Genomic DNA, 57671 nt, shown 5'->3' with positions numbered 1-57671 from the left:
TACTACCATCCTACGCCAGTGCCATGTTGCGGGAAGAACATTTACGGTCAGGTAAATCACTGTTTGAAGTTTTCAGTAATCCGGAAAATCGGTACCGTCCATTTGTACGTTGGTGGTGGAATGGCAATAAAATTGAAAGATCAGAACTTGCCAGGGAGCTCAGGATTTTAAAGGATGCGGGAATAGGAGGGGTTGAGATCAATCCAATATCATTTCCTTCGCGTACGGATGACATGGGGAAGCAAAGTATTGATTGGCTAAGTGACGAATGGATAGACTTATTGAAATTTACGCTGGAAGAAGCTAAATCTCTGGAGATGACCTGTGATATATTGGTGGGTACGGGTTTTCCCATGGGTGGCGATTTTTTAGAAAAAGAAGAATGCTCACAAATAGTGGTTATCGCCGTAAAAAAATTAAAGGGTCCTCTTACCACGGAATTTTCTCTTTTTGATCTTTATAAAGAAGCCGATCCGGCGATTACAAGCCCATACAGCGGAAGGACGATGGAAATGCTGGACGTAAAACTTGTGCCGGATCCGCTCAATAGGATAGACGAAGTGATGGATCTCTCGGACCAGATTAAAAGCGGAATGATAAAAGTTTCTATACCCAAAGGTGATTATGCGGTTTATGGATTGGTGAAAATAGAACGCTTTATGCGGGTGATCCAGGGAGCGCCGGGTGGGATGGGACCCGTTCTGAATCATTATAATTCTGCTGCCGTGAAAAAATACCTCAACAGGATGAGTGATAGCATTCAGCGAAAAACAGGACCTCTTGCAGGCTATGTCCGCTCTTTCTTTGTGGATAGTCTGGAAATAGAGGGGGCCAACTGGAGTGAGGATATGATGACTGAGTTTAAAAGAAGGAGAGGATATGATATTTATCCTTATTTGCCCTTTGTATTATTTAAAATTGGAGCAATGGGAAATACCACGGGGCAGAATATCCAATATCCCGTAAAGACGGGCGAAGTGTTCAAAAAAATGACAGACCGTATGCGGTATGATTTTGAGCTTACCAAAGCAGAACTTTTTGAAGAAAGGTTTGTTACTCCCTATGTAGACTGGTGCAAAGAGAATAAAATACAATCAAGAGCGCAGGCCTATGGAAGAGGCTATTTTCCATTGGAAGGAAGTTTTGAAATTGATATTCCAGAATGTGAAACCTGGCTGAAATACGGTATCGGGGAAGATATCAGTGAAGAGAAATTCACACAATATCCCTGGCATCTTGGCAGGGGAAACACGATGATCAATAAGTTGGTTTCTTCTGCAGCCCATCTGAAGAATAAAAAACTGATCAGTTCCGAAGAGCTTACCAATACTGATATGGTGTTCAATGAGTCTCTGGAAATTTTCAAAATAGCGGGGGATCAGAGTACGATATCGGGAGTTACACATCCCGTTTTTCATGGATTTAATTATTCTCCGCCGGAAGCAGCTTTTCCGGGTTGGATTACCTATGGTGGATATTTTAATGAAAAGAATACGATGTGGCCTTATTTTAAACATTACACAGATTATCGTGCCCGGTTATCGGCGGTATTGCAGCAGGCTACCATGTTTGCCGACATTGGGCTGTTAGCTCCCTTTGCTGATCAGTGGTCGGAATACGGTGCCCAGATGGAACCTTTTCCGGTTATCGTATCGCCGGCATATCAGTCTTTGATCTGGGAATCCATTCATCAGAATGGTAACGCTTGTGATTATGTTTCCGAACGTGTGATCCAAGACTCGGAAGTAAAAAAAGGATTCCTTACGTATGGAAGCAGAAAATACCATACTCTTTTTTTAATTGAAGTGCGTAGTGTGGATACAGCCACAGCAAGCAAACTGTATGATTTTATAAGGGAGGGTGGAAGAGTCTTTTGCATTGAAACGGTTCCCGAAAGATCAACGGGTTGGAATAATTATGAAAAAAGAGATCAGGAAGTGAAGGAATGGGTGAGAAAGATGGAGGCTTATCCTGACCGTTTCATTCTATTGCATAAACCTACGGCTGACTTTTCAGGGTGGTATAAAACCGTACAGGAGAAATACAGCCTAAAGCCCTATATGAAAATCCGGAAACCTGAGTCCTTTATAACTCAAGTGCGTTATCAGGCAACAGATGCAGAGCTATTCTTACTGACCAATTCGAGCAGCAGGCATAGTGCTTCACTGGATATTCAATTTGATCAGGAGATCATTAAGCGTAAACAGGCGTGGTTATGGGATGCGACAACAGGCAGGAGAAGTAAGCTGGCAGTAGAAGAGGGGCTTTTTCATATAAATTTAGGTCCTGCAGACTCAAAACTGATTGTTTTTGATCATCATAGAAAAGGAACCATGTGGAAAGCTCATCCGTTAACAGGAACTCAAGTAAAAGAACTGAGCACTGGATGGGATGTGGAGTTCAGGCATTATGACGGGACCGTCAACAAAGAAAAGCTGGATCGTCTTACTGATCTTAAAGAGCTGCCTTCTTACAGTCATTTTGCCGGAACTGTAGTTTACCGTACTACATTTCAACTTGGAGATCATGATACCAAGGATTTCCTGAATCTTGGAAGTGTATATGGAATCTGTGAAGTAAAGGTGAATGGAACAGAAGCCGGAACCCAATGGTTCGGCCGAAGGGTGTATGCTCTCGATGGCTTGCTCCATATCGGTGAAAATGAAATCGAAATTAAGGTCATTACCGTTATGGTAAACTATATGAAAACGCTTAAAGATAATGAAGTGGCTCAGTACTGGACCAACCAGAAAAAGAAAGACCAGCCCCTGCAATCTTTGGGACTGGCAGGACCTGTAACGATTTACTGAGACCTACGGGAACATAAGTCTGTTCCTTACATTATTGTTAGTATCTTACATTTAGCCTTTCTTATTCATGATCCCGAATCTCTGTTTTACCTTTGTCTGTGATGAGTCAGGAATATCCTGATCTAAAGTAAAATAGGCATGAAAATAGTATTTATAACATTATTGATGATGGGATCAACTGATTTTTTATCTGCTGTCCGGTCACCTTATTATTTATCATAGCATCGTTTTAAAAGTAATTTGAATATGGACAATAAAACAGTACTTGAAAAGGCAAATCTAGCTATCGCTAAAGGAGATTATGAAGGTTTTCTTTCCTTCTGTACCGATGATACACAGTGGATATTTGTAGGTGAACAGGTTTTGAAAGGAAAGGAAGAAGTGCGAAAATATATGGCAGTTGCTTATACAGAACCACCTGAATTTGAAGTAGAAAAATTAGTAGCCGAAAATGATTATGTGGTGGCTATAGGAACAATAAGCATGAAGAATAAAGAAGGGAGAGCTGTTGATTATTCTTATTGTGATGTTTGGCGATTCCGTGATGGAAAAATGGCAGAATTGAAAGCATTTGTCATCGAAAAGACCTGATCATAAAAAAAAATCCTCCGAAACGAAGGATTTATTATTGATACGCTTATCTTAAGATGAATAAGCGAAAGCTCTAGTTACGGAAAAAAGGGCTTACCCCTGAAGAATCAAAAGTAAAGGCAGTCTGATTTTCAGATTTGTCCAGTTTTTTGTTAATGGTAAGCGCCCATAAAACAAGCTCCTTACAGAAGTTCTGATCTTCTTCACTTAATTCGGAGGCGTTTTCCTCAACCACCTGCACGAGAGGAGCAATACTGTTAAGCTTGGAATAGAACTCTTCATCCGTATCCGTGTAGTTCAGTTCCAGCTGATTTTTGTTGAACCATTTGATCAGGTCCGTATAAGGAGTTTTGATGCCCTCTTTCTCCAGCTTGGAAATGCGTGGGAAAATCGTTTCAAACTGTACCATCACGGCTCTGTCGATTAATATTTTCGCTACATAATCTGCTCCTTCCTGCTCCCCTTCATACACAAGTTCGATTTTCCCTGTGATCGATGGAATGATAGACATAAAATCAAGCAGGCGAACCGTTGTTTTTTCTGCATCGGTTTCTATTAAGCGCAGTTTTGCGGCAGCCACAAGGTTTTCCATTGCACTGATGGTCAATCGGGCACTTACCCCGCTTTTTTCATCCACATATTCACTGTCACGTGCTGCAAAGGCAACACCTTCCAATAGGTCTTTTGCAAGACCCGGAACCTGTATCCTTGATTTGTCTTCAGGTGATATAAGAGCTTCCTGCTCCGTAATTTGACGGGCAAGATCAATGGTTCGGGGATAATGGGTGAAGATTTGCGAACCGATCCTGTCTTTAAGAGGAGTTACAATGCTTCCTCTGTTGGTATAGTCTTCAGGGTTTGCAGTAAATACAAACTGAATATCAAGAGGCATTCTTAACTGAAAACCTCTGATCTGAATATCTCCTTCCTGTAAGATATTAAATAACGAAACCTGGATGCGGGCCTGTAAATCAGGGAGCTCATTGAGAACAAATATCGAACGGTTGGCACGCGGAATCATTCCGTAATGCAGCACGCGTTCGTCAGAATATGGAAGCTTCAGAGTGGCCGCTTTAATCGGATCGATGTCTCCGATTAAGTCGGCAACATTTACATCCGGTGTGGCCAGTTTTTCAAAAAAACGGTCTGAGCGGTGTACCCATGAAATAGGAGTGTTGTCTCCCAATTCATCAATAAGGTCTCTGGCGAATTTTGAGATCGGATGAAATGGACTGTCATTAATTTCAGATCCTTTTACAACAGGCATGTATTCATCCAGAAGGTCTACCATGCTTCTCGCAATTCTTGTTTTTGCCTGTCCGCGTAAGCCCAGTAAGTTAATATGGTGTCCTGCTAGAATGGCTTTCTTCAATTGAGGGATTACGGTGTCTTCGTAACCCAGTAACCCTTTAAATACGGGTTCTTTAGCTTTAATCCTGGAAATAAGGTTCGCCTGAATCTCCTGACTAATTGTTTTATGGGTATATCCGGAATCTTTTAACTCTTTGAATGTAATATCGTTTTTCATTGTTTCTTTTAAATAAATAATCTATATACTGTAATAAAAGGATGAGAATCTATATATCTAACCTCTAAATTCTAAGATCTAAAATCTAGCATCAAACTATATTCTCCTTATCCTGTTTTTTTCATAATCTTCAAAAATCATCTGCCCCAAACCAGACAAGCCTGTAAGAAACGCCTTCCCTTTATTCTGTGCTGTAAATACTTCCACAAATTTACGGAGATAGGGATCCTGGGCAATCATAAAGGTTGTAATGGGAATTTTCAGCTTTCGGGCCTGGGCCGCTTTATGCAGGCATTGTGTAACTATTTTTTCGTCAAGACCAACACTATTCATATAGAACTCACCGCTAGGCAGCTGAATGCAGCTCGGTTTTCCGTCGGTGATCATAAAAATCTGTTTATTGGTATTTCTTTTTCTGCGGAGAATATCCATCGCAAGCTCCAGACCTGCCACCGTATTGGTATGATACGGTCCCACTTTTAAATAAGGAAGATCTTTGATCTTAATAGGCCAGGCTTCATTACCAAACACGATAATGTCAATAGAATCCTTAGGGTATTTTCTATTGATCAGCTCAACTAATGCCATGGCTACTTTTTTGGCAGGAGTGATGCGGTCTTCACCGTATAAAACCATGGAATGGCTGATGTCAATCATCAATACGGTGCTCATTTGAGCTTTATGTTTTGTTTCCTCTACGATGAGGTCATCTTCCGTCATGCGTAAATCAGAAATGCCATTATTGATCTGTGCATTTTTTAAGCTCTCCGTCATATTAACCAAAGATAGTTCGTCTCCATATTGGTAAGATCGGTTCTCACCATCTTTTTCATCACCGATTCCCGTTTTTGAAGTGCGGTGATTTCCGATTCCCGTTTTCTTCAGTTTACCGAAAATCTGGTCCAGTGCATATTCTCTTAATGCAGACTCTAATTTGGCGGTTAATATATTTTTCCCTTTACCGGATCCTGTATTGCCGTCTTTCGGATCATCTTCCTCTTTGATGTACCCGCGCTTTTTCAGATCTTCCTCAAAGTCCTGAAGCGTATATTCATCATTGAAAATATCATACTCCTTATCGAGAAGATCAAGCCAGTGAAAGGCTTCCTCGATATCTCCGGAAGTGTGGGTGAGCAGATCCTTAAAAACATCAAAGACCCGGTCAAAATCTGATGTTTCTTCCGGAATATGTTTACTGAAAGTAAAACCTTTTTGAAAATTTAAATATTTGTTTGTCATAAGACATTGCGGTTTTTCGGTTAACTGCTTTTTTTTTTGTTTAGTAAAATTGTAATGTAATAAATGAACGAAGTGATTGTTTCAGTTCTGAATCAAAGCGAAATGTATTTGCAATATTCCTTAATTTTTTATTGAATTTAAAAAACTACAAGTTATGAAAATATCATTTCAACATACCTGTTGGAAAATAGAAAATACTAATGGCTTTGATAAGCAATGAAAATATAATCGATACAGATATTTTCGTGCTTCCCTTTTGATTTGCAGAAAGTTTTTAATGGATATTGTAATGATATACTAAATTATAATAAATTATTTTTAATAATTTTTCCTTTTATAAAGCCATTTTGGCAAAATTTTTATATCTATATATTCGTTTTATTTAAAAGGAATTTTTCGTTTACAGAATTGGGAGGAATATGTATATAATAACGGATCAGTTAAAAGATAATGGGTTTAGTATCAACCGGTTGGATTATATCATAAAAAGAAATAACAACAAAAGGGAGATGAACACGCTGGAATACTTTTGTATTTATATTGTTTTAGAAGATATTACATTAACGGTGGAAGATGTTGCGTACGGCATTAAAGCCGGTAATATTGCATTTGTAGGTCCCCAGAAGAAAATCGTTTTTGGCAAGACAAAAAGATCCGATGTCTTCGCGATCGTATTTTCTTCAACCTTTTATGAAAGATCGACAAAAGACAGCCTGTTTATCAACTCCCAGCTTTTCTTTAACTATAATTCAGATGTTTTTGTTGCTCCTTTTATCAATATAGAACAGATGCGTGTGGTATTCATGGAAAGAATGGAAAGCTTTCAGCGTAAAGATAAAAGCTTATATATTTCCGCTGCCCATAATGCCATTGAAAGGCTTATACTGGATGCCTTCTTACATATTCCTACCGAAGAAATAAAAAATGATTTCAAATTCGATTATATGTATTATGTCAATCGGTTTAAAGTGATTTTGCAAAGGGATTATAAAACGGCAAAAAAGGTTTCTTACTATGCCAATGAGCTCAGTACATCTTCAAGGAGATTGACGGAGATGACTGAATACATGCTGGGAAAAACCGCAAAACAGGTGATCATTGAAAAACTGGTGAACGAATGTATAAAAGCCCTAAAGTTTTCCAATTGTACAATTTCCGAAGTTTCTTATGAGCTGGGTTTCAGTGATGAAGGGAATTTCAGCAACTTTATCAAAAAACATACCGGTAAAAATCCCTCCGAAATGAAATAATTATCGAATTTATTGTAGGTGGGTATAGAATTTATTGTATATTTACCTATGTGACCGATTGGTGAAAAATCCAGGCAATATGCTTTTTAAATGGTTTTTATTAATTGTTTTATTTTTTGCTTGTGCAAAATCTTTTGCTCAGAACTCTGATGCTTTGAGATTAAATGTACGGTTGTATCCGGCACAGATATTTTCTATCAATAATGATGAAGAAGATTCCGGAGCAACAACGTCTCGATTACCGGAATTTAAATCCGTGACGGTATCGAGTCCCTCAGGTTTTGAAGTAAAAGTACATCATGAGACCTTTAATGAGGATAGTGCAAATCTTAAAAACAATGATAACTGTTACAAAGAACATAATCTGATTGATCGTCAAAAGGGAGTAATTCAGAAGGTATATAAAATACATGAAAAATTAGAAGCTGTACTAAAAAAATCAGGTTGTGACTCAGGTTTTAAAGCTGATCACGTCGTGCTTACGCTAATTTCTCAGTAAAATTTTAATAAGACTTGTGGAAATTACTACACAATACGTGGTATTTTTTTAAAATACCTTTTTTACCGATATATACGTAAAAGTGAATTATTTGAGATTAAAATAATAGCGCTTTTACGGAATAACGGTTCTATCGTTTTATGATTCGACGCTTTTTATGATTTTTTCATAAAAGGCTATTTCTTTTTGTGAATAATTCACTACATAAAATTACAAGTTATAAGTGTTTTTTCACAAGAATGCAGGCTTTCTTTCTCTATACATTTGCAGCGAATTTTAAAAATTAATACAAACATCATTTTAAACTATGAAGAAATGTGTCTTAGCTTGTTTTGCTTTAGTAGGATTTGCAACATTGAAAGCTCAACAGAATGTAACCCTAAACGTAAGACTGAAGCCTATTCAGACCCTTGTTGTGAATAATGCACAGAAGGTTGTTAACCTAGACTATGTAACCAAAGACGATTATGTAAACGGAGTTTCTTCTGTGAATGCAGATCACCTGAGCATCTACAGCACCGGTGGATTTCAGGTAAAAGTAAAAAGTGCCAATGCTGCTTTACAGAATGCGGGTAAAAATATCCAGGCCAATACCATTCAGATCAAAGCAAGTGCTGGTTCTGAGGCAGTAAACGGAGCTCAATATGCACAAAATGTGCAGCTATCAGCGAATGAAACAACATTGGTAACATCTTCTAACGGAGGAGTGGATAAAAAAATCAATATTGAATACAAAGGAGCCGGAGCTAACGCATATCTTGATAATTATATCGCGGGTCAGGATCCTACAGTATACACTACAGAGCTAACGTATACTATTATTTCCCAATAAGATAATGTAAATACGATTACAGGATAAAGTGTTGCAGGTCTATTGCTGCACTTTATTCTTAATATGAAGTATCTGTAATGAAAAAATTTTCTTTCTTCTTTTGCTCCTTGTTCTGCGGCTTGTTTTCTACAATTTTTGCACAAACAGGAGTCTCTGTATCTCCACCACGGCTGTATTTCGAATCTGATCCGGGACATAGCAATACTCAAAAAGTAACTGTAACGAATGTTAGCGCAAAGAACTCTCTGGATCTGGCCATAAGCCTCGGTGACTGGGAGTATGATGAAAAAGGGGAAAATATGACCTATGGAGCCAATACAAGACCTGCATCCTGTGCAAGCTGGGTGTCTGTGAAAAAAGAAGAAAATTATTTTACGCTCGCTCCCGGCGAAAAAAAAAGATATTGATGTTACCATTACTGCTCCCACCACCTTATCGGATAATTTAAAAGCTCATACTGCAGTGTTGTATGTCAGTCAAATGAATCCTGTGGATGATGTAGATAGTAAGGGGGCTCATATAAAGGTCAGCATACGATCCGGAATCAAGCTTTTTCATAAGCTGCCATTACCGGGGACTAAAAAAATTGAAATTCAGAATCTTGTCTACGGGAAATTGAGCAACAAGCTGGATCTGTTTTTTGAAAACCAGGGAGATGTGTGGATTGACGGAAAAGTATATACGGACCTTGTGAATGTGGAAAACGGTAAGAAAACGGCACTTGATCCTGTTATCTTTTATACAATGCCGGGAAATAAGAGGGAAATGAATATTTCTTTGCCTTCCACCCTTGAAAAAGGAAAATACACTGCTTCTGTAATGATCGATTATGGGGACAGTAACAATCTTGAACTGGGAGAGCTAAGCTTCACTTATGAAAAGTAAAAAGCTCGTCCTCTTCTTTGTGCTGATTTCTGTGGGTTGTTTTTCGCAAGTAACATATACTTCATGGATAAACAGCTATTTACAGATCAATTCTTATGGCGTTAATACCAATCCGGATGCCTATACTTTTACTTTGGCAGGGAATGGTAAATTCAATATTCCTCATTGGAGGGTATCCATGAGACTAAAGCAACCCATTACTTCCAATGACGGAAAATATGTAATGCCTGCCAATAAAATTTCTTTTCAGCCGGTATCTTCCTCAGGTCAGGCCTATCCCGGACCTGTTCCCACGATTCCCCAGATCGGAATGCCTTTACATGTTTTTCTTCAGGAAGGACAGGAGGTTTTTTTAATCCCCCAGTCCAATGCACCATTGAATAATCAGCCTGTACAGCCTAACGGATATTATAATCTTCAGGTGAAATACAGCCTGAATGTAGCGGGAGGATCTTACCTTGGAAATTACCCTTCATGGATCACTTTTACGGCACCTGTACAGTTCACGGCCTATGATCAATACAATAATATCATAGGAAAAACGGATCATAATTTCCAGTTTCAGATCGGTGTTCTTTCAGGAACCCCAACGGAAGTTCCGGAGCTTTCACTAAAATTTTCTGCGAATGCAACCAATGGATCGCTGGAGTTTAAAAGTATGGAAGATTACATAAAGGGCGTGAGTGTATTGTATACCAATGCTTTGATTGTAAGCAGTAATACGAATTATCAAATCAGGATGAAGTCTCTTCAGGGTCAGTTTAATTCTCCAACGGGGAATACGATTCCTCTGGGAACCGTTAAAATGGGTCTTACGCCTGTTGCAGATAATAAAGGAAATGTATATCCGGTTACTTTAAGTGCCACACCTCAACTGATCGCAACGGGAGGCTCTACAAAAGGCTCTAATGTTTATTACGATATCAGATATTCCACGAACGCTAATGATGAACGGTTGATTAATGCCAGATCGGAAGAATATACCACTACAATTCAATACGAGATAATTCCTCAATAACCATGTTATATAATCTTTTCAAAAGGACATTTTCTGTTTTTTTGATACTTATTGCTGTTTTGATTCCCGCACAGAATAATGCAGGGGTTATTTTGGAGATCCGTAATGAATCCAGGGCGGATAAAGGGAATATAATAGATCTTATCGTAGTGGTAAAAAATACCGGAAACGATCCATTCACCGGGAAGGTTGAAATCACCACGCCTTCAGGGTTCAGGAACATCTCACCTGGCAAAACGGAAGTACATATGAAGCCGGGTGAAAATTTATATCTGCCGGTAAAGATCCTGGTAAATAACAATGTTGTTGCCGGAGAATCTCATATTCTATGTAAACTTACAGATGGACAAAATTTTGTGATCGCAAAGCAGGAGATACCGTACGTGGTGTCCGAAAATAATATGATGCGGATCACTCCTGAAAACCCGGTCGTTTATATGAATAATGTAAATGATTCTGTAGAAGTGAAAGCAAGGGTTTCTAATCTTGGTAATAAAAGGCAAAACGTCACGCTGGTATTTAAAATTCCGGAAGTTTCCCAGGGAAATATTTTTATCGAAAAAAGCGGTACCATTGAAGTACAGAAAGATTCAATATTTGTGTTTCGTTTTTTCCCTTCTAAAGTGTTGATGCGGAGCTCACAATTTACAGTCCAGATTGCAGGCTTCAGAGAGCCGGATAAGGAAATATTCGGAAATACTTCTGTTTCGGTTCAGAATATATCTTCCACCCAACGTTATGAGGACAGGGAAACCGATATTTTCTCAAATTTCAGTAAGAACAGTATTACAGTCAGTTACAGGCGTGTGGGTGAAAACCTGGATATGTACCAGATGATCGGGTCGGGAGGCTTTAATCTTCCTTCGGGATATCTCTATATAAGAGGGAATATCTATGCAATGAACAATCATAGTGATCCCGTTGTAAATAATACTTATATATCATATCATCGGGAAAATAATGAATTTACCCTGGGTAACATGAGCAAATTACTTGAACTCTCCCTCTTTGGAAGAGGAGCAGAGTATGCATTTACATCTTCTGATAAAGATAAGAAAATAGAGGTAGGTTTTGTAGATCAAAGCTTTAGTCTGATTGAAAGGAATTCATTTTTAAAAAACGGCTATGGTTTTTATACCAGAGGAACCCTGGGAGCACAAAATGCATCTCGAAGCATATCGGGAACTTATATTTTCAGAAACGATCCTTATGACAAAGCAAGGCATCATCTTGCAGGTACAGATGTACAATATGCTTTCAACCAGGACTGGAAAATGAATGCTAAAATGTACAGTGGACTTAGCTTTTATGAAGATATCAATACTACTAAGCCTTCTTTAGCACTGGAATCTCAGTATTCAGGAAGGATAAAGAAGGTGAACCTGAACGGAAATTATTTTTACAGTACCAATTATTATCCTGGAAACAGGAGGGGAATGCTACAGATTCAGCAGAATTTTTCCTCCCATATTTTTACCGATCATTATGTGTATGCTAATGTAACGGTGTCTGATTTTTCTCCTAAATTTTATTTTTATAATACAGCCATGCAGTCTGATAATATAAGAGTGGATACCGGAATCAATTTTCCTAAAAAAGGTAATTTTGCGTTAGGGGTAGGATATCAGTATCAGGAAGAAAAGTCCAATTCCTATAATAACTTTTTTAATGTTCCGGGTAACCAGGAATCAAAACAGCTGAAAGCACAGAGGCTTACTGAATATATAACGTGGTTAAGTCCGGATAAAAAGCATTCTTCCATTATTGGGATTGAGACCGGACTTGTTGATTACCCTAATGCAGATCACCTAGATTATCAGATGAAAATTAATGGGAACTACAATTATAAGTGGCTTAATGTAAATTGTACGTACCAATATGGAAGCTATTTTCTTTCAGAATATGCTTTTTCAAAAATGATGAATGTAAATACTCCCTATGAAAAGCTTTCTCTTTCTGCTTTTGTCAATAAAAATCTTTTCCGGGAAAAAATAAATATAAGTTCAGGAGTATCCTATACCCATGATGTTTTATATGGAAGGTCGCCGTCCGGTTTTGTCAACCTGAAATATTCTAAGGAACGCTACGGGCTGTATCTCAACTCTTCATGGTTTAACTATTCTTCTAACCATTTTACCAATAACCTTTTAACGATCGAAGCAGGTATTACCATAAATTTTCAGACCAGTACACTAAATCCCGGAAAAAAAGGAGAAATAAAAGCATTTGTCTATTACGACCGTAATAATAACAATGTATATGATGGGGAAGACCAGGAGGCAAAGGATTATTTAATTATGCTGAATAATATTTCATTCAAAACAGATCAAGAAGGGAATATCAGGTATCAATCAATTCCTTTTGGAAAGTATGCTTTAAAACAGATTATCCAGCAAGGCTGGTACTATGATGAGGCATCATTTGAAGTGGATAAACACCATTATTTCCTGGAAATTCCCCTCCATCAGAATGGGACTTCGAAAGGAAAAGTTATCTATCAGTTTGATGCAAAAACAGCTTTAGAATTCAGTCCTAAAATCGGAGGGATTATTCTTAATATATTTCGTAATGATCAGTTCCTGCAAAAGGTAATGACTGATGATAACGGAGAATTTATTTCTTTTCTTGAATCAGGAAATTACAGGATCGAACTTAATGGGAATTCATTGCCCGCCAATACTTATTGTGAACGCATGACCGCTGATTTTACAGTGGAAGCAGGAAAGATCGTTAGTCTGGAACCGTTCATTATTAAGGTGAAAGAAAAAAACATCAGGGTTAAAAAGTTTGGGAATTAAATTTGTGATCAACTACCCATTGTAGGGTTTTCTTCTTTAATTTTAAGCTTACAAATAATGTTTGAGAAAGACAATACGAGACAATCCGATAATTGATTTAAGTAAGTGTAAAGGGAATTTTTAAAAGATGTTAATAGTTCCGGAGAAGAATAGAAAATTATTAAATTTGATAGAACAACAATCCTGATAGTTTTTCCCGGAGGTTTTTTTCTAAAAATACTATCTTTGTGAACAATAAAAATAGCATGATGAAAAAAGTAATATTTCTGGCTTCAGCGGTTCTTGTACTCAATTCTTGTGTCGTTTCTACTGCGGCAAAAGTGGTGAAGGGAGCTGTAAATGTAAGCTACAAAGCGGTAAAAGGAACAGTAAACGGAATCAGCTGGGCAGTGAGCAAAGCAAAAGGAAAGATTGATGAAGACCGTTTGGATGGTACCTGGAAAGTAGTAGGGGTTTACAAAGGTTCTTTTGAAGACTTTTCAAAAGATCAGAATCCTGAAAGCTCATTTACATCAGAATGTACAGATGGTTTTGATCAGATTATTTTCAAGGCTAAAAAATCTAAGTTTCAGCCGGTACACTGCAGCTCTGAGAAGGAAGACTGGGTGAAATATTCAATGGAATTCGGGAAAAATCCTGTAACCAAAGAAAAAGAAAATTATATAGAATATAATTCCAATAATTATATCTCAGTTATTGACGTGAATAATAAAACAATGGTTCTGGAAGGAAACCTGATGCCTAAACTGGCATTTACCGGAGCTAAACTATATCTTTTGGAAAAAGTAAAATAAGGTTTTTCAGGATATGAAAATAAATAGTTCTTTAATTCCCGGAAAGGGAATTTTTCTTGCCCTTTTCTTTTCTTTACACATCGGTGTAAATGCCCAGAAAACGGAAGATATTTCCACCATTTCAGAAAAAGATCTCACCCATATTTTAGAAAAGAACAGATCGTTTTATACACAGGGAAAAGTAGCAAACTACATTCCCGAATTGGGAAAAATGGATGCGCAGTCTATTGCTTTATCCATCGTCGGAAAAAACGGAAAAGTATTGAATGTAGGAGATGTAGGCAAGAAATTTACGATGCAGAGTATCTCTAAAATCATAGCATTAATGATTGCAGTTAGTGAAAAGGGAGAAGCTCATGTTTTTGATAAGATGGGATATTTCGGGACAAGTCAGCCCTTTAATTCTTTTTCCAATCTGGAAACATCCGGAAAACCTCTTAATCCTATGATGAATGCAGGAGCCATTCTTACGACTTCTTTAATTTCCGGGGATGGAGAGAAACCTTTTCTTAAGATTTTAGACATGGTTCGGTACATTACCAGAAATCAGACGCTGGACTATAATAAATCCGTGTATGAATCGGAAAGATCTACCGGTCACCGTAACCGGGGAATGTTTTATCTGATGAAAAATAACGGGTTGATTTCAGGAAATGAAGATCAGCTTAATAATTACTTCAAACAATGCTCCATCGAACTCACAGCAGAAGATCTTGCCAAAATAGGATATTTCTTTGCGAACGGATGTGTTCGTTTTGATGGTGATTCTCAATATAAAAATGCAGAGATAGCCCAGCTGATAGAATCCCAAATGCTTATTGCAGGGATGTATGAATTCAGTGGGGAATATGCAAGAACCGTAGGTTTGCCAAGTAAATCAGGAGTTGGGGGAGGTATCGCGATAAGCGTTCCCGGAAAAATGGGTATCGGGGTTTTCAGTCCTGCCCTGGATCAGCATGGTAACTCATTGGCGGGTTATCATATGATTTTGGATCTGGTGAAGCAATATCATCTCAGTATATTTTAAAAAAATATTTTATTATGTATTGGATGGCCTTTCATCAATACATTGATTTGTATTCAACTCTGATTGTATTTATATCAAAAAATATTCATTGGAATATAGAAAATAGGTGTAATTTTATCTAAGTGATTCATCATGAGTATGGTCTATGGTGTGGGAGTCATTTTTTAACCTATTCCCAATTTGTTTATGAAAAATACTTTCAACACCACGTCCTCCATCAGGAAAAACATCCTTACTTATCTTGGATTTACCCTTCTATTCTGTTTGCCGGTTTATTATATGTGCATCCGTACAGGTAAATTAGGCGGAGGAATCATATCTTATGCTACCATTGTTATGTGGTGTCCGGCTATCGCTGCCTTACTTACATGTCGTTTACGTGGTATTCCCATTTCATCACTGGGCTGGAAATGGGGGCTTACAAAATACCAGTTGCTGGCGTACGGAGTTCCGTTTTTATATTCGTTTGTGCCCTACGTGATCATCTGGATCAGCGGGGCAGGAGGTTTTTATAATCACCAGTTTATAGAGGAAACAGGAAAAGGGATGGGCTGGGACCTGCCCGATGGAGCGGTTATCGTCGTGTATATCCTGTTGATGAGCAGTTTTGGGATGGTGCGATCTGTCGGTTCTGCTTTAGGTGAAGAGATCGGATGGAGGGGATTTCTCACTCCTCAGCTGGCAAAAATCAATTCCTATACCGCTACTTCACTCTGGATGGGACTGATCTGGTCATTCTATCATTATCCATTGTTGCTCTTTTCAAACTACAATACGGGAGGGCCTAAATGGTTGGCACTTGTCTGTTTTACCGTTATGATATTTGCGAGCTGCTTTATTTTTACATGGATCCGTTTGAAGTCGGGAAGCCTTTGGACGGCAGCCATTATGCATGCCAGCCATAATCTTTTTATACAATCGATTTTCACACCTCTTACAGTGGATAACGGGAACACCAATTACTATATCGATGAATTTGGTATTGCGGTACCGCTTGCGGCAGTGGTGGTGGCTTATTTCTTCTGGAGGAAGCGGAAAGAGCTGCCAAATCAGGGAAAGGAGGAAATCATTTCATCTGAGATTTCCTGATCATTCCGGGTGAAATTATCAATAGAATAAACAATGCCCTGAAAATAATCAGGGCAAAGTTATTTTTTAATTTAATTAGTTTTGTTAAAAGCTTAAGTCCTGCCATTTACTTAGAATAGCATCTGCAGCAGATGCATAAGTTGGGCTGCCGCTGAGAGTTGCTCCTCCCAGTATGCCAACCAATTGAGGACTATCTCCTGTAGTAAAAATAGCAGATCCTGAATCTCCCGGTCTTGAAAAGAGTCCTGAATTTCCCTGAATCATCACCAGGTTATTGGCAATCACCTGATCTCCGTTAAAGTCTGTTAGTCTAAGGGAGGTTGTAATACTCGTGACGTTTCCGGTGGTGATATCACTGGTGATCCCACTTTTACGAACTTCCGCTCCTATAAGAAATGCGTCAATCTGTGCAAATCCGCTAATGATTTCCTCTGCACCAAATACTTTTCCTATCGTGGCATTTCTGTCTTTTCCTTTTCTGGCAATGGCGCCATCTAACCAAACATTGATCGTTTTGAAGTCTCCGCGTGGTACCAGAACATTTTCATAATAATAATCCTTGAGGGTTGCACAGTTGTGGCAGTAATTTAAAGCGGTTCTCCATTTAGACTGTTGGCAAACATCAGAATCCAATTCGGTGCCGACACCCGCAAGAACATGGGCGCATGTCAGCATATATGGATGTTCGTCGGGTCCCTTTTTTACCATTACCCCCAATGTACCACTGCCTGCCATTTTTTTACCGTTTTGTCTGAGTGTGCCATTGGCTGAGATACTGATTCCGCCTATCAGGGGATCTGTTTTTTCATTGCGGGTGGTTACTTCGGTTACTTCATAAGATAAAGGTTCTGGATCTACTTCCAGTTCAATAACATCTGTAGGGCACCCAAAGATGGTCAGGGGAATAGCCTGTGAAACCTCTGACAAAGGGAGTTTATTTTTCACTCCAAAGGTATAGCTCAGTGTTTTGGTAAGGCTGTCGTTAACGGTTTTCAGAGAAACCCCAACCGAGGTTATTTCAGGTCTCTGGAAATATTCTTCAATAAGTTCGGGTAATTTTTCGGCCATTTTATCGTGTAAGGCCACTTCTTCGTTGCTTAATTTCATGATATAGTTATTTAGGTTGTTGTATAAATGCTGAAGAAAGGTCACCAGGAGGTATACGCATGTGTAATTAATAAATTTACAATCTGGCTTATCTCATTTCTAAAGTCTTGCGTAGCCATGGCTGCTTGATTTTTGCAGATAATCCTTCAGGTCTTCATAGGAAAATGGCTGACTGTATATTCCGGGTGCGTAATCTTCTGCAGGATCCATGACTTCATGATAGGTATGAATCGGGGTAAGACTTTTAGGATAACCGCCATATTCGTTTGGTGCGTTCCAATAAGCGAATATTCCATAGGCTATTGCCTGTATTCTCCTTTTGAAAAGTTTATGTTCTTCTATTGAAGCGTTTGATGCAGGTTTTAAAAGAGAAATCATTTCAAAGAGTCTTGCAGCCGTATGGGAACGGCCTGTTTCAATAGGCATTCTTGCTCTTCTTGCCATTATGGTGTCCGGTGAAGCTTCGTTCCTTGTTCCTGCTCCTAATCTTCCCTGATCCCATTTGATTTCTCCTTTGTGTTTTTTAGGGTCTTTTGAAAAAGGAGTAAGATTCTTTTGGAGTACTGCTACGCGTTCGTAATCAAAATCCTCATTTAATTCCCATCTCATGGGTCTGGGTGGGCTGTTTTTACCCTGGTAAGGATGTGGGATTAAGACAGGATGTGCCGTAGGTAGCGCTCTGCTGTTTCCCCGGGGGCTAAACAGTTCTTTAATATCATGAAGGATAGCAATATTTTCACTCACGGTAAAATCCTTTTCTGAAAAAGCCAGACTGATCCTGTCTGTTTTTATGAACATCATTTCTAATAGTGGTTGTATGCTTCCAATATTATCTATGGTAGGTTCGGTCCGTAATCTTGGATAGGAATTGGCAAGGTTGTAGCTGCCGCCCATATTCGGGAGCAGGTTGGCAATAGGGTTTGTGGTCAGGTAATAACTTAGCTTTCCACTAATACTTTCTTTTTTCCATAATTCAGCTGCTATGGCCCTTCGTAATTCATTGAGAACGGCAGCAATTTTCTCATTACTTAAAATTTTTATGGCGAGCTCTGTTTCCTTTTGCTTATTTTTCCGCAAAGAAGGATGTGAATCGTAAATGAGCTGCCTGTAAAAAGATGGCTTGTCCGGAAATGATTTCCAGTAAGCTTTTGGCTGGTCGTCGTCTAATCCGATCGAGGGTTTTACGGAGCCCAGCATGATTCCTGAAGGCAGTTGCCATGGCTCAGACCGTATCCATTCATTAAACGTTTCCTGAAGATAGGTTATATTTAAATCTCTGGGCAGAAGATGCATTACTTTTATCCCATACTCATAAGCCTTTAAAGGTAATATCTCTTTTTTCTCGCCCGGTTCTAATAGTTTCTGGTAATTTAGCATTTTGTATAATTTGGTGATGATCAATGATCTTATTTACATCACAAAGTTCGAAGGAATAGTGAGCCTGTAAAAGAGAGTAAATACCCATTTTTAGAAATTGGGGGTATACCCTGATTGATTATATGGATGCATATAATAATGTGTTTAAAACAAAAAAGATGAGCTGTGAAGCTCACCTTACGGGTATAAATGATATGATTGAAAAGGGTATTGATGAAAGAGCATACATGCATAAGAGGAGCATGTATGGATTCTTACCATTTTTGTCTTATTCCGGATGAACAGCTCAAAGTAACAAACAAAAAGAGATGAATTTTAGAGTAGAAATAACCAAATATAACTTTCCGTACAAATACTTACCCCATACTTTGCATGCGATTTACAGAATAGGTAATCTTACCTAATCGATTTGGTATAATAGTACATGAAAAAAGCAGGCTTTTTAAAACCTGCCTTTATGTTTGTTAGCTTATTAATGGGATGTTATACTAAGTATATAATTGCTTGAAATATTTCACGTGTAAATAAAACGGAATCAGTGATTTGATGGACGCTACATGAATGTTTTTTTTCTTTCAAACGTGCAATATCAACGACAGGTCTGTAAATGATGACATAAACGAAGAGGTAAATTACAAAATAGACAGAATTTAAGCTGTTGATAAAAAGAAGCCCTAACAGAGGCATCAATATAACAATATAATAAACTAATGCATTTTTCATAGTGAACAATTTTTGATGGCGCAAGCCGCCGTAACTGCAATAGAAGTCTGCGGAATAAAGGCTGTTTCAACCCACAGTGTTACACTCATCCAGCCGTGGTTCACATAAGTCCCCGCAATGCAATTAGCTACTGCCTGCCCACATCCTCTGCTTGTTGTGCCGGATGTGCTCAGATCCTGAACATTTCTGAAATAGATGCGCCCTTCCTGTTTATTTAAAACGTAATCAACAGAATTGATTAATTCCTCACCATCATAATACTTAACAGTAAAGTTTTCATCATCTACCTTACTCATTCCTGTTTCTAAAATTCCTCCGAAATTTCCCTGATCATCAGGAACTGCAAATATGGCCATTTGCTCTTCTTTGGAATCAAAATTGAAATCCCTCTGCAGAAAATAATAAGCATCTACTTCCTTGTTATAATACACATTATCCGTATCATAAACAGTAGAGTCTATAACTCTAGATGTTTTTTTATCTCCTATTTTAGATTGAATGTAAGCCTTAAATTTGGCACTAAGATCATTCTTTACGACCTTGTTTTCTTTTTGTTGTACATTTTCTTCATCCTGTCCACATGATGTTAATCCCAGAGTTGCCAGCGCAAATACAAATAGAAATGCTTTTCTCATAATTTTGAATTTAATAGTTTTAATTTTTTTTGACACCGCAAATCTAATTGTTCAGCACAAAATGAATAGAATGAAAAAATTAAAAAAAAATTAAAATTTATATTTGTTTAACTGTTGTCTATTTATTGATGGATATTTACATGTATTGTTTAGTTTTTATTGAAGATTAAGATGGTGTATTGTAATATTAATGATTTTTCTGAATTACAGTAAGAGAATTAAAGGTGTAATTTTATGCCATATATTGTAGGGTTAAATGCGTTAAAAGATGTATTTGTTATGTTTTTCACATCTCTATTTGTGCAAATTGATAGTCGTTTGGGATATTTATGCAAATGATTTGATCATACGGTGATAATCCTTGTCGCTGATATTGGATGCCTTCACTTTAATGCGAACCGGAGATTCTTTCTGCTGGCTGTTGACTTCGATTACAATCTTTTTTGCCATTAAGGATTCTTCAATTTTAAATGCACGAAGACGGTTGACCGGATAATCAACACTAGGGAATATGACTCCTTTTTTCAGCGGATGATAATATTTAATTGAAAAGACAGCTCCGGTGTTTTCAAAATGAAAGACTCTTAACCTGATGATACTGGTTAAAGTCAGCACGAATACAACAAGAGAAGCAGACAGTATTGTCCATAAAATACTTTCTTCCATAAATGATTTTAGGATGTAGCTGCCAATGGCTAAGAATACATCAATTATCAATAAAGCCATCAGAATTCTCATCTTGAAAATGACTTTTTTTTCGATTAGTTACGACCATGTTTGTTTTTATTAATTAATCTTAAAAATTTGTTTATTTTGTAAAAATAATAAGATTATTTTATTTACAATATGTTAAATTGTAAAACTTTAATGGAAAATATTTTTTATATGATGGGCGGTTCGTAACTCTATGTTTTTCAGGTTAAAATAGGCATTATTTTATTTTTAATTCTCTATTTTGTGATATTTTAAAATGAGGATTTTTCCAGTGGGAAAATGGTATTCATCCAAAGCATAAAAGTACCGACAAAACTGAATGGCTAGAGATATAAATGATGATTGCCCTGATAGAAGGCATTTCGGAAGATTTGAAAAGAAGAAAAGAATATTTCTTAAGAATTTCTGAACTCGGAAGCATTTTTTCCGGAGTACATTTTAAAAAAACGGCTGAAATGCGCTGAACTTTCAAACCCGAGTTCGTAGGCTATTTCTTTTACGGATTTATCTGAATAATGAAGATAACGTTTAGCTTCCAGGATAATTCTGCTCTGTATAATCTTTGACGGTGCGGGTTGTTTCAGAATAGCAAAGATGTTGCTTAGTGTTTTGGGAGATTTGTGAAGGGCTGCTGCATAAAAATTCACACCGTGTTCCTGTTTGAAGTGCGCTTCAAGAACCAGCATGAATTTCCTTACCAAATCCATTTTTTCATCGGGAAACAACTGATAACTTTCAGATTGCTGTTTTGCAATCCGGGTTGTTTTAATAATAAGCTGTTTGAGAAGTGTTCGCAACATTTCCCCCTGGAAGTTATCTGTAGATTCCCATTCTTCCTGAAATAGTTTTTCGAGCTGAAGCATCGCTCTTTTTTCGGAAGGATTCAGCCGGATAAACATCGGATGTTGTATTCCATAAAAAAGAAACCCTACGCAGCCCACCTCAGCATCGTGATCTACAATGCAGTAAAATTCACGGTTGAACTGCCAGGCAACGAGCTGATCCGGACGTTCGAAAACAAAATGTAAGCTGGCAACCAATGGTAAAATACAACCTTCCGGCAGCGTATATTCTATTTCATCTATGGTCACAGTTTGTGCCTCGCCTTTGTTGTAAACAAATGTGTTGATAGGAACTGGTGAGCCATTTCGCAATCCGATCCCTTTTAATTCCTCGTTATTGATATGCATAATAAAACGGGCGAGGGTAGATTTGTCTTCGTATTTCCGGATCATTTTATCTTTACATTATGATGTCAGTACTCTGTTTATATAGGTAATCCTGGTTACTAAAATTAATTATTTTTTTTCTAATGCTTCCTTTCCTAATTCTATAAGGCCTTTACCATCTACATATCCTATTTGCCTCAGCACAAGCTTGCCATTAGGATCGAAAAACAGTAATGAAGGATAAGAGTTTACTTTCCAGTCCTTTGCCAGTTCAATACCTTCTCCTTTTTCCATATCAATTGTATAATTGATGAAATTTCTGTTAAAATAGCCGGCTGCCATCTTATCTTTGAAAGTCTTTGATTTTAATAGCTTGCAGGGGCCACACCAGCTTGTGTAAGCATCTACAAAAATGGTTTTACCACTTTTCTTTGCTTCGGCACTGACTTCTTTCCAGCTGATGTTTCTGAAATTGATTTCTTCCGGAGAAATTTTGGCTTTGGCTGTTTTTTGTTGAGCCGTACAAAAGTTTACCGTGAATAAGAAGGCCAGAAGGCTGTAGAGCAATTGATATTTTTTATTGGTAATCATGTCTATAAATCGTTTATAAGGTGATGGGCTGCTGATCTTAATAGTTCGGGATTAAGCCGCTGTTTAAAGTCGGGATTTATATATTCAAAATGAATAGTTCCTTTTCTGTCTAAAATAAACACGGATGGCACGGGAAGTAGCAGTTCGGTATTTTTTCCACCTGTCGTTTTCGGAAGCATTTCCCAATATCCTTTCGGTGCCTTAAAAGCAATCCCGAACTGTTTGGAAAGCTTCAGGTCTGCATCTGATAATAGGGTATAGCTTAATTTTTCCTTAGTGGCAGACTGCATAAGTCCTTCAGGCTGATCCGTACTGATCGCGATGATCTGGTATCCGGTTTTTTCAAGATCGGGTGCAATTTCCTGTAATCCTGAAAGCTGCTTGGAGCAATAAGGGCACCAGCCTCCTCTGTAAAATATCAGGACTGTCGGTTTTTGGGATACTGCAGCATTGAGATCGAAACGCTTTCCGTTGGCATCCGGTAAAGTGGCCACAGGAATTTTTTCTCCGTTAAGTAGGGGACTGATATCTTCAGGTTTTTGAGGAATGGTGTAAGCGGGTGATTGCATTTCACTTTCCGTCATTTCCATGTGATTCTGTTGTTTCTGTGCATGGAATGATGAAGGGATAAGAAGGAACAATGAGCCTAATGTTCCTGATATGATCGTGCGCTGTATTAAATTTTTCACGTTGGATTATTTTTTTTAATTGGGAAAATTGGACACCTTTAAGTGTCCAATTTTTATTGATTTTTATTTCTTCTAAGAGCTCAATCTATTGCAGGGTTACCTTAATGATATTGGAAATCGATGGTAACGTTGTAAATGCATTCGGATTAGGTACTTCCTGTATTGGTTTACTTTCCGTAAGCGGAGTACCTGCCAGGTTGAATTGCGTTATACCTGCACCCGGAAACTGGTTGAGGGCTGTTCCATTATCATACAGAGCTATTGAAGATGAAATATCACCTTTTTGCGTAGCATCCACACCACTTCCTTTGGTCGCAAAGAACCAGTCATTAGAGAAGCCGTACATGGTAGCGACTGTAATTTTATCGCCTGGTGATACATTCAGTTGCTGGGAAACTTTCCCGCCTGCTTGTCCACCTATTTTAGGCAATAATACAGTTGAACCGGCTGCTGCTAAAACATAGACTTGTTTAACGCCGGGCACGTTTTTCAGATATCCTGCCAAAATACTTGCATCTCCTTTTTGTGCCAGTTCTTTTAATCCCTGTCCTCTGTCATTTTCTCCGTTTTTGTAGATCGGATTGTCTATACCATTGTAAACGACTACAAGAATAGGGGAAAGAGGAGTGAAAATTCCGGTTTGTCCCTTGATGTAATTTCCGAGATCAGTAGGATCGCCGGCTTCTGCGATTTTGGTTAGCCCGTTAACGGATGGCATTCCTTTTTTATAAAGGGGCTCCGGATTCAGAAGATTCCCTCCTGCAATGTAAGAGATGGCCCAAACGCCGGGACTGAATGGAGTAGGATTGGTGGTATTTCCGGATGTATTGGCAATTGTTACCGTGAACGTTGAGTTTCCATCGTAATGTAAGGATACTTTCATTAAAGAAGAAGCCGGTGCATAGGTGTGTCCCTGGGCATCTGTTCCTGCTACTTCCGTGATATTTTTGGCGGTCGTCTCTGCGGTTCCCGGATGCATTAGGGTTGCTCCCGGTGTCTGGTTGATTCTTGTTCCGTTATCCCATAATTTGATCTGGGCCGAAACATCCCCTTCTATAGGAGTGCCGTTATCCTGATATAATTTGATTCCTGGATTTTCCGGTGCGAAAAAAAGGTCGTTGGACCAGCCGTACATCGTAGCAAAGCTTAAAGCTTGTCCTTTAGCAGCAGAAAACTGGAAAGAGATAGATTCTCCGGGCATAATAACCGGTGAGGCTCCATTGTTTTTAAACGTTCCGGATTCCACCAAGGGTCTTGAGTCCAGAACATTTTCAACTGTGATCGTTGATGGCATTCCATTTTCCATAGGGCTGTCATCATTGTCATTGCACGAAAGCAGGACCAAAGGTATTGCAGCTAATGTCAGCCAACTGGATTTTAATTTATTCATTTTCATTTACTTAAGTATTTTAAATTACAAAGCAAAGATATTGGGACATCCGTTCAGAAGTGGTACCTGCATTTCCCGCGGTGTTGACGATATTTCCCGAAGTGTATCTGGTGTCGGTTATTATACATGGAGAACAGGAGGTAAAAAATACAGATGCGTAATTAAGAATCTTCATCCTGAATACCGGTTAATAAATCCTGAAGAAAGAAATTAAATGGATTTTACTATTAAAATTGAAATTTTTTTAATGTTTCCAAAGAACTTTATAATCCTAAAACAGTATCAAAAGGCTTATAGGAAGGGCTTTTTATGCAATGTATTCTGCTTTTAATTTCACCTTTAGGAGAATACCCTCATTTTTAAAAATCAGTTTTTTCCCTGAACGATGACTTCTTTTAGTTTATGAAATTTGTATCAGACAAAAGAGAGAAAGTAACGAAGTACTTACCATTTCAATCGCAATATAAAACAAAAGACTGAATGGAGATGAGAGAAATCTTATAGAATGTCAAAAAAAAACTAAAACTAAAATAACCATTTAAACGAAAAATATGGCAGATACAGTAAACAACCAGACTACAGATGCAGTTACGCAGACGAATGTTACCGTGCTTGGTGAGTCTCCGGCACAGGCCATGAGTATGCTTTATCAGATGGCCACACACGCCAGCGGGATTTCTATCCAGAACTCGGTATCCAATCAGCAGAACCTGAATCAATTAAACCCTGCGATTGTTGCGGATGCCATAAAGATTTTAAAAGGATAACCTAAAACCTTACAACCATGGCTGAGAATGATAAAGATGCAACAAAAAAAGCTGCAAAAGCTGATCCTACCACTCCGGAGGAGAAAGCAGTAGTGTTTGTGAACACAGAAGTTTTATCGCCACCACCTACCGACCCGATGTTAGGCGCTGCGAAAATAATGATTGATCAGTCGACCGGGATGATGGTGCAGGATTTACAGTCATTTTTAAAAGGATTTGAACAGGTGGGTCTGGTAGCTCTGAGTAAACTGGCTTTCAATTATTTAACATATGGAAATTACTATCCCGGCGGGAAAAAAAAGAGTCCAAAGGAAGAAGATGAAGATATGGAAGTGCCGGAATATGATCCGGCAGGAGGAAATGGAAATGCAATGATGAAGGACCTTTTTAAAATAGTAAGTGATTATGCAGAAGCTAAGACAAAGCTCTCCAGGACCATTTACAACAGCAACATTACTCCTTTTTCAAACGGAAACACAGACCTTCCCCCTTTGGCAGATGTAACCGTGGAAAGTGAGGATCCCGAAAAAAAAAAACGAGTAACGCTGCCGGCAGCGGAAGAAACCCCGATACCGGAAGATCCTATGAAAAAGAACTTTATCGTGGCTGACGAGCAGGGAGGGGGAGTTGTGCTGAAATCTATAAAATTAACGGAGCCATTAGTAAAACCGGAAATCAAAGAAGCGGTAGTTCCTGTTGAACAACACATCAGTGAACACACCAAAAAAACTATACTAACAAAACTAATCGAAAAACTTAAAAAAATAAGAGATGAATTATTCAATTGAACCAAAACCAGCGAAGGTTTTAAACCTGCGTACCCTCAGGGAGCTGAATGAAAGCCTTTATCTTACCAGAACGGATGACAATGCCTATTTCAGCGTAAAGAAGCCGGAAAATAACAGCGATCGTGATATATTCGGTCTGCAAACCTCCAATGTCACCATTCAGCCTACGGTAAGGCCGGTCATTAGTATGAAAGGCAAAAGAACCAACAACTATCAATCGTTTGTTATCGAACCTAAAGACAAAGCGACCGGAATAGTGGTGGTGATGATCAAACTGGAAGAAAATCAGACTTTTTTCTGTAATATAAGGATCCTTCCTTTGAGCACCCTGGCAGATATTACCGAACCGGAAGTAGATTCCAGGCTTCTTACCATTAATCTTGAAAAATCGAAATGTGTTCTCAAGACCGATATTACGATCACCGCATCCAATACAGGTGAAGCCCTTTATTCAGTGCATGATGTAGATGTGAACGCAATTGCTAACCTGGTGACTCCGGAGGAAATTATAGAATTAAAAAGGGAGCTGGAATTCCAGGGATCCAAACTGATGGCTCATTATTTCCAGGAAATCCTTGATATTATCCTTAATGAAGCTGTTCCCGTGCATGGCAAGCCGCCGGTAATTCCGGACGACTATATCCTGAGCCTTCCCAACGACCAGATCAAAGAAATGATGACAGCGTGTGCGATCACGGGATGTATTGCCCTGGAAATTATCGGAGCCAATGTGATTCTGGACCTTAACAGGGACTGGACGACTGCAGGCGCTTTTCTCGGCTATTTGCTGTAGGAGATCATTCCTGCGCGGCTGTCTCTTTTCATTCACAATCAAAAAATTATACCTATGCGAAGAAGAATCAATCACAGGTCTTCCAAACCTGCGCGTACCCCTTATCCTGCCCCGGTTCCGATAGAAACTGAACCTGTAGAAATCATCGAATCTATACAGACCATTGAGCCGGAAATTGTGGAAGAAGACTTAATGCCTTTCGTGATCACGAACGAGGATGAGATCATTAATTACATCAAGGAGAAAGCAACCAAGGAAACGTTGAAATCTTTAGCTCCTTTGCTGGAAAAGCTTGAGGAAGCGGTTAAACAGCAGCAGGCTTATCAGGCTGCAGCGCCGGCCACAGGAAATCCGGTTGCGATGACCTATGAAGAACAGCTGAAAAAACTTCAGGAGGCTTCCACAGGAAAATTAAAAGAGAAAGAACTGAAGATCGCCGAAAGGATGACCAAGCTGCAGGCAAGATTTGCCAATATCCGTAAATAATCAAATAACCAAAAATTAATAGTTATGATACACAATCAAAATGAAATCAATTTGGAAGTTGTAGGAATGGCTCCCACTGTACCTACGGCGATATCTATGCAGGTGAATGCGCACTCTACAGGATTGATGTACGAGCAATCTGTATCGCACCAACAAAGGGATGCCCTGATCGGTTTAAGCAATTCAGTTATGGGAATTAAAAAAATCGGCTCCCGGAAATTAAAAAAAAGAGCTGCTGAATTTCAGAAAAGGACGTTTTAATTTCTGATCAGTCTGAATACTCAGATTACGGATGCGGTTTTCTTCCCTGCAGAAATAAAAGCTGGTGACCTCAACATATATATTAGTCAAAATTTTTCATCCTCCCACCCGCTTTTAGAATGTTGCCGATGCCCCCAAAGAGCAAATATCATGTGGAAATGCAATCTCTCGCTCAAAATGTAAACACTGTACAACAGCCTGCAGGAGAAGAATGGTTTCTTTCATATAGAGGTAAGAACCAAAGAAGGGACCGCATCCTTTTTTTTAAATAACAATGTATATATACTATCTGCCCCGTCCGCAAGATCCGCGGAAAAAAATAAAAGTAATACAAAAAACACATCGGTCGTGATAGTTAGTACCCACGTGTTTATCAAACCAACACAGAATTTTAATTTCTGCCGGTTTCGCGGATAATGCAGATAAGATTCATCAAAAATGGTGATTGTAAAGTTCTTGTTGATTCAGCAGGTATAGCAGATAATCAAAAGATCTGCTCCATCTGTCTGATCGATGAGATATGAAAAAAAGATCGCAAAGATCAAAAGAAACAGAAAACTAGTTTAACAATCAAATAATTATTAACCGGGATTTAAATCTCAAAAAAAACAAATTACAATTATGGCAACAACAGTTAATTCACAAATCACAGATGCGGTTACTCAATCGAATGTAAAAGTAGTAGGAGAAGCTCCTGCAATGGCTTTGGGTAATGTTTATCAGACTGCGGCTCACTCTACGGGAATCATGTTTGAAAATGCGGTGAACACGCAAAACCAACAGAATATTTTAGGACAGGCAGCAACTACTCAGGGAGTAATGCAGATCTATAGCCTGGATACCGTAGCAGATGCAATCTCTATTGCAAGAATGTTGAATCCTAATTCTTAAGAACCTGTTTCTGCTTTAGTAGAAAAACGATAACCATAACCGGAATATCAGGTTAAAGAAAACTCTAATCAACAACAATCATTATGGCAACAGTAGTTAATGAACAAATTACGGATGCCGTTACCCAGGCGAATGTGAAAGTAGTGGCGGAATCTCCGGCTATGGCTTTGGGTAATGTGTATCAGACTGCCGCTCACTCAACGGGAATTATGTTTGAAAATGCGGTGAATACGCAAAATCAGCAAAATATTTTAGGACAGGCGGCTAATACGCAGGGCGTAATGAGGATCTATAGTATAGATACCATTGCAGATGCTCTTTCTATTGCAAAGATGCTGAATCCGGCATAAAAGCTCCCACGCGTAAAAGCAAAATATAACCTTGTAACAACCGGATCATCCGGTTGTTATTCAAAATCAAATTAAAAATTAATAATATGGCAACAGTAGTTAACGAACAAATCACGGACGCAGTAACGCAAACGAACGTAAAAGTAGTGGCAGAAGCTCCGGCAATCGCTTTAGGGAATGTATACCAGACAGCGGCGCATTCAACAGGAATCATGTTTGAGAATGCAGTAAATAATCAAAATCAGCAAAATATTTTAGGACAGGCGGCCACTACACAAGGTGTAATGCAGATCTATAGCCTGGATACCGTAGCGGACGCAATCTCTATTGCAAGAATGCTTAACCCGAACTCTTAAAAATCAATAACCATGATCGGATCGACTGATCATTTTTAAAACTCTAATCAACATCAATCATTATGGCAACAGTAGTTAATGAACAAATTACAGACGCAGTAACCCAGTCCAACGTAAAAGTGGTAGCAGAAGCTCCGGCAATCGCTTTAGGAAATGTATACCAGACAGCGGCTCACTCTACAGGGATCATGTTCGAAAATGCGGTAAATAACCAAAACCAGCAAAATATTTTAGGACAGGCTGCAACAACACAAGGGGTGATGCAGATCTACAGCATGGATACCGTAGCAGATGCGATTTCTATTGCTCAAATGCTTAACGCAGGATCTTAATACCTCATTTCTGCAATAGCGGGAAACACAATACAACCACGGCCGGAGAGTCCGGCCGTATAAAATCTAATAACAATTATCATTATGGCAACAGTAGTTAATGAACAAATCACAGATGCTGTAACGCAGTCCAACGTAAAAGTAGTGGCAGAAGCTCCGGCTATCGCTTTAGGGAATGTGTATCAGACAGCAGCGCACTCTACCGGGATCATGTTTGAAAATGCGGTAAATACGCAAAATCAACAGAACATTCTAGGTCAGGCAGCGACTACACAAGGCGTGATGCAGATCTATAGCGTGGATACCGTAGCGGATGCTATTTCCATCGCTAAGATGCTGAATCCATCTTAATCAGAGCGTGTTTTTAGAATTATATTGTTCAGGGAGAATGCTTTATTGATTCTCCCTGATTTTTTTAATAGGATAAAACCTTAATAACCTAAAATAAAATTAATATGGGATTTTTAAAAGATGGAGTGGTGCTGGTAACAAGAGCTATGCGCGTCCGTTGGGATAATGCAACACCGGTTTACAGACACATCTTGCGTTTGCCGCAATTTGCCCCTCAACTTCGTTTTGTTGATCAGATCGTATCACCCGCAGGAAGAGTGGGATCACCGTTCATGGAACCTTTCCGTATTCTCGGGAGAGCCCTGAGCTGGAAGATCTGTTACGACGAGCATAAATTTAAATTTAAAATACTGGCAGGACCTACGGATTACGATTTGAATGCACGTTTGCTTTTTGAACATTCAAAGAATTTTGTAGGGCAAACAGTACCAGGTGCGATGAGAGGGGAAGGAGGGGTCTTCATGGGAAGAAGAGGTCAGAACGTAGTCACAACGGCTATGTTCGGTGGACAGGTAAGAATGACTCATGATGATGAAAACATGACGATGAGAAATTATGCTGAGCCGGGACACGTTTTCAGTGAAGGGTATTTGGATCTGGCATTTGTAGATGAGAATGACGGGAATACATATGTTATCCTTGAAGGAGGTGGATACAATAATTTTTCTACCATAAATCAAGGTTTTGGAAGCTGGGTATTTCCGAATATGGGAAGAGCCAATATAGAAGCATACAGAGAATACCGTAACCTTCCCCGTATAAAGCATACGGTTGAAGAAATCAATAATTAGTGCTCCTGCAATATAATTTCAGGGCAAATTTCAAAAATGATCTTTCAAAACAGATAATACTGAAAAAGAATACAAATTATATAACCGGTAAAAATAACCCTCACAAATTTGTATTCTCTTCAGTATCAATCATCACTCATCAACTCTCAACTCTCAACCACCGTTTTCCAGCTATTTATCCAGCAGTACGATCTCGTGAGCATTCACAAAATTATTCTGTACCGCATAGATCACCAGCCCGGCCATATTTTTCACACTGGTTTTGATCATCAGGTTGGTTTTGTGGGTCTCCACTGTTTTAGGAGAGATGAATAAATGATCTGCAATTTCTTTGGTGCTGAGCTGCTGGCAAACCAATCGCAACACATCAATTTCCCTTTCCGTAAGATCGTCTTTAGAGTAGGCATGAAACTCCGGAAGTTTATTGGACAGCTGTCCGCGCATCACATCCACCTGTTCATCGGAAAAATAATGGCCATGATGATGCACTGCATCGATCACCTTTAAAAGCTCATCAAGCTCAATTTCCTTGGATAAAAAAGCATGGGCTCCCATTTTCAGCATTTGTCCCATAAATGACCGGCGGTAAAAGCTGGAAAGGACAATGATTTTTACCTCCGCCTCCTTTTGTGGCAGGGCGGACATGACTTCAATACCGTCCCCGTTAGCCATTCTGAGGTCCAGCAAAAGGACGTCCGGCAGATCAATGTTCGTTTCATTCAGAAAATGATGACCACTTGTTGAGGTCATTACCACTTCGTAACGATCATCCTGATCGATGTAGTTTTTTAAAAGTTGTACAAACAACAGGTCATCATCTACGATACCAATTTTAATTTTTAAGTTTTTCATTTTTTAATTTTTATTTAGGCAAATGGGCAAATAGGCGGATTTCTTTTTTCCTCTTTCAGTCATTTCGCCCCTTTGCTTTTCAGCCATTTTACTATTTTACGATTTCACGTTTCCGCAGTTTAGTCTTTCAACCCCTCAGCAATTCTGCCTTTTCACAATTTCCCACTTTCAATTTTCCACTTTTCCTCACTCTCTCACCCGCCATCTCCAAAACCCTCAAACCCCCAAACTCTCAAACCCTCAAAACTCACACCCTCAACTCCCCATCACTCTATTACCACACACGCTATAAACTTTGTCCCTTTCTCCGGTTTCGACTTCAGTTTATACGCTGCGCTGATTTTTTGTGCCCTGGACTGAATATTTCTGAGGCCGATCCCGTTGTAATTGTTTTCCTGGCGGAATCCGTTTCCGTTGTCCTCTATGGTCAGCATCAGGTATTCCAGGGATATCCTTAGTGATACATCAATCCTGGTGGCATTGGCATGTTTTAAAGTATTGGTGACCAGCTCCTGGACGATCCTGAACATATTTAATTTTACCGGACTGCTGATCGATGCATCGGTAACCCTGTGGCGGTAATCGATCTCTATGGTTTTACTGATCTGGTTCAGGTAATCGGCGATCAGATCCGTTAACGTAATCTCCCCCAGATCCGGAGGCGTCAGGTTGTGGGATAATTCCCGGATCAGCTGCATCGATTGTTTCAGATCCAGGTTCAGTTCGTCCCTGTTTTTATGATTGATGTTCAGGCGGATCAGGTTCAGGTTGGAGATTATGTTATCATGAAGTTCTTCCGCAAGACGTTCCCGGTCCTTTTCCTGGATGTGCAGGGTATTTTCCCAGCATTCCGTCTGGGTGTTGCGGACGAGCTGCATTACTTTCTGCCTGCTTTTTCTGATGCTTTTCAGGTAGTTCACCACCAATACGGTGATCAGTATTGTTGTTAAAAGGAATAAACCAATGCCAATCCATATCCATTCAACTACCAGGCCCGGATTTTCCCACTGCAACATCCCAGATTAATAAGAGCAAGATAAAAACACCATAACAGGATCCCTCTGAAAAGCCAGATCGGAGCCACCCATTCCAGGTGATTGCTGATCAGGAAATCAAAAGTAGTGGAGATCAGGCATTCAACAGAAAAAAAAAAGAAAAACAGAGATGTTGAGGATCAACACGCTTTTTTCTACGCTTCCTCTTTTCAATACCTTCACAAAATACGCTGCCGCAAAACTACAGATGATAATACTGCTGATGATGTTGGAATAAAAGGTAGCGGGTGTATGGTCCCGTACATTCACGATATTGATGACCAGGAATACCGCAGCATAGAGGTAGATCATCCACCTGAGCAGTTGGGGAAGCTTGATACAGTATTTGCTGTAGATCTCGGTGAGCATTATAAGGCCAAAAGACTGGCTCAATGCATAGTTGTAGGTGTTCAGTGTGTTTAATTTCAGCAGGCGGTCCACGAGGTCCGTCAGTTCCAGGGCCAGTTCACCCAGCAGGAATAGCAGGATCGCTTCCTTGGAGGTTATCCCCCTTCTTACCAATAGGATCAGCCCGGTGAATAGGGTGAGGTTGATCAGTATCTGTAAACAGAGGGATAGGTCATTATAAGAAAGCACCGCTTTTTTTCAAAAGTTGGTAATTGTCAACAGGATCAGCAGCGGTAAACGGAGGTCGCGGAGTAGAGTAGTTCTCTGCGGTTTTACTCATTTCGCTGATCGTAAGGTCTTTTACGGTAATGATCTCAACATGATAGGCGAAGACAGAGGCATTCTCAGGATCATCCGTAAGTCCGAAGAAACAGGTGCCGGATTGATCACCATCCAGCCCCAGGCGGTCAAAATCTGCAAACGGAATTGCTACTATCTGGACGAAGTCCTGAACTTTCTGGGCCTTCAGCCAGGTCGTACAATACATATTCCATCTGAAATTACGGTTGATCGCTGATTCCGAAGTGATCGGCGGATCAATTTCCAGGTTGGTGGTGTTTTGTAGGGTGACATTTGGGGAATCGCGGGTAAATTCCCTGATGACAATATCATTGAAATCTGCGGTCTTATCGCTTTCGGAATCGATCAGGAAGAACTTAAGCCGGTCCTCATCAATACCCAGGTACGCATGGATCTTTGGGTCTTCTGAATTTCCAAGATTAATTTTCCATTGGTCGATCTCCTTTCCGGAAACCGAAAAGTGGGTACCCTGGTTGAGGTAGCCCAGGATTTCCGCCTCGCTTCCGTCAATTCCGCTCTTGTAAGCGTCAATTAAAGTTTTCCATTTTTTAATGGATTGGTAAATACTTTCAGTTGTCATGGTATTAGTTATTTGTAAATAATAATAAATTATTTTTGAAATTTACAAAAAAAATGGTTTTTAAATCACGTGGGTAAGAAATAGGAGTAATTGTGTTGCGGGATTGTGAATTACCGGTCGAATGAGGTAGCTTTGGGAACGGTGTTGTACTAGTTAATATGGTGATATATAATTGTTTATGAATATTGAGAATTCCAGCTCTAATGTGAATTATTTTTGTTTTTTTAATCGTTTTTCGGCTAAAGAGGTTGTTTTCTTTCTGAAAAAATCAGTTTTTCTACGGATTGCTGTTCCTGTTTTGTTGAGTACATTTGTTGGGAATACCCTGAAGTGAACGGATCGATGGTAAAATGAAGCGAGTTTTCTTGAAAATAGTATATGATAAGGGGTACGGTTGCTAATGTGAGGATTTTGGGATGATTAATATTTTGGAAAATATTGGGCGTCGTATGTTGTAAAAATAAAAATTCCTTACCATATTTCTTCGTTTGAGGAGCTCGGAATATTATCTTTGCCGAACTAAACCAATAACAGAGAAAATTCCTAATGGCATTTAACGAAAATTCAAGAGTTAAAATACCAGCCCTTCTTCATCTTATGAAATTGGGCTATAAGTATATTCCATTTTCAGAACAGAATCGCAGAGATGAGACTAACATTTTTGAAAACATTTTTGTTGAAAGTCTTTTGCGTATTAATCCGGATGTATCCAAAGAAGATATCTTACGCGTATTAGATGAAATTACTTTAGAATTGGACTATGAGGATTTAGGAAGAAAATTTTTTCAAAGACTTACTGCTAACTCTGGCATTAAACTGATAGACTTTAAGAACTTCAGCAACAATAGTTTTCATGTAACGGCTGAACTAACAGCTAAAAATGGAGACGAAGAATTCCGACCGGATATTACCATTTTGATAAATGGTATACCACTAGCTTTTGTAGAAGTAAAAAAACCACATAATAAACAAGGTGTACTTGATGAAAGAACCCGCATAAATACCCGCTTCAAAAACAAGCACTTCAGACGTTTTGCAAATATTACTCAATTAATGGTCTTTTCCAACAATATGGAATATGAAGATGGAATTGTAGAACCTGTTTTTGGAGCTTTTTATGCTACATCTGCTTATTCTGATTTGCATTTCAACTATTTCCGTGAAGATGAAGAATTTCCGGTTAAACAAAAATTTGGAATAATTTCAGATTCCGAAGAAAATGCAATTCTAAAAGACAATAATTTATTAGTCATAAAACATAGCCCTGAATTTAAAGTTAATAAGGAGCTTTATACACCAACACATCGGATCCTAACCTCTTTATTCAGTAGAGAGCGTTTGGCTTTTATATTACGTTATGCCATTGCTTATGTAGAAGAAGAAAGTGGCTTGCAAAAACATATTATGCGTTATCCACAGATTTTTGCAACCATGGCTATTACTCAAAAATTAAGTGAAGGAAAAAACAAAGGAATTATCTGGCATACACAAGGTTCAGGAAAAACAGCTTTGGCATTTTTTAATGTTAAACATCTGACCGATTATTACCAGAAACAAAATACGATTCCAAAGTTCTATTTTATTGTAGATAGAATTGATCTATTGATTCAGGCTTCTACAGAATTTTCTAATCGTGGATTAAAAGTTAATCAAGTTAATTCCCGACAGGAATTTATCAAAGATTTGCAAGTTGTAGGAGCCATTCATAATGATAGCGGACAAGCTGAAATTACAGTAGTCAATATTCAGAAGTTTAGTGAAGATTCAACCATTGTTAAGCTGCCGGATTATGATATCAATACGCAACGTGTCTATTTCTTGGATGAGGCTCACAGAAGTTACAATCCAAAAGGCAACTACCTTGCTAACCTTATCAATTCAGATAGGAATGCTGTAATTATAGCATTAACCGGTACTCCATTGCTAAGAGAAGTTACTAAGGAATATGATTCTAAACTACTCTTTGGAAACTATATTCACAAATATTATTACAACCGCTCCATTGCAGATGGCTATACCTTACGTTTGATTCGTGAAGAAATCGAAGGAAGCTTTAAAATGGAAATGAAGGAAGTAATGGAGCAGATCAAATTGTTGAAGGGTGATATCAAAATATCGGACGTGTATGCCGAAAGACCATTCGTACAAGGGTTACTCAATTATATAACCAAAGATCTTATAGAATTCAGAGATCGCTGGAAAGACGAATCTTTGGGGGGGGATGGTTGTATGTGATTCTTCTAAACAAGCTAAAATGCTGTTCCAATTATTTGAAGAACAATACGGCAAACAGGAAACAGATGCAGATAAACTACCATTAGTTGCAGAAGCATCCGCTCCTTATGGTAAACGTAAAAAAGATAAACTAACCGCTGCATTAATTCTACATGATGAAAATGATAAATCTACTCGTAAAGAATTGATTAAAGCATATAAAGGAGGAAAGGTAGATGTCCTTTTTGTGTATAATATGCTCTTGACAGGTTTTGATGCCAAACGATTAAAAAAACTTTATTTGGCACGTGTTATTCAAGATCACAATTTATTGCAGACATTAACCCGAGTAAACCGTCCTTACAAAAACTATCAATATGGGTATGTAGTTGATTTTGCTGATATATCCAAAGCTTTTGACCGTACCAATCAACTATATTTTAAAGAATTACAGGACGAGCTTGGTGATGAGATGGAAATGTATTCTAACCTGTTCAAATCAGAAGAAGAAATCAGAGAGGAGATTGACAATATCAAAGAAACGCTTTTCCATTATGATACTGAAAACAGGGAAATATTCTCACAGCAAATAGCTCAGCTGACGGATAAAAAGGAATTGTTACAGCTGGTAAAAGCCTTACGCACTGCAAAAGAATTAAAAAATCTCATAGCATTACAGGACCTGCAAGGATTGGGAGAACTCATAGACTTTGAAATTCTGAACCGCTTATTAATTGAAGCACAAAACCGTTTAGATAATCTCAATCTTCTTGAGAACCTTGCTAATGCTGAAGAAACCCAAAATCTTCTAAGCATTGCATTGGAGGATATTGTTTTCCAATTTATTAAAGTAGGGGAAGAAGAACTAAAACTGGCTGATGAACTGAAAGATCAGCTTCGCAAAACACGTGAAGCTTTGCAAAACAATTTTGACCAGAACGATCCAGTTTTTGTAAGTTTAAGAGAAGAACTTGAACGTATTTTCAAGAAAAAAAAATCTCACCGAAACAACGCAAGCCGAAATGATAGAAAACTTACCTTTGCTGCGTAAAATATATGATGAAGCTAAAGAACTAAATCGTAAAAATACATTGCTGAAAGCCAAGTACAACAACGATGAAAAATATGTCCGCATTCACAAACGCCTGACCGAAAAAGGCAAGCTTAATGCTAAAGAAATGCAACTTCACAGGGCACTAATGCAGGTAAAAAATGAAGTAAATACCAGACTTGAAGGACAGGAAGATTATTTAAATAATGAAGCACTATTCGAACGTTATTTGGTTCGATTGGTTGCTCAAAAATTCGTAATAGAAGAAAAATTAGATTTAGACACTGAGACCAGGCAAAATATCAGTAACCTTATTGGAAAAGAATATTTTCAGCTGTATAACAACAGAATATAAAAATGACGCAGGATATAACATACAAAGCTAAAACCGAACAACTAATTGACAATCTAAAAAGTGTCTGTGCTAACTTTGGTCTTGGAAATGACGGTAACGAGTTCAAGATCATATCACAGATGTTTTTGTATAAATTTATAAATGATAAGTTCCATTACGAACTAAAAAAAAAAGCAACAAGAACTAGGTAAAGATATTGATTCTGAACTATTAGTTGATTTATTAGATGAAAATGTTGCTAGATTAAAACCCCATCAGTTAATTGCACATTTGCATAATAATCAAAATAGTGATGATTTTGCTAAAACATTTGATGAAACATTAAGAGGTATTAGTATCGAGAATGCAGATATATATTCCATAAAATCATATTCTGGAGCTAAGGATTTACTTTTTAATGATTTAAGCGAGTTTATCACTGATCGTTCAGAGCGTGATAATTTTTGTAGAGCCCTAATTAACAAATTATTTGAATTTAATTTTGAAGAAAGCTTTGAAGACTATTTTAGTGAAAAATATGATTTTTTTAAAGATATATTTGAATACCTAATCAAAGATTATAACTCTGATTCAGGAGGTAAATATGCTGAATACTATACGCCAAATGCCGTTTCCCGTATTATTGCTAATATTTTGGTTTCAGAACCTGTTAAGCAAGCAAAATGCTATGATCCAAGTGTAGGCTCAGGTTCTCTATTAATGTCCTTAGCTCATAAAATTGGGGAGAATAGATGTACTATTTATTCGGAAGATATTTCTCAGAAATCCAGTACTATGTTACGATTGAATCTAATTCTTAATGATCTTATACATAGTATACCTAATGTAATTAAAACCAATACTATATCTCAACCATTCTATCTGAATAAACTAAAGTTTGATTATATTGTATCTAACCCTCCTTTTAAACTCGATTTTTCAGATTTCAGAGATGATTTAGAAAAGGATATTTTTAAAGAACGCTTTTTTGCAGGAATTCCAAAGGAACCAAAAACAAAAAAGGAATCTATGGCTATCTATCTGTTGTTTATCCAACACATTATGTACAGCTTAAACAATAATGGAAAGGCAGCCATTGTAGTTCCTACCGGATTTATTACAGCACAAAGTGTTATAGAAAAGAAAATACGTGAACGTTTAATAGATAAAGGTTGGTTACGAGGTGTAATAAGTATGCCGAGCAATATTTTTGCAAGCACAGGTACTAACGTATCTGTATTGTTTATCGATAAAAAAGCTGATAGCAAACATATTATATTAATGGATGCTAGCAAGTTGGGCGAAACCGTGAAAGAAGGTAAAAACCAGCGTACAGTGTTAACCCGTGAAGAAGAAGCCCATATTGTAGAGACTTTTAACAATAAGGAAGTGGTAGAAGACCTTTCTGTCATTATAACTAAAGAACAGATAAAGGAAAAGAATTATTCTTTTTCTGCCGGACAATATTTTGAAGTAAAAATAGAATATAATGATATTACGGCTGATGAATTTAGACAGAACATGCAAAATTTTGAAAATAAATTGACTTCACTTTTTCAACAAGGAAATGCACTAGATATCAAAATTCAAAAACAATTAAAGGAATTGAAGTATGAATAAAATATTTAGTATATCAGAAATAGCTGATTTAAATAAGAATAACATTACTTCTAAAGATAATTTTGAATACATTAATTATTTAGATACAAGTAATCTTACAAGAAATAAAATTGACAATATACAATACATGGAAAGTAACTTTCCAAGCAGAGCCAAAAGAAAAGTTTCGAAAAACACAATATTATATTCTACAGTTAGGCCTAACCAAGAACATTTTGGAATAATTGAAAGCAATTTAATTGAAAATTTAATTGTTTCAACTGGATTTACTACAATTGATTTATTTTCCCCTGAAATTGACGTAAAATACCTTTATTATAAAATTACTCAACCTTCAATTACAAAATATTTACAAAACATTGCTGAAAATTCAGTTTCTGCTTATCCTTCAATAAAACCTGAGGAAATTGGAAAGTTGAATTTTAGATTTCCAAATCTTCCTAATCAAAAAAAAAATAGCTTCCTTTTTATCAGCATTAGATGATAAAATAGAGCTCAACAACAGGATCAATATTGAACTAGAACAAATGGCAAAAACTCTATATGATTATTGGTTTGTACAATTTGATTTTCCTAATGAAAACAAGAAACCGTACAAATCTTCAGGGGGAAAAATGGTTTATAATGATATATTAAAAAAAAGAAATTCCTGACGAATGGAAATTAAAGACCATCGGAGATTATTGTAAATCAACTGGAGGTTTTGCATTCAAATCAAGTTGGTGGGTAGATCAAGGAACACCAATAATAAAAATTAAGAATATTCAAGAAAATTATACAATAAATTTATCTGATTTAGATTTTATTAATATGTCAGACAAAAATATAGATGATAAATTTAGAGCAAATCCTGGTAGTATTTTAATAGCAATGACGGGGGCAACAATTGGAAAATATGGGATTGTACCTTACACTGAAAAACCACTCTATATAAATCAACGTGTTGGCTATTTTAATTTAGGTTTAAACCCTTTAAAAAAATTGCCCTTTTTAATTAACTCTCTAAATCAAAAATATTTCAGAGATAGTATATTTACATTAGCAAGTGGTGCTGCTCAACCGAATATTAGTAATGAACAAATTAATAATATTCATTTATTATTACCAACAGATACAATTATAGAAAAATATAACCATATTTTAGAATCCTCTTATTCTAAAATATTAAACAACCAAAAGCAAAATCAAGAGCTTTCAGCTCTCAGAGACTGGTTATTACCAATGCTAATGAACGGACAAGTAAAAGTAGCCGATTAACAATACAAAAAAGCTCAACAAGAATGTTGAGCTTTTTATTTATAATATTATAAGCTTATTGATAAGAAATAAGCTTCTCCAGCCTCACCATCATTTCATCCTTCTCCTTCAGCATCCTTTCATAAAGAGAAATCATTTCATTATTTAATTTTTTGATTTCTTCTAATGCTTCAAGCCATTTTCCAGAAGTATTAATTGTAGGATTTATCTGAAATACTTGACCTGTGGCGTTATCATTAACAGTATTTACTATAATATTCACCGCCTGCTCCTCATCAAATTCTGAAACGCTTCCACCAGAATTTTCAATACTTCAGAAATTCTTTTCAGTAAAGGGTCTTCAATAATTTCTTTCTGTTCCAGCATAGAAATTTTCTTCTGGTTCCAGTCGTCTCCAAGGTCAAAAGCCAGTGCTTCCTGCTTGATGCCCAACATTTCCCTGAAGTCTCATACACTATAGCTTTGATATCATAACAAATCTTTACTGTTTACCAGATTGATTAAAGGGACTAATTTACTTATACTATATAAACTTCAAACAACAATTTTCTCTATATTTGTACAAAGCACAACACAGCCACTATGGAAAAGTTAAGAAGTCTAAGAAAGAAAAGAGGATATACACAGGAATATATGTCTAACATCCTATCAACGGATGTTTCTAATTATTGTAGAAAGGAGAGTGGAGATGTAAGAATATTTGATGATGAGTGGGAAAAGCTGGCCAAAGCTTTAGATGTTCCAGTGGAAGATATTAAAGAAGAGCGAAAGTCTGGTGGAGTTCATAATGAAAATTTTACTCTTAGTGATAGTGCTACTGCTGGGAACTATTATGAACAATATTATAACATTCCAAATCAAGTAATGGACAACCTACAGGATTACATTAAACTCTTGAAAGAACAAGTTGAAGCTTTGAAACAGGAGATTGAGAAATTAAAGTCAGAAAAGTAATCTTCCTTATGTAAGGATAATAGATCATAAAAAATAAATACTACTTCAATGAAGTGGTATTTTTTATGATAAGAAGAATGAATTAAAGAAACCACATGAATCTACAAGAATTAATCAACTACTTCCGCAAGGGAGGATCCTATAAAGACTTTTGTCAGGAACAATCATTGGATCAGACTTCTGAAGCGATCGAAGTTTATATGGAGCAGCCTTTAGAGCTGAACAATAATCTGGCATTTTTCGAGATTGAGACGACAGAAGGAAGTCTGGAGTTTGTGAAAGATGGGATAAGATATTACAGCTTATTTGGGTTTCCTTATTTTTTGAATGTGCTTAAGGAAATCAGGGATCATCAGGAGCTGAGTGATAAAGATGTGGCTGAGCTTTTGTTTGATCATGTGATCAGCAAAGAATGATCTGTTGTATTTTCCATTCATAAAAAACCGGACCTATTCGAATAATTACTATCTTTAGTTTCACAACCTGGTCCCTTGGAAAAGTACTCCAACATATCGCTTCATCACCGTCAGCTGCAGGATTTTGGAATAAAGCTGATGCCTTTATCGGTTTTATCTGAAAAGGAAACCGGAATTCACCGGGACGATCATTATATGTTTATACTTCAGCAAAAAGGGGATTTTACCCTTGAAGTAGATTTCAACACTTTGGATTTGAAGGGAGCTTTCCTGTGTTTTGTTGCTCCGGGACAGATTCACCGGTATGTGCATCAGCAGGATACGGAAGGTTGGTTTTTGTTTGTAGACACAGGAGCCATTCCTCAGCATTACCGGGAAGTTCTGGAAACCTACCAATGGATCCGCCAATCGGTGGAGGTTAATGAAAGGGATGTCGTCTTTGATATTCCGGGAATACTCGAAAAGATTGATGAAACAGATAGCTTGCATACGGTTTCCGTGAAACAGTCTTTGGTAGAATCGGTTATTGGAATGATGGTTTCCCAGATCATGAAATTTCAGGTTTCCGAGCAGACCAGTACCGGCCAGAAGTATACCATTACCCGGCAGTTCAAAAAACTGGTGAAAGAAAATTTTAAAAAGATCAAGCAGGTACAGCAATATGCACAATCCCTTGTCATTACGCCTCTGTATCTGAACGAAGCGATCAAAGAAGTAACGGGCTATCCTGCCAGCTACTGGATCCAGCAGGAGGTGTTGCTGGAAGCCCGCCGGCTTTTGTTTTATACCAAAATGAGCGTTAAGCAGATCGCGGTTGAATTAGGCTATGATGATCCTGTTTATTTTTCGAGGTTTTTCAAAAAAGGAACAGGGATGACTGCCCTTCAGTTCAGGTCCCATCACAAAGATTTGTCTCATAAAGACCATTAATCCGCTATAGGAATCCCCTGTATTACCCGATAATTTTGTATCCATTAATCATCAAAAAACGAGAACGATGAATCATGGATATACAATGAATACAATACCGGCACAGAAGCAAATACGAATTGCTATTGCAGGTGCCGGATTGGGAGGTTTATGCCTAGCCCAGGGACTGAAAAAGAAAGGAATCCAATGTGTCCTTTTTGAAAAGGACGAAGCGATGAACACACGAACCCAGGGATACCGGATCAGGATCAATGAGCAGGGCAGGCAGGCATTGGAGGATTGTCTTCCGGAACCGCTGTACCAGCTATTTATGGAAACTTGTGCCACCCGTACCAAAGGACTGAAAGTTTTTACTCCCCATCTTGAAAAAACAGGAAAAGACCTGGTAGACTCCTGGAGTGACGGCATCCGGGAAGTTCCCGATCTGAAACCCAACCGGCTGACTTTACGGGAAATATTGATACAGGGCCTGGAAGAGCAGATCCATTTTGGAAACGCGGTAACAGATTATCGCAGGCTGGAAAGCGGGGAAGTATTGCTTTCTTTTGCTGACGGAAGCACGTATACTGCTGATCTCGTTATAGCCGCAGATGGTGTGAATTCCCGGATCGGCGCTGAATGTTGTGGAGACCAAAAAGTAAATACCGGAAATATAACCATCTACGGAAGGACGTTCCTAACGGATGAAAACCGCGAAGCAATTGCTGCTGAATTGCGGACCGGGACTTCTGTGATTCTTGGAGATCAGTTTTCATTAATTGCCGATGCGATGCAGTTTGATTTTTCGAAACACAATAGTTCATGGGATGTATTAAGTCCGTTGCAGGATTATTTCTATTGGGCTTTTATCGGAAAACCGGCTGCCTTTGGATGGCCTTTGCAGGATTTTTATATGCTTTCTTCACAGGAAATTTTTAATCATGTTCGGGAGGTGACCCATGATTGGCATCCCCAATTAAAAGCCCTCCTGGACTTTGGAGACCCGCAGTCTTTAGTCAAGGGTCCGATCAGATCTTCATTGCCTAAAGAAAAATGGGTGTCCGGGAATATCACAGCATTAGGGGATGCCGTGCATACCATGAGCCCCGCCGGCGGAGTAGGAGCCAATACAGCATTCAGAGATGCTGCATTATTGACAGCGAATATCAGTGAAGCCGTTTTCGGCAATACAGAGCTTGCCTTAGCGGTTGAAAACTATGAAGATGCAATGAGAATATACAGCAACGAAGCCATTATCATGTCTCTTGAGGGTGGAGAAGTATTGTATGGAAACCCGGTGAATGGAGAATAGCTCCGAAAAGGATAATAATAAGCCCGGTGTAAAGCCTGCTGCTGCAGGCTTTTGAATTTTTATATATTTTTTTACCTGGTATTCATTTTATTTATATATTTGATATGTCAATTATATTTATATCAATTAAATAATTTATGATGGCTCAATCGGAACATACTATTTTTTACAGCATAGAGGAATCGATCAAATCTTATCGTCAGTTTGCCCAGAAGCAGATCAATGACAGGGGATTTGACATTACGATCGATCAGGGACTGGTCCTGAGTATAATTAATGAAAATCCGGGAATTGCCCAGAAAGATATTGCGAGGCGGGCTTTTAAGGATCATGCTTCGGTAACCCGCATTATCGAGTTATTAGTGAAAAGGAATTTTTTGAAAAGAGATTCTTTTGAAGAAGACAGACGACGGTTTAACCTCATCCTTACCGGGGAGGGAAAAGATATTTTAAACGATATTCAGCCCATTGTGAATGCAAACAGGAAAAAAGCAGTTGAAGGCATTTCTCCGGAGGAGATTGAACTGCTGAGAAAGCTTGTTAATAAGATTACAGCTAATTGCAGAAGCTGAAACAGTACAGATGAGTTGTAAGGTTCCACATAAAAATCCATTCCATGAAAATTTCGTGTAAATATGCTATCCTGAAGGTGGTTCTTATGATCGTTTTTCTGGTTTCCTTTGCTCATGCACAGGTGAGTGATACCATAACGAGCAAGGGCCGGTACAGGAATTATCTGAAGTTCCATTCCCTGATCCGGGATACCTACATTATTCCGCATTGGTACAAGGATGGAAGCCGCTTCTGGTTTGCGGTGGGAACTCCTGAAAATACAGTGGTCTATGAAGTGGATCCGGAACACAATACAAAGCGTCCTTTTTTTGATCAGGACCGTTTAAGGAAATCACTCACTCCATGGTTAGATAAGGAACCGGAAAATAAGGGGTTACCGTTCAGTGATTTTGTTTTTGTAGAGGATGATAATGCTGCGGAATTTTTTGTTGAACATAAAAAGTTTAGGCTGTACCTGAGAGATTACAAGATCTTAAAAATTGACGGAAAGGAAGAAGTAAGGCAGCCGTTGGCAGGCATTATGTCGCCTGACGGAAAACAATCTGTTATTATGAAAGATCACAATATCTGGCTGATTAGCCATTCAGGCCAAAAAGAACAACAGCTTACTACCGGCGGAACGGATGATTATCCCTGGACCGTCGAGAATGGGTGCTGGTCAAAAGACGGTAATAGGCTGCTGTTGAAGAGGTCTGATGGCAGGAAGGTTCATCACTTGCCTGTCATAGATTATTCGGAACCTGAGGAATCTGTGACATACACTGTCTATGCAAAGACAGGCGGGGCTATTGAAATTCCAGAACTGTATGTACTGAACATTAATTCCGGAAACAGCATTACCATAAAAGGAGGTTCCGGCATTCCCCAATATGTATTTCCGGTAGGATGGACACAGGAGGGTTCAGAAATTCTTTTTATGCGCCTGGACCGTCTTGGGAAAAAACTGGAGTTTCTGGCCACGAATCCTGACACCGGAGCAGGCAGGACAATTCTGAGCGAAGAGGCTAAAACCTTTGTAGCCGGGCTGGATTTCCTGACTGGCAACTGGAAACGTCAGGTCACCCTTTTGAAGGAGCACCCTTCTTTTATATGGATGTCGGAACGTGACGGATGGAGACATCTTTACCTGTATAGTATGGATGGAAAACTGGTCCGCCAGCTGACATCAGGAAATTTTCCGGTCACCGGTGTGATCAGAACGAATGAAAAATCAGGACTGATCTACTTCACGGCGAATGCCGAAAAAGAAGTGTATTCTACCAATGTATATCGCGTCGGTCTTAACGGAAAAAATGGTAAAAGATTAACGCCCGCTTCCGGAATCCATACCTATTCCCAGTTTTCACCTTCCGGGAAATATTTTCTGGATACCCATTCCTCTCCGGATACAGCTCCCGCCGTTGAGCTCAGGACAACGGATGGAATGTGGTTGCAACAGGTTCATCAGGCTGATATCACCAAGCTGCAGAAAATAGGATTCAGGGCTCCTGAAATTTTTAAAGCTAAGGCAGCTGACGGAATTACGGATCTTTATGGAATCATGTACAAGCCTTATGATTTCGATCCATCTAAAAAATATCCTGTCGTAGAAATGGTGTATGCCGGCCCTTTTATCAATATTGTACCGCATCGGTTCGGGCCTACAACATCACTTTCGGTTCAGGCACAGGCATTGGCTCAGCTGGGATATATCACAGTAATGATGGATACAAGAGGAACGGTTGAAAGAAGCAAAGCTTTCCAGGATGCTGTTTACAGGAATATCGGAAGATATGAAATTGCAGATCGTGTGGCTGTTTTCAGGCAGCTTGGGGAAAAATATTCCTATATGGACATGAAGCGTGTTGGTATTTGCGGCCATTCATGGGGTGGCTATTTTGCCATCCGGGCTATGCTGATGGCGCCTGACCTGTACAAGGTCGGCATTGCTTCGGCACCGGGTGAACTGACAGAAGGCGCAGAAATTAATGAACCTTATATGGGACTGCCGGAAGATAATAAAGAAGGATACGAATGGGGAACGAATACCCATCATGCCGCAAACCTTAAAGGTAAATTGCTTCTTATACATGGAACAAGCGATATAAATGCCCCGCTTTCAACAACCATCCGGATGATTGATGCGCTAACGAAAGCCGGAAAAAGGTATGACCTCATCCTGGTTCCCGGAAAAGGACATGATATAGAAAATGAAGACTACGTAAATGATGCGATACGACGGTATTTCGAAGAAAATCTGAAAAATACAGAAAAATAAGAAAACGGTCGTTGAAGGCATAACCTCAGCGACCGCTTTTTTGAAAAAAATATATCAAGAATTTAATCCTGTATGATAAGCTTTTTGGCATCAGTTACTTTGCCGTCTGCTGTCATTTTATACACATAAGTGCCGGACTGAAGTTCTGACCCGGAAAGTCGTATCGTTCCGTTTCCTTTCTCACGAAGAGGAACAGATTTAATGAGCTGTCCGGAAATATTGTAGATGTCCAGTGAAGCGGTTTTTATATGGTGAGGCAAAAAATACCGGATACTTGTTTCATTCTTTACCGGGTTAGGGGCATTTTGCCCCAGGAAAGGGGTATCCGAAAGGGAAATATCAGTGATGGCATTTTTGCTTACAAGAAGTTGCTTGAGTTCTTCAACAGTATTTTCAAGGGTTTTGATACGGTCTTCAAGCTTTTGAACAGTTTCATCAGAAGGGGCCGTTCTGGAGAGAATTGAGTTGGATACCATGACGTTACCGTTAGAATCCACAACCAATGCGCGTCCGCTTCCTACGGGCAGATCCTGAAGCCTTACGGTTCCTACGGTATGGAAATTAGCTGTAGGGGCGTTGGTCCGTATTCCTACACTCTGATCTTTGATCAGCATTGTTGAATTACCGGACATTCCCAGCATAATAGAATAGGGGATGGTATTGGTAAGCTTGGCTCCGCCGGTTCCTGCTCCGATAACGAATGAACGGTTACCTGCAGCTGCAAGATCGATTCCAAATCCTCCGGAATACTCTTCGGTAAGATCAATTCCCACTCCTAGTGCAAATTCATTATGGTTCCTGATGATGTTCTTCCAACCCAGTGCAACCGATTTGCTGGCATTGTTTAAAACAGCATTATCCTGTCCGCCTACGATATTAGCTCCTCCCGCATTACTGAGGTTATTGGTCCATCCACCAACAATGCTGCTGCCGGCCTGGCCTCCCAAAGTATTGGATATTCCCGCAATAATGCTTCCTTTGGCTTTTGAGGCATTGGTATTATTCGTTGTTTCTACGATAAACGAACCGAATTCATTCAGAAGTGCCTGATTGGGATTTGAAGTGGCGCCGTTTGTTCTCAGATACAGAATTCTGCTGTCTACGGTGCCTACGTAATTGTTGGGTACAATTCCGCTGTTTCCATTGACCAGCCATTGTTGGGCGCCAGCCATACCCGTTAAAAATACCATAGCCGCTGCTATGCTATTTTTCACGCATAATAGTGATGTTCTCATAAATTTGAGTTTTGATGGTTATTAGTTGTCACTAATTTAGGAAATATTATGGTGTAAATAATATTTTAGTCACTTTTGTGGGATGTATTTTAGAGCTGTAAGTGTTTGGAATATAGTACTGAAAGGGTTGTGTTGGATTATGGTTAATATCTATTCTATTTATTTATGTCATCTAATTATCTGTATATTTACGATGCAGAGCGTATTGGCCTGGATCTGATCATCAAAAAATATCCTTCAAATTTTTTTTGAAGGATATCATGATAGAGAATTATTAAAAAAATGGTTGTTTTATTGTTTAAGCTGTTCAGCCTTGATATATACTTTGCCCTGATCATCTTTCCAGGAAGGGCCTTTTACATAGATCGAATCACCTACTTCATAACGTTTGTAGGTACTGCCGCTTTTCTGAAGGTTCACAATACTGATCGTTGCCACGTATTCTTTCCCGTCAGCATCCTGAATGGTGGCCATATAGCCGTCTTTTCCATTTTCAATTTTCGTGATCTTTCCTTTTGCTTCGATCGTCATATCTTTTTCCTGATCTCCTGACTGTGCGGATGGCTTTGCCGTACAACTGGTCATGTTGAATATTCCTAATGTTAAAATCGCTAATGCTAGTATTTTTTTTCATTGTATGATAGCTTTTTGTTATTATTTTAAGTTTTTTACCTTGTTTTTATTATATTGTTTTCTTGTTCAAAGCCCATACCAAAGCAGGTTTCGAAGTAACATTAGTTGGTTTATATCTTAAATCCGGTAATCCGAAAATCTTGCATCTGTTTTAAAATATTTTTGTCTTTTGATTTAATTTATTTTTTAATACGGTGTCCCATAAGCATATACGATAATTATAAAGTTTCGGATTTATTTTAAATTTTCATTTTAAAGCCTTCATGGGAAGCGGTGAACCCAAGCTTTTTATAAAACCTGAGTGCCTCAGTTCTTGTTTTATCCGACATCAGCTGTACGACATCAGCTCCGTTTTCTTTAGCCCGTTGAATCACCAGGTGAAACATTTTTTCACCCAAACCCTTCCCCCGCATCGACGAATGGATACGGACAGATTCGATTAATGCGCGTTTACTTCCTTTGTGGTTGAGGTATTGAAGGTACGTGACCTGCAGGGTTCCCAGGATCTCATCATCCCGATTCACCAGAACCAGTAAATCCTGATTAGGGTTTTGTTCGATGCTTCTGAAGGCTGAGATATATTGTTCGTTCAGGGGATCCGAAACTTCTTCTCTGTTTTTTCCCAGTACATCATCAGCCAGCATTTCTATAACCGTCTTTAAATCGCCGAAGGTTACTTTGCGCAGATGAAACTCTTTATTTTTTTCTTCCATAGAGTAAGATTCTTTTAAATGCATAAATGGCAGGAAGCTTGGGGAAACTTGTAGCAATGCGGGCTTTAAACTCGTGGGTAAATTCTTTTTGTTGTTCTTCATCCAGCCTTTCCAGATAGGGTATTAAAGCTGAACCGGAAATAAAATTGAACAAAGTATCATGATCTTCAGCAATGATAGGATACACTTTTTGAAAAAGATTTAATTCTTCAATTCCGTTCTCGAATAAGATCTGAGCATATTCATCTATCGTGAGTACTGCAGAAGGCCGGTTCCATCCCTGTAAATAGCTTTTAAAAGGTTCTTCCCCGGCAAGAGCAGTTAAGATCTTATTCAGGGTGTTTCCCGGTTGGTAAGGCATCTGGATGGCGATCTGTCCGTTTGTTTTAAGTTTTGAGATCAGCTTGGGGAATAACTGAGGGTGATCATCAGACCATTGAAGGGCTGCATTGCTGAAAATAAGGTCCCAGGTTTCATCACCCGTGAGCATCTCTTCCGTGGTGGACATTCTGAAATGAAGCCGGTCATTTTCCAGGGTCTTGGATTTTTCAAGCATTTCCGGAGAGGAGTCGATTCCGATAAACTCGGCTTGGGGAAATTTTTCTGTGAGAATAGCCGTTTGTTCCCCCGTTCCGCAACCTAAATCTATGGCCTTCATCGGCGTTTCCCGGGTAATGAGTTCCGCAAGGTCGAAAAAAGGTTTGAAACGGATATTTTTAAATTGATTGTAAACGTCAGGATTCCAAGGCATAACAAATGTTTTTAATTGATCACCTGAATTTAGCTATTCCTGATTAAATGGGAGGATAAATTTGATTAAAACTTTCTTAAATTAAAATGGAAAGCGTTGATTATAGTATTTTTTTAAATAGAATTTTTATGTGTAGATTTTAAAGGTGGTGAAGAATGGCTTTAATTGCGATCTGTATTTTATACAAAAATATTTTTTTCTTTACATGTACCGGTGATTGAAACCTTGTAATTTAAAACCTGACCTTCAAAAAAGGATGTCTTTGTACTTACAAAACTTTAAATGATCTGGGTGCTTTCTTTAATACTGTTCATCACAAAAATACTTTTTGTCTGCCCGATCCCTTCAATCTCCGAAAGTTTATTCACAAAAAACTCATGAAACTCATCCATATTGGGAGCCAGGATCTTTAGCATAAAATCAAAATCACCACTGATGTTATAAAACTCAACAACTTCTTTTAATTTGCAGACTTCTTCGATGAATTTTGTAGCCATCTTTTTATTATGGGCGTTCAAAGCGATCATGCATATAACCATCATCCCTTTGTTGACTTTTTTCCGGTCTAAAACAGTAGTGTATTCCTTAATAATTCCTGATTTTTCCATGCGCTTAATCCGTTCATGGGTGGGTGTAGGACTAAGATTGATGCGTGTGGAAATATCCCTTACACTTAGTTTGGCATCTTTTTGCAGCAAACGCAGGATAGAGAGGTCTTTTTCGTCAAGGGTATATTTTTCGGGTTGCATTTGTTCTGTTTTTTTATGGTAATAGTATCTTAAAAGAACATTTGTCCTTTTATTTGTATTATATAAATATTTTGTTCCAAATTTAAAACTAAATTTTCACATACGTTCTAATAATTTTAATTTTGCAGGAAATTTGAATAGTATGGGAACAAGAAGAAATTTAATATTAATACTCGCATCGATCGGAACGTTCGTGGAGGCTTTGGATATTGCAATCATTAATCTTACCATTCCTGCTATTCAGAAACAGTTCAATATCGGGGCAGAAACTGTTCAGTGGCTTCAGACCTTGTATGTTTTATTTTTCGGAGGCTTTCTGATTATCGGAGGGAAACTGTCTGACCAGATCGGACGTAAAAAAATGTTCTTACTGGGAGCGTTAATTTTTATGCTGACATCATTGGGAGCAGGGCTTTCGACTCATTTCGAAATGCTGGCTATATTCAGGGCTTTACAGGGACTCGGAGCGGCATTTATCATGCCGTCAGCATTATCGATCGTTACTCATACTTTTACGGAAAATCAGGAAAGGAATAAAGCATTGGGTGTTTTCAGCTCTTTTGCTGCGATCGGATCTGGAAGCGGATTGTCAATAGGAGGGATCATCAGTACTTACCTAAGCTGGCATTGGGTATTCCTGATCAATGTACCTATCCTTTTGCTGACGCTTATTTTTGCTTATCAATATCTTCCGGCAGATGAAAAATCGGAAGGTACACAGAAAACAGATGCCGTTTCAGGAATATTGCTGGTTTTAGGCCTTTTAAGCCTTACGTATGGGACACATGAGCTTATTCTGATTATGGAACAGCCTTTTTTAGTCATCGGATCAATTGTGGTTGCGGTTATACTTTTAGGTTCTGTAATCTACCGTCTCAGAACCATCAAACAGCCTTTGATTGATCTTAAATTATTCCAACACAGATCACTCATGGCTTCCAATATTGCCTTTTTTACACTGGGTGCATTTTTCATTGGATTTTTATTCCTGATCTCTTTGATGCTTCAGAAAGATATGGAATACAGTGCCGCCTCCGCAGGATTGATGTTGGTTCCTTTCAGTGTTATGTCTGCCTTAGTGGCTAAATTTGTATTACCTGCGATTTCCAAAAAGCTGAATCCTGCACAAATGGGAATTTTCGGATGGTCTTTTATGCTGGCAGGAGCTTTATCTTTGTTGGGAGCTATTTATTGGGGACATCCATTAACGATTGTATTATTAGGTGCCGCATGCATATCCGGAATAGGAATGACTTTTTGCTTTACAAGTTTATCCATTCTGGGAATCCGGGATGTGGATGCATCGCATTATGGGATTGCTTCAAGCTTAACGAGCACCAACTATTTTCTGGGAGCAGGAATCGGTCTGTCATTTATGACTTTAATGGGGCAGTTGTTCCCGTCAGATCTGGCAGTTGGCAGTTTAAGTATCATTATTTTATCAGCTTATGCAGTATGTGCACTTGGAATTCTGGTATATTTGATCATCAGGGAACATCAAGTGAAAAGAGAGCAGGTTGCCGTTTTATAAGAAGTGTTTGTACAGATAATAATTATTAAAAAAGAGAAATCATGATAAAGAGACTAACCGTATTTTGTGGATCAAGTTTTGGAAACGAATCGGTTTATGAAGAACAAGCTTATGCGCTTGGAAAGAAGCTTGCGGAAGAGCAGATAGGTTTGGTATATGGCGGTGCGATCAGCGGATTGATGGGAACAGTAGCTAACGGGGTTATGGAAAACAAAGGGGAAGCAATAGGGATACTTCCTCATTTTCTGCAGGGGAAAGAAATTGCCCACCTGGGATTAAGTGAACTCATTCTGGTAGAAACAATGCACGAACGTAAAACGAAAATGAACGAATTATCCGATGGGGTTATTGCTCTGCCGGGCGGTTATGGAACACTGGAAGAACTTTTTGAAATGATGACCTGGGCACAGCTTGGGCTGCATCAAAAGCCAATTGCTGTTCTGAATGTCAATGGGTTCTATAATGACCTGTTACAGATGTCTCAGAATATGGTTGATAAAGGTTTTTTAAAAGAAACCAATCAAAAGATGCTTATCGTAGATGACAATATTGATACCCTTTTAATGAAAATGAAGAATTACGAGGCTCCAAATGTTGAAAAATGGATCTCTAAGGATGAGGTCTGATCATAAGTTTTTGATAAAATCACTAGGCCTGTATTGCATGACCGACTGAAAACTGTTGGTGTAGGCTTGCAGGCTTTTATATCCGACCTGAAAAGCGATTTCAGAAATGGTCCATTCATTGGCACTTAGTAATTCCATACTTTTGATGATGCGAAGCATCTGCTGATACTTGATCAGCGTAAGTCCTGTTTCTTTTTTAAAAATTCTTTCCAGGGACCTGAGTGACAATGAAGCAATATCGCTCAGATTTTCCATTTTAAGATCTTCGGTATAATGGGTATTCAGGTAATTGATCGCCTGCGTTAATCTTTTATCCTGAGGAAGGCTGATGTGAAGCTGAATAGAATCGGCCACAAAGTTACGAAGCTCGTTATACAATGCTTTTAGGAAAATATTTTCATCGTTGTTTTCGGTAGTATTCATCGACCATTTTTCAGCGTACCTGATCATTTCTCTCAACACTGCTGGTACTGAAAATACATGAACCTGATGGTAAAAAGGATCTTCTGTATCAACATCAAAAAACATAATCATCAGCCGGATACTTTCAGAATGAGAATTGGTTTTATGCAAAGCCTTCGGTGGAATCCAGGCCGCATGGTTTTGGGGTAAAAGATACATTTTCCCTTCTACTGTAAGATATTGAAATCCGCTTTCCACATACACAAGCTGTCCTTTTTTCTCATGAGTATGAAGAACATCATCATGCCGCCAGTTATCTTCAAACCAAACAAAATACGGGTTGCTGACATCATCGACATTCAATAGAGGTTTGGTAGATATCATGTCGTTTTAGATTAATATTATGGCAAATGTATGCAAAATAACATGATTAATTTTGCTGTAACAATTTTGATCCTCATTATGAAAAACGAAACAAGAAAAGAAGCATCATATTTCCTACTACTGATCAATGTTTTGGTGGTTATTCTGGTATCCAGTAACCTGCGTTCACCTATTACTTCAGTAGGACCGGTACTGAACCAGATCAGCCGGTCTTTACACCTGGATAATTTTCAAAGCAGCCTGCTTACTTCCATACCTTTGCTGATGTTTGCAAGTTGTTCTGTACTCGTAAGCCGGTTTTCGCACCGGTTCAGTATCAACAGGTTTTTATTGTACGCATTGGTTATTCTGAGTTTTGGATTATTCCTAAGGGTTTTCGGATCGGTTTGGACCCTATTTACAGGATCCGTATTTATCGGTTTAGGAATCTGTGTAGGGAATGTAATTACACCCGGTTATATAAAAAATAATTTTCCCAAACAGATCGGGTTAATGACCGGTATTTTTGCAGTGGCAATGAATCTTACTGCGGCTTTGGCTTCAGGATACAGCGTGAGCCTTGGAGAATGGACAGGGTATGGATGGCGTGGCTCCCTTGGAATATGGCTGGTGATCGCCCTTTTGGCTTTATTGGTCGTTATTTTGGAATTATTGTTAAATAAAAACAGCGTACGACAGGCTAACAGCTCAATGGCAAAGTCTGATTTTAATATGTTCAAATCGGCTCAGGCCTGGAATATCAGTATTTTTATGGGATTACAGTCTTTGGTATACTATTCTTTAATTTCCTGGTTGCCTGCTGTTCTTAGTGACTATGGAATGAATGGAAATGCTCCGGGCTGGATATTGTTCGTCATTCAGATTTCTATGATTCCCATTACTTTTGTGGGACCGATCATTGCCAATAAGATGAAAGATCAGCGAATAATGATCCTTTTCCTTTGTATCCTAATGTTTGCGAGTATTGTTATGTTTGCCTTGCTGAAGTCACAATGGATCTATGCGACCGCAATTTTATTGGGGCTATCAAATGGGTTATCATTTAGCTTATCGATCTTATTTTTCTCTTTACGGACAAAATCAAGTGCCAATGCCATTAAAATTTCAGGAATGGCCCAGTCTGTAGGCTATCTGATTGCTGCATTCGGGCCTGCTGTTTTTGGAAAGCTGCACGATTGGGATCCGTCTTGGAAATACTCATTTGCTTTTCTTGGAATTTCAGTCATTCTGATGTTTTTCTTCGGAATGAGGGCGGCACAGCGGAAATTTGTTGAAGGTTGAGAATTGTGAGTTGATGGTTTTGTTGTTACTGGACATACTGCAATCTTGTTATCCGGCAACCCGGATCAAAGATTCTTATAAATCCATTCTTTGGTCGGATCAAGCCAGACATCCAATGCTTTAAACAAAAAGCCATGCTTCATTCCAGTGTTAAGTTCTATTTCTTTAAATGCCGCTAATTTTGAGTTTTGATATCTTTTCTCGGAAGATAAAGGGACGTGGCCCTCATCAGATTTTTCCGTGATGGAAAGTATTTTACCGTATAGTTTGAAACCGGCAATTTTATTTAACGAATCATCCTTGAAGCTCGAGCCGATAATTACAAATTTAAGGTCCGGATTTTTAGCATAATAAGAAACATATTGTGCGATATAGCCGCCTTGCGATGTTCCGACTATGCTGATGTTACGGGAAGAAACTCCTTTTCCATGCAGGCTGTCAATCTGAGCAATGACCTTTCGGGCATAGACTTCAGGATCGGTCTGATCAGCTCTTTTTTCTGAGATCACTACAGTGTTTTTGCTTTTCAGCTTATTCAGGATCGGTGTATATTCAGCAATACCGTATTGCGGATGTTTTTCGGTCAATGAATGCCCCTCAAGAAACTTGTTATGGAGAAAGAAAATATATTGTTTTTGTTGAGCTTTTAAAAAATTTGATGTGAGAAGAAAAGCAAAAAGAATGGCTATGGCTGTTTTCATGGGTACCCTGCATTAAAGGGATAAAGATAAATATAAATATAGTTTTTGATATTGTAGTATTTTTGTTGCTTGCAAACTATGTTATCCTCAATTTAAAAATATGAAAATACAAATCATCATCGATCTGCACCAGGAATTTGGTTCCACTGAATTATGTTTTGACAGAGCAGATATTGTTGTATTGGCTGGTGATATTAATTTAGGGACTAAAGGTATTGAATGGATTAAGGGTAAGATTTCTGATAAACCTGTTATTTATGTGCTTGGGAACCATGAATATTATAAAGGTTCTTATCCAAAAACATTGAATAAGATAAAAGAAGCAGCAGAGGATTCTACAGTTTTTGTGCTTGAAGATTCTTTTGTAGACTTTGAAGGAGTCAGGTTTCATGGATGCACATTGTGGACAGATTTTTCCATCTTTGGAAATCCGGTAAAGTATGGAATGCTTTGTCAGCCAAGAATGAATGATTACCTTAAAATCCGCAGGGATCCTTCTTATTCAAAGTTGAGAACAATTGATACTTTTAAAATTCATCAACTCTCGAAAATAACATTAAAAGAGAATCTGGAAAATTCAAAGGGATTAAAAAATATTATAGTTACTCATCACGCCCCAAGTATTCAATCAGTTCCTGAAGAATATAAGAATGATCCTTTAACCTCAGCGTATGCTTCCGATCTGGAAGATATGATTAAACAATATGAGCCACTTTATTGGATTCATGGCCATATCCATACTCCTTGCAGATATGTGTTTGAAAAAACTGAAATTATTTGTAATCCGCATGGATATATTGACGAGAAATACAACGGGTATGAGAAAGAGCTGATTATTGAGGTGTAATATTGTAAATGTTGATGTAATACTTAAATAATTTGATAATTTATTTGGAGTTGATTTCATGAGTAGATAAATTTCAGGTGGAATTGAACCTTGCTTTCTGGTTGTTTCCATTGCCTCACCCCCGATCATTATATGACGGGTGAATAAAGTAAAATGAAACTTGTTACGTCTTTAGATACAACAGGTTTTTAAACTCAACATCATGGATGCAAATATACAAGAGGGTATTATACTGATTCCGGATTTCAATGGATTTACCGAATTTGTATTGAATACGAAATTATACACGGGAGAGTATATTGTAAGACAATTATTATCAATTCTGATCGATGTTAATAACAGGTATTTTGAAATTTCTGAAATTGAAGGGGATGCCATTTTATTTTTCAGATATGATAAAAACCCATCTTTTAAAAAAATCTCCAATATGCTTCGGAATATGCAGAATGCATTTAGCAGAAAAGTAGCTGAGCTCAATGAAGCATTAAGCATTTCCATCGATCTATCGTTAAAATTTATTGTTCATTACGGAAAGTTTTCCCAATATAAGATTGGAAATTTTAGAAAGCTGTATGGTGCACCTGTGGTGGAAGCTCATAAGCTGTTGAAAAACGATTTTGCAAAGCAACCTTCTTATGCCTTATTCAGCAATTCTTTCCTTGAAAGTACAGAGAGCAGCAGTAATTTTTATACTGACGAGGAACAAAACCTGCCTGATGTTGGAGTGATCCATTATTTTGAAGGAATAGAACAGCATATTTAATTTTTTCCTTGTAAATGCTATAGGTGTGCCCGGAGTAATCCGGGCATTTTTTACGATATGTTC

General features: G+C 38.4%; 62 protein-coding genes and 1 pseudogene (1 of these 63 running past the window's edge). 42 read left to right on the top strand and 21 right to left on the bottom strand.

Annotated features, from left to right (window positions below):
• A protein-coding gene (locus tag ACJ5H0_RS07175; RefSeq protein WP_411248425.1) for a glycosyl hydrolase crosses the window boundary here: on the top strand, window positions 1-2810 show its 3' portion. The gene continues 64 nt to the left of window position 1, outside the view; 2810 of the gene's 2874 nt are visible here — the last part of the coding sequence; the start codon falls outside the window, past its left edge; the stop codon is at window positions 2808-2810.
• 246 nt (window positions 2811-3056) lie between these two features.
• Window positions 3057-3401, top strand: coding sequence for a nuclear transport factor 2 family protein (locus ACJ5H0_RS07170; RefSeq protein ID WP_411248423.1), 345 nt, complete (start codon window positions 3057-3059; stop codon window positions 3399-3401).
• A gap of 73 nt (window positions 3402-3474) precedes the next feature.
• Here the strand turns inward: ACJ5H0_RS07170 and ACJ5H0_RS07165 are convergent, their stop codons facing one another.
• Entirely contained in the window at window positions 3475-4929 is a 1455-nt protein-coding gene (locus ACJ5H0_RS07165) for a sigma 54-interacting transcriptional regulator (RefSeq protein ID WP_411248421.1), read from the bottom strand.
• A gap of 96 nt (window positions 4930-5025) precedes the next feature.
• Window positions 5026-6168, bottom strand: a complete 1143-nt coding sequence (locus tag ACJ5H0_RS07160) for a vWA domain-containing protein (protein WP_172279431.1) — start codon at window positions 6166-6168, stop codon at window positions 5026-5028.
• A gap of 419 nt (window positions 6169-6587) precedes the next feature.
• Between ACJ5H0_RS07160 and ACJ5H0_RS07155 the strand changes: the two genes are divergently transcribed.
• The 10 genes from ACJ5H0_RS07155 to ACJ5H0_RS07110 all read left to right on the top strand — a co-directional run bounded on the left by ACJ5H0_RS07155 (window position 6588) and on the right by ACJ5H0_RS07110 (window position 16360).
• The gene (locus tag ACJ5H0_RS07155) at window positions 6588-7418 is read left to right on the top strand and encodes a helix-turn-helix domain-containing protein (RefSeq protein WP_411248419.1); all 831 of its coding nucleotides are present in this window, start codon (window positions 6588-6590) and stop codon (window positions 7416-7418) included.
• A gap of 79 nt (window positions 7419-7497) precedes the next feature.
• A complete protein-coding gene (locus tag ACJ5H0_RS07150; RefSeq protein ID WP_172279427.1) occupies window positions 7498-7917 on the top strand; it encodes a hypothetical protein in 420 nt (139 codons plus the stop codon).
• Between the two features lie 307 nt (window positions 7918-8224).
• Complete coding sequence (locus ACJ5H0_RS07145; RefSeq protein ID WP_172279425.1) at window positions 8225-8749, top strand: hypothetical protein; 525 nt, start codon at window positions 8225-8227, stop codon at window positions 8747-8749.
• A gap of 77 nt (window positions 8750-8826) precedes the next feature.
• Window positions 8827-9156, top strand: a complete 330-nt coding sequence (locus tag ACJ5H0_RS07140) for a fimbrial biogenesis chaperone (protein WP_411248415.1) — start codon at window positions 8827-8829, stop codon at window positions 9154-9156.
• A 55-nt stretch (window positions 9157-9211) separates the two neighbouring features.
• Window positions 9212-9634, top strand: coding sequence for a fimbrial biogenesis chaperone (locus ACJ5H0_RS07135; RefSeq protein WP_411248413.1), 423 nt, complete (start codon window positions 9212-9214; stop codon window positions 9632-9634).
• Complete coding sequence (locus ACJ5H0_RS07130) at window positions 9624-10652, top strand: hypothetical protein (RefSeq protein WP_411248410.1); 1029 nt, start codon at window positions 9624-9626, stop codon at window positions 10650-10652. The genes ACJ5H0_RS07135 and ACJ5H0_RS07130 overlap by 11 nt, the downstream gene beginning before the upstream one ends.
• Window positions 10653-10654: 2 nt before the next feature.
• Window positions 10655-13450, top strand: a complete 2796-nt coding sequence (locus ACJ5H0_RS07125) for a COG1470 family protein (RefSeq protein WP_411248408.1) — start codon at window positions 10655-10657, stop codon at window positions 13448-13450.
• 248 nt (window positions 13451-13698) lie between these two features.
• On the top strand, window positions 13699-14244 hold the full coding sequence (locus ACJ5H0_RS07120) for a hypothetical protein (RefSeq protein WP_172279417.1): 546 nt from the start codon (window positions 13699-13701) through the stop codon (window positions 14242-14244).
• A gap of 13 nt (window positions 14245-14257) precedes the next feature.
• Window positions 14258-15271, top strand: a complete 1014-nt coding sequence (glsA, locus tag ACJ5H0_RS07115) for a glutaminase A (RefSeq protein ID WP_411248405.1) — start codon at window positions 14258-14260, stop codon at window positions 15269-15271.
• Between the two features lie 186 nt (window positions 15272-15457).
• Window positions 15458-16360 carry a CPBP family intramembrane glutamic endopeptidase gene (locus ACJ5H0_RS07110; protein WP_411248404.1) on the top strand — a complete coding sequence of 301 codons (903 nt, stop codon included), beginning with the start codon at window positions 15458-15460 and terminating at the stop codon, window positions 16358-16360.
• Between the two features lie 84 nt (window positions 16361-16444).
• Here ACJ5H0_RS07110 and ACJ5H0_RS07105 read toward each other — a convergent pair whose 3' ends face one another.
• From ACJ5H0_RS07105 to ACJ5H0_RS07070, 8 genes are all read right to left on the bottom strand, one after another.
• Entirely contained in the window at window positions 16445-17467 is a 1023-nt protein-coding gene (locus ACJ5H0_RS07105) for a chymotrypsin family serine protease (RefSeq protein WP_273648584.1), read from the bottom strand.
• 99 nt (window positions 17468-17566) lie between these two features.
• Window positions 17567-18844, bottom strand: a complete 1278-nt coding sequence (locus tag ACJ5H0_RS07100) for a PH domain-containing protein (protein ID WP_411248402.1) — start codon at window positions 18842-18844, stop codon at window positions 17567-17569.
• Between the two features lie 719 nt (window positions 18845-19563).
• Window positions 19564-20202, bottom strand: a complete 639-nt coding sequence (locus tag ACJ5H0_RS07095; protein ID WP_306614792.1) for a hypothetical protein — start codon at window positions 20200-20202, stop codon at window positions 19564-19566.
• Between the two features lie 327 nt (window positions 20203-20529).
• The gene (locus ACJ5H0_RS07090; RefSeq protein WP_172279403.1) at window positions 20530-20928 is read right to left on the bottom strand and encodes a hypothetical protein; all 399 of its coding nucleotides are present in this window, start codon (window positions 20926-20928) and stop codon (window positions 20530-20532) included.
• Window positions 20929-21311: 383 nt separating this feature from the next.
• The gene (locus tag ACJ5H0_RS07085; protein WP_273648579.1) at window positions 21312-22151 is read right to left on the bottom strand and encodes an AraC family transcriptional regulator; all 840 of its coding nucleotides are present in this window, start codon (window positions 22149-22151) and stop codon (window positions 21312-21314) included.
• A 63-nt stretch (window positions 22152-22214) separates the two neighbouring features.
• Window positions 22215-22676 (bottom strand): thioredoxin family protein, encoded by a 462-nt coding sequence (locus tag ACJ5H0_RS07080; RefSeq protein ID WP_411248400.1) that lies wholly within the window; start codon window positions 22674-22676, stop codon window positions 22215-22217.
• A 2-nt stretch (window positions 22677-22678) separates the two neighbouring features.
• Window positions 22679-23365 (bottom strand): peroxiredoxin-like family protein, encoded by a 687-nt coding sequence (locus tag ACJ5H0_RS07075; protein ID WP_411248398.1) that lies wholly within the window; start codon window positions 23363-23365, stop codon window positions 22679-22681.
• An 85-nt stretch (window positions 23366-23450) separates the two neighbouring features.
• Window positions 23451-24755 (bottom strand): spondin domain-containing protein, encoded by a 1305-nt coding sequence (locus tag ACJ5H0_RS07070; RefSeq protein WP_411248396.1) that lies wholly within the window; start codon window positions 24753-24755, stop codon window positions 23451-23453.
• Between the two features lie 40 nt (window positions 24756-24795).
• On the opposite strand from ACJ5H0_RS07070, the gene ACJ5H0_RS07065 reads away from it, so the two are divergent.
• The 12 genes from ACJ5H0_RS07065 (at window position 24796) to ACJ5H0_RS07010 (ending at window position 30921) form a co-directional block, all read left to right on the top strand.
• On the top strand, window positions 24796-24969 hold the full coding sequence (locus tag ACJ5H0_RS07065; RefSeq protein WP_411248394.1) for a hypothetical protein: 174 nt from the start codon (window positions 24796-24798) through the stop codon (window positions 24967-24969).
• A 337-nt stretch (window positions 24970-25306) separates the two neighbouring features.
• The gene (locus ACJ5H0_RS07060; protein ID WP_034684366.1) at window positions 25307-25522 is read left to right on the top strand and encodes a RebB family R body protein; all 216 of its coding nucleotides are present in this window, start codon (window positions 25307-25309) and stop codon (window positions 25520-25522) included.
• Between the two features lie 17 nt (window positions 25523-25539).
• Window positions 25540-26310, top strand: coding sequence for a hypothetical protein (locus tag ACJ5H0_RS07055; protein WP_411248392.1), 771 nt, complete (start codon window positions 25540-25542; stop codon window positions 26308-26310).
• Complete coding sequence (locus ACJ5H0_RS07050) at window positions 26294-27103, top strand: hypothetical protein (protein WP_273648573.1); 810 nt, start codon at window positions 26294-26296, stop codon at window positions 27101-27103. The genes ACJ5H0_RS07055 and ACJ5H0_RS07050 overlap by 17 nt, the downstream gene beginning before the upstream one ends.
• Before the next feature lie 54 nt (window positions 27104-27157).
• Window positions 27158-27589: a hypothetical protein gene (locus ACJ5H0_RS07045; protein WP_411248390.1), complete on the top strand. Its 432-nt coding sequence runs from the start codon at window positions 27158-27160 to the stop codon at window positions 27587-27589.
• A 24-nt stretch (window positions 27590-27613) separates the two neighbouring features.
• A complete protein-coding gene (locus ACJ5H0_RS07040) occupies window positions 27614-27850 on the top strand; it encodes a RebB family R body protein (protein ID WP_411248387.1) in 237 nt (78 codons plus the stop codon).
• A 621-nt stretch (window positions 27851-28471) separates the two neighbouring features.
• Entirely contained in the window at window positions 28472-28741 is a 270-nt protein-coding gene (locus ACJ5H0_RS07035) for a RebB family R body protein (protein WP_034684380.1), read from the top strand.
• Window positions 28742-28824: 83 nt separating this feature from the next.
• Window positions 28825-29091: a RebB family R body protein gene (locus ACJ5H0_RS07030; RefSeq protein ID WP_172279385.1), complete on the top strand. Its 267-nt coding sequence runs from the start codon at window positions 28825-28827 to the stop codon at window positions 29089-29091.
• A gap of 86 nt (window positions 29092-29177) precedes the next feature.
• Window positions 29178-29447, top strand: a complete 270-nt coding sequence (locus ACJ5H0_RS07025) for a RebB family R body protein (RefSeq protein ID WP_172279382.1) — start codon at window positions 29178-29180, stop codon at window positions 29445-29447.
• 62 nt (window positions 29448-29509) lie between these two features.
• On the top strand, window positions 29510-29779 hold the full coding sequence (locus ACJ5H0_RS07020) for a RebB family R body protein (RefSeq protein ID WP_089027138.1): 270 nt from the start codon (window positions 29510-29512) through the stop codon (window positions 29777-29779).
• Window positions 29780-29863: 84 nt separating this feature from the next.
• Complete coding sequence (locus ACJ5H0_RS07015) at window positions 29864-30130, top strand: RebB family R body protein (RefSeq protein WP_034684388.1); 267 nt, start codon at window positions 29864-29866, stop codon at window positions 30128-30130.
• A 104-nt stretch (window positions 30131-30234) separates the two neighbouring features.
• Window positions 30235-30921 carry a hypothetical protein gene (locus tag ACJ5H0_RS07010; protein ID WP_306614775.1) on the top strand — a complete coding sequence of 229 codons (687 nt, stop codon included), beginning with the start codon at window positions 30235-30237 and terminating at the stop codon, window positions 30919-30921.
• Between the two features lie 171 nt (window positions 30922-31092).
• Here the strand turns inward: ACJ5H0_RS07010 and ACJ5H0_RS07005 are convergent, their stop codons facing one another.
• Both ACJ5H0_RS07005 and ACJ5H0_RS07000 read right to left on the bottom strand, forming a co-directional pair.
• Complete coding sequence (locus ACJ5H0_RS07005; protein ID WP_172279378.1) at window positions 31093-31773, bottom strand: response regulator transcription factor; 681 nt, start codon at window positions 31771-31773, stop codon at window positions 31093-31095.
• A gap of 266 nt (window positions 31774-32039) precedes the next feature.
• Window positions 32040-32789 (bottom strand): sensor histidine kinase, encoded by a 750-nt coding sequence (locus ACJ5H0_RS07000; RefSeq protein ID WP_306614773.1) that lies wholly within the window; start codon window positions 32787-32789, stop codon window positions 32040-32042.
• Window positions 32790-32870: 81 nt separating this feature from the next.
• Here ACJ5H0_RS07000 and ACJ5H0_RS06995 point away from each other — a divergent pair, with 81 nt between their 5' ends.
• Entirely contained in the window at window positions 32871-33230 is a 360-nt protein-coding gene (locus tag ACJ5H0_RS06995) for a hypothetical protein (RefSeq protein WP_411248383.1), read from the top strand.
• A 160-nt stretch (window positions 33231-33390) separates the two neighbouring features.
• On the opposite strand, the gene ACJ5H0_RS06990 is transcribed toward ACJ5H0_RS06995, so the two are convergent.
• Window positions 33391-34095: a hypothetical protein gene (locus ACJ5H0_RS06990; protein ID WP_411248381.1), complete on the bottom strand. Its 705-nt coding sequence runs from the start codon at window positions 34093-34095 to the stop codon at window positions 33391-33393.
• A gap of 546 nt (window positions 34096-34641) precedes the next feature.
• Between ACJ5H0_RS06990 and ACJ5H0_RS06985 the strand changes: the two genes are divergently transcribed.
• From ACJ5H0_RS06985 to ACJ5H0_RS06960, 6 genes are all read left to right on the top strand, one after another.
• A complete protein-coding gene (locus ACJ5H0_RS06985; protein ID WP_411248379.1) occupies window positions 34642-36330 on the top strand; it encodes a type I restriction endonuclease in 1689 nt (562 codons plus the stop codon).
• A gap of 19 nt (window positions 36331-36349) precedes the next feature.
• Entirely contained in the window at window positions 36350-37360 is a 1011-nt protein-coding gene (locus ACJ5H0_RS06980) for a type I restriction enzyme subunit R domain-containing protein (RefSeq protein ID WP_411248378.1), read from the top strand.
• Entirely contained in the window at window positions 37350-37715 is a 366-nt protein-coding gene (locus tag ACJ5H0_RS06975; RefSeq protein WP_411248376.1) for a hypothetical protein, read from the top strand. The genes ACJ5H0_RS06980 and ACJ5H0_RS06975 overlap by 11 nt, the downstream gene beginning before the upstream one ends.
• Window positions 37716-37985: 270 nt before the next feature.
• A complete protein-coding gene (locus ACJ5H0_RS06970; RefSeq protein WP_411248374.1) occupies window positions 37986-39314 on the top strand; it encodes an HsdM family class I SAM-dependent methyltransferase in 1329 nt (442 codons plus the stop codon).
• Complete coding sequence (locus tag ACJ5H0_RS06965) at window positions 39307-39798, top strand: restriction endonuclease subunit S (RefSeq protein ID WP_411248372.1); 492 nt, start codon at window positions 39307-39309, stop codon at window positions 39796-39798. The genes ACJ5H0_RS06970 and ACJ5H0_RS06965 overlap by 8 nt, the downstream gene beginning before the upstream one ends.
• A gap of 161 nt (window positions 39799-39959) precedes the next feature.
• On the top strand, window positions 39960-40571 hold the full coding sequence (locus ACJ5H0_RS06960) for a restriction endonuclease subunit S (RefSeq protein ID WP_411249493.1): 612 nt from the start codon (window positions 39960-39962) through the stop codon (window positions 40569-40571).
• A gap of 55 nt (window positions 40572-40626) precedes the next feature.
• Here ACJ5H0_RS06960 and ACJ5H0_RS06955 read toward each other — a convergent pair.
• Window positions 40627-41006, bottom strand: a pseudogene (locus ACJ5H0_RS06955) (XRE family transcriptional regulator).
• A 147-nt stretch (window positions 41007-41153) separates the two neighbouring features.
• On the opposite strand from ACJ5H0_RS06955, the gene ACJ5H0_RS06950 reads away from it, so the two are divergent.
• The 6 genes from ACJ5H0_RS06950 to ACJ5H0_RS06925 all read left to right on the top strand — a co-directional run bounded on the left by ACJ5H0_RS06950 (window position 41154) and on the right by ACJ5H0_RS06925 (window position 46992).
• Entirely contained in the window at window positions 41154-41525 is a 372-nt protein-coding gene (locus tag ACJ5H0_RS06950) for a helix-turn-helix domain-containing protein (RefSeq protein WP_172279364.1), read from the top strand.
• Window positions 41526-41620: 95 nt separating this feature from the next.
• Window positions 41621-41941, top strand: a complete 321-nt coding sequence (locus ACJ5H0_RS06945; protein ID WP_411248371.1) for a hypothetical protein — start codon at window positions 41621-41623, stop codon at window positions 41939-41941.
• A 75-nt stretch (window positions 41942-42016) separates the two neighbouring features.
• Window positions 42017-42871, top strand: coding sequence for a helix-turn-helix domain-containing protein (locus ACJ5H0_RS06940; RefSeq protein ID WP_172279360.1), 855 nt, complete (start codon window positions 42017-42019; stop codon window positions 42869-42871).
• 85 nt (window positions 42872-42956) lie between these two features.
• A complete protein-coding gene (locus ACJ5H0_RS06935; protein WP_411248369.1) occupies window positions 42957-44162 on the top strand; it encodes an FAD-dependent oxidoreductase in 1206 nt (401 codons plus the stop codon).
• Between the two features lie 137 nt (window positions 44163-44299).
• Window positions 44300-44734, top strand: coding sequence for a MarR family winged helix-turn-helix transcriptional regulator (locus ACJ5H0_RS06930; protein ID WP_345987501.1), 435 nt, complete (start codon window positions 44300-44302; stop codon window positions 44732-44734).
• Between the two features lie 44 nt (window positions 44735-44778).
• On the top strand, window positions 44779-46992 hold the full coding sequence (locus ACJ5H0_RS06925) for a S9 family peptidase (protein WP_411248368.1): 2214 nt from the start codon (window positions 44779-44781) through the stop codon (window positions 46990-46992).
• A gap of 62 nt (window positions 46993-47054) precedes the next feature.
• On the opposite strand, the gene ACJ5H0_RS06920 is transcribed toward ACJ5H0_RS06925, so the two are convergent.
• From ACJ5H0_RS06920 to ACJ5H0_RS06900, 5 genes are all read right to left on the bottom strand, one after another.
• Window positions 47055-48227, bottom strand: a complete 1173-nt coding sequence (locus tag ACJ5H0_RS06920; protein ID WP_411248366.1) for a T9SS type A sorting domain-containing protein — start codon at window positions 48225-48227, stop codon at window positions 47055-47057.
• Window positions 48228-48518: 291 nt separating this feature from the next.
• Window positions 48519-48812 (bottom strand): hypothetical protein, encoded by a 294-nt coding sequence (locus ACJ5H0_RS06915; protein ID WP_411248364.1) that lies wholly within the window; start codon window positions 48810-48812, stop codon window positions 48519-48521.
• A 287-nt stretch (window positions 48813-49099) separates the two neighbouring features.
• Window positions 49100-49573, bottom strand: coding sequence for a GNAT family N-acetyltransferase (locus ACJ5H0_RS06910; RefSeq protein ID WP_411248363.1), 474 nt, complete (start codon window positions 49571-49573; stop codon window positions 49100-49102).
• Window positions 49557-50324, bottom strand: a complete 768-nt coding sequence (locus tag ACJ5H0_RS06905) for a methyltransferase domain-containing protein (protein WP_411248361.1) — start codon at window positions 50322-50324, stop codon at window positions 49557-49559. The genes ACJ5H0_RS06910 and ACJ5H0_RS06905 overlap by 17 nt, the downstream gene beginning before the upstream one ends.
• A gap of 278 nt (window positions 50325-50602) precedes the next feature.
• Window positions 50603-51073 carry an Lrp/AsnC family transcriptional regulator gene (locus ACJ5H0_RS06900; protein ID WP_172279344.1) on the bottom strand — a complete coding sequence of 157 codons (471 nt, stop codon included), beginning with the start codon at window positions 51071-51073 and terminating at the stop codon, window positions 50603-50605.
• Window positions 51074-51215: 142 nt separating this feature from the next.
• On the opposite strand from ACJ5H0_RS06900, the gene ACJ5H0_RS06895 reads away from it, so the two are divergent.
• On the top strand, window positions 51216-52604 hold the full coding sequence (locus ACJ5H0_RS06895; protein WP_411248359.1) for an MFS transporter: 1389 nt from the start codon (window positions 51216-51218) through the stop codon (window positions 52602-52604).
• Window positions 52605-52645: 41 nt separating this feature from the next.
• The gene (locus ACJ5H0_RS06890; protein WP_273648549.1) at window positions 52646-53230 is read left to right on the top strand and encodes an LOG family protein; all 585 of its coding nucleotides are present in this window, start codon (window positions 52646-52648) and stop codon (window positions 53228-53230) included.
• On the opposite strand, the gene ACJ5H0_RS06885 is transcribed toward ACJ5H0_RS06890, so the two are convergent.
• Entirely contained in the window at window positions 53231-54016 is a 786-nt protein-coding gene (locus ACJ5H0_RS06885; protein WP_411248356.1) for an AraC family transcriptional regulator, read from the bottom strand.
• Between the two features lie 78 nt (window positions 54017-54094).
• Here ACJ5H0_RS06885 and ACJ5H0_RS06880 point away from each other — a divergent pair, with 78 nt between their 5' ends.
• Window positions 54095-55297 (top strand): CynX/NimT family MFS transporter, encoded by a 1203-nt coding sequence (locus ACJ5H0_RS06880; RefSeq protein ID WP_411248355.1) that lies wholly within the window; start codon window positions 54095-54097, stop codon window positions 55295-55297.
• A 65-nt stretch (window positions 55298-55362) separates the two neighbouring features.
• Here the strand turns inward: ACJ5H0_RS06880 and ACJ5H0_RS06875 are convergent, their stop codons facing one another.
• Window positions 55363-55998 (bottom strand): alpha/beta hydrolase, encoded by a 636-nt coding sequence (locus ACJ5H0_RS06875; protein WP_411248353.1) that lies wholly within the window; start codon window positions 55996-55998, stop codon window positions 55363-55365.
• 100 nt (window positions 55999-56098) lie between these two features.
• Here ACJ5H0_RS06875 and ACJ5H0_RS06870 point away from each other — a divergent pair, with 100 nt between their 5' ends.
• Together ACJ5H0_RS06870 and ACJ5H0_RS06865 are read left to right on the top strand one after the other, a co-directional pair.
• Window positions 56099-56845, top strand: coding sequence for a metallophosphoesterase (locus ACJ5H0_RS06870; protein WP_411248351.1), 747 nt, complete (start codon window positions 56099-56101; stop codon window positions 56843-56845).
• Window positions 56846-57047: 202 nt separating this feature from the next.
• On the top strand, window positions 57048-57608 hold the full coding sequence (locus ACJ5H0_RS06865) for a DUF2652 domain-containing protein (protein WP_172279333.1): 561 nt from the start codon (window positions 57048-57050) through the stop codon (window positions 57606-57608).
• The last annotated feature ends 63 nt before the right edge of the window (window positions 57609-57671 follow it).

This window comes from Chryseobacterium proteolyticum (assembly GCF_046591535.1).
Classification (GTDB): domain Bacteria; phylum Bacteroidota; class Bacteroidia; order Flavobacteriales; family Weeksellaceae; genus Chryseobacterium; species Chryseobacterium proteolyticum.
This window is presented reverse-complemented; position numbering and strand designations above follow the sequence as displayed.

Coding starts and splice junctions, on each gene's coding strand:
- ACJ5H0_RS07030 (WP_172279385.1), top strand. CDS start 28,825: ATGGCAACAGTAGTTAATGAACAAATTACGGATGCCGTTACCCAGGCG.
- ACJ5H0_RS06980 (WP_411248378.1), top strand. CDS start 36,350: ATGCTGTTCCAATTATTTGAAGAACAATACGGCAAACAGGAAACAGAT.
- ACJ5H0_RS06890 (WP_273648549.1), top strand. CDS start 52,646: ATGATAAAGAGACTAACCGTATTTTGTGGATCAAGTTTTGGAAACGAA.
- ACJ5H0_RS06945 (WP_411248371.1), top strand. CDS start 41,621: ATGAATCTACAAGAATTAATCAACTACTTCCGCAAGGGAGGATCCTAT.
- ACJ5H0_RS06925 (WP_411248368.1), top strand. CDS start 44,779: ATGAAAATTTCGTGTAAATATGCTATCCTGAAGGTGGTTCTTATGATC.
- ACJ5H0_RS07095 (WP_306614792.1), bottom strand. CDS start 20,202: ATGAGAAAAGCATTTCTATTTGTATTTGCGCTGGCAACTCTGGGATTA.
- ACJ5H0_RS06895 (WP_411248359.1), top strand. CDS start 51,216: ATGGGAACAAGAAGAAATTTAATATTAATACTCGCATCGATCGGAACG.
- ACJ5H0_RS07000 (WP_306614773.1), bottom strand. CDS start 32,789: ATGTTGCAGTGGGAAAATCCGGGCCTGGTAGTTGAATGGATATGGATT.
- ACJ5H0_RS06865 (WP_172279333.1), top strand. CDS start 57,048: ATGGATGCAAATATACAAGAGGGTATTATACTGATTCCGGATTTCAAT.
- ACJ5H0_RS07110 (WP_411248404.1), top strand. CDS start 15,458: ATGAAAAATACTTTCAACACCACGTCCTCCATCAGGAAAAACATCCTT.
- ACJ5H0_RS07100 (WP_411248402.1), bottom strand. CDS start 18,844: ATGCTAAATTACCAGAAACTATTAGAACCGGGCGAGAAAAAAGAGATA.
- ACJ5H0_RS06870 (WP_411248351.1), top strand. CDS start 56,099: ATGAAAATACAAATCATCATCGATCTGCACCAGGAATTTGGTTCCACT.
- ACJ5H0_RS07035 (WP_034684380.1), top strand. CDS start 28,472: ATGGCAACAACAGTTAATTCACAAATCACAGATGCGGTTACTCAATCG.
- ACJ5H0_RS07040 (WP_411248387.1), top strand. CDS start 27,614: ATGATACACAATCAAAATGAAATCAATTTGGAAGTTGTAGGAATGGCT.
- ACJ5H0_RS07120 (WP_172279417.1), top strand. CDS start 13,699: ATGAAAAAAGTAATATTTCTGGCTTCAGCGGTTCTTGTACTCAATTCT.
- ACJ5H0_RS06935 (WP_411248369.1), top strand. CDS start 42,957: ATGAATACAATACCGGCACAGAAGCAAATACGAATTGCTATTGCAGGT.
- ACJ5H0_RS06965 (WP_411248372.1), top strand. CDS start 39,307: ATGAATAAAATATTTAGTATATCAGAAATAGCTGATTTAAATAAGAAT.
- ACJ5H0_RS07025 (WP_172279382.1), top strand. CDS start 29,178: ATGGCAACAGTAGTTAACGAACAAATCACGGACGCAGTAACGCAAACG.
- ACJ5H0_RS07160 (WP_172279431.1), bottom strand. CDS start 6,168: ATGACAAACAAATATTTAAATTTTCAAAAAGGTTTTACTTTCAGTAAA.
- ACJ5H0_RS07070 (WP_411248396.1), bottom strand. CDS start 24,755: ATGAATAAATTAAAATCCAGTTGGCTGACATTAGCTGCAATACCTTTG.
- ACJ5H0_RS06915 (WP_411248364.1), bottom strand. CDS start 48,812: ATGACCAGTTGTACGGCAAAGCCATCCGCACAGTCAGGAGATCAGGAA.
- ACJ5H0_RS06990 (WP_411248381.1), bottom strand. CDS start 34,095: ATGACAACTGAAAGTATTTACCAATCCATTAAAAAATGGAAAACTTTA.
- ACJ5H0_RS07165 (WP_411248421.1), bottom strand. CDS start 4,929: ATGAAAAACGATATTACATTCAAAGAGTTAAAAGATTCCGGATATACC.
- ACJ5H0_RS07015 (WP_034684388.1), top strand. CDS start 29,864: ATGGCAACAGTAGTTAATGAACAAATCACAGATGCTGTAACGCAGTCC.
- ACJ5H0_RS07050 (WP_273648573.1), top strand. CDS start 26,294: ATGAATTATTCAATTGAACCAAAACCAGCGAAGGTTTTAAACCTGCGT.
- ACJ5H0_RS06985 (WP_411248379.1), top strand. CDS start 34,642: ATGGCATTTAACGAAAATTCAAGAGTTAAAATACCAGCCCTTCTTCAT.
- ACJ5H0_RS07085 (WP_273648579.1), bottom strand. CDS start 22,151: ATGATCCGGAAATACGAAGACAAATCTACCCTCGCCCGTTTTATTATG.
- ACJ5H0_RS06905 (WP_411248361.1), bottom strand. CDS start 50,324: ATGCCTTGGAATCCTGACGTTTACAATCAATTTAAAAATATCCGTTTC.
- ACJ5H0_RS07020 (WP_089027138.1), top strand. CDS start 29,510: ATGGCAACAGTAGTTAATGAACAAATTACAGACGCAGTAACCCAGTCC.
- ACJ5H0_RS07140 (WP_411248415.1), top strand. CDS start 8,827: ATGAAAAAATTTTCTTTCTTCTTTTGCTCCTTGTTCTGCGGCTTGTTT.
- ACJ5H0_RS07105 (WP_273648584.1), bottom strand. CDS start 17,467: ATGAAATTAAGCAACGAAGAAGTGGCCTTACACGATAAAATGGCCGAA.
- ACJ5H0_RS07010 (WP_306614775.1), top strand. CDS start 30,235: ATGGGATTTTTAAAAGATGGAGTGGTGCTGGTAACAAGAGCTATGCGC.
- ACJ5H0_RS07080 (WP_411248400.1), bottom strand. CDS start 22,676: ATGATTACCAATAAAAAATATCAATTGCTCTACAGCCTTCTGGCCTTC.
- ACJ5H0_RS06950 (WP_172279364.1), top strand. CDS start 41,154: ATGGAAAAGTTAAGAAGTCTAAGAAAGAAAAGAGGATATACACAGGAA.
- ACJ5H0_RS07170 (WP_411248423.1), top strand. CDS start 3,057: ATGGACAATAAAACAGTACTTGAAAAGGCAAATCTAGCTATCGCTAAA.
- ACJ5H0_RS06930 (WP_345987501.1), top strand. CDS start 44,300: ATGATGGCTCAATCGGAACATACTATTTTTTACAGCATAGAGGAATCG.
- ACJ5H0_RS07060 (WP_034684366.1), top strand. CDS start 25,307: ATGGCAGATACAGTAAACAACCAGACTACAGATGCAGTTACGCAGACG.
- ACJ5H0_RS07045 (WP_411248390.1), top strand. CDS start 27,158: ATGCGAAGAAGAATCAATCACAGGTCTTCCAAACCTGCGCGTACCCCT.
- ACJ5H0_RS06880 (WP_411248355.1), top strand. CDS start 54,095: ATGAAAAACGAAACAAGAAAAGAAGCATCATATTTCCTACTACTGATC.
- ACJ5H0_RS06910 (WP_411248363.1), bottom strand. CDS start 49,573: ATGGAAGAAAAAAATAAAGAGTTTCATCTGCGCAAAGTAACCTTCGGC.
- ACJ5H0_RS07005 (WP_172279378.1), bottom strand. CDS start 31,773: ATGAAAAACTTAAAAATTAAAATTGGTATCGTAGATGATGACCTGTTG.
- ACJ5H0_RS07055 (WP_411248392.1), top strand. CDS start 25,540: ATGGCTGAGAATGATAAAGATGCAACAAAAAAAGCTGCAAAAGCTGAT.
- ACJ5H0_RS07130 (WP_411248410.1), top strand. CDS start 9,624: ATGAAAAGTAAAAAGCTCGTCCTCTTCTTTGTGCTGATTTCTGTGGGT.
- ACJ5H0_RS07145 (WP_172279425.1), top strand. CDS start 8,225: ATGAAGAAATGTGTCTTAGCTTGTTTTGCTTTAGTAGGATTTGCAACA.
- ACJ5H0_RS07090 (WP_172279403.1), bottom strand. CDS start 20,928: ATGGCTTTATTGATAATTGATGTATTCTTAGCCATTGGCAGCTACATC.
- ACJ5H0_RS07155 (WP_411248419.1), top strand. CDS start 6,588: ATGTATATAATAACGGATCAGTTAAAAGATAATGGGTTTAGTATCAAC.
- ACJ5H0_RS06875 (WP_411248353.1), bottom strand. CDS start 55,998: ATGAAAACAGCCATAGCCATTCTTTTTGCTTTTCTTCTCACATCAAAT.
- ACJ5H0_RS07125 (WP_411248408.1), top strand. CDS start 10,655: ATGTTATATAATCTTTTCAAAAGGACATTTTCTGTTTTTTTGATACTT.
- ACJ5H0_RS06920 (WP_411248366.1), bottom strand. CDS start 48,227: ATGAGAACATCACTATTATGCGTGAAAAATAGCATAGCAGCGGCTATG.
- glsA (WP_411248405.1), top strand. CDS start 14,258: ATGAAAATAAATAGTTCTTTAATTCCCGGAAAGGGAATTTTTCTTGCC.
- ACJ5H0_RS06885 (WP_411248356.1), bottom strand. CDS start 54,016: ATGATATCTACCAAACCTCTATTGAATGTCGATGATGTCAGCAACCCG.
- ACJ5H0_RS07150 (WP_172279427.1), top strand. CDS start 7,498: ATGCTTTTTAAATGGTTTTTATTAATTGTTTTATTTTTTGCTTGTGCA.
- ACJ5H0_RS06900 (WP_172279344.1), bottom strand. CDS start 51,073: ATGCAACCCGAAAAATATACCCTTGACGAAAAAGACCTCTCTATCCTG.